Origin of the sequence: Streptomyces sp. NPDC093252 (genome assembly GCF_040683675.1) — a bacterium.
Lineage (GTDB): Bacteria > Actinomycetota > Actinomycetes > Streptomycetales > Streptomycetaceae > Streptomyces.
In genome coordinates this window covers 581,256-638,926 of sequence record NZ_JBFBEM010000002.1, presented here as the reverse complement: position 1 = coordinate 638,926, position 57,671 = coordinate 581,256, and the positions used below count along the sequence as shown (strand labels likewise).

Annotated in this window: 45 protein-coding genes, 1 tRNA gene and 3 pseudogenes (2 of these 49 cut by a window edge); 23 read left to right on the top strand and 26 right to left on the bottom strand. The window is 73.6% G+C overall.

Annotated features, from left to right (window positions below):
- A protein-coding gene (locus AB0O01_RS05900) for a DUF397 domain-containing protein (RefSeq protein ID WP_365311207.1) crosses the window boundary here: on the top strand, positions 1-176 show its 3' portion. 25 nt of this gene lie to the left of the window's left edge; the window shows 176 of its 201 coding nt (coding positions 26-201); its start codon lies beyond the left edge, outside the window; its stop codon occupies positions 174-176.
- A 138-nt stretch (positions 177-314) separates the two neighbouring features.
- Here AB0O01_RS05900 and AB0O01_RS05895 read toward each other — a convergent pair whose 3' ends face one another.
- The gene (locus tag AB0O01_RS05895; protein WP_365311206.1) at positions 315-1,676 is read right to left on the bottom strand and encodes a helix-turn-helix transcriptional regulator; all 1,362 of its coding nucleotides are present in this window, start codon (positions 1,674-1,676) and stop codon (positions 315-317) included.
- A gap of 240 nt (positions 1,677-1,916) precedes the next feature.
- Between AB0O01_RS05895 and AB0O01_RS05890 the strand changes: the two genes are divergently transcribed.
- From AB0O01_RS05890 to AB0O01_RS05875, 4 genes are read left to right on the top strand one after another with little or no spacing between them, the layout of a single operon-like run.
- Entirely contained in the window at positions 1,917-2,636 is a 720-nt protein-coding gene (locus AB0O01_RS05890; RefSeq protein ID WP_365311205.1) for a hypothetical protein, read from the top strand.
- Between the two features lie 5 nt (positions 2,637-2,641).
- Positions 2,642-3,955 carry a UDP-N-acetylglucosamine 1-carboxyvinyltransferase gene (locus AB0O01_RS05885; RefSeq protein ID WP_365311204.1) on the top strand — a complete coding sequence of 438 codons (1,314 nt, stop codon included), beginning with the start codon at positions 2,642-2,644 and terminating at the stop codon, positions 3,953-3,955.
- On the top strand, positions 3,955-4,992 hold the full coding sequence (locus tag AB0O01_RS05880; RefSeq protein WP_365311203.1) for a serine hydrolase domain-containing protein: 1,038 nt from the start codon (positions 3,955-3,957) through the stop codon (positions 4,990-4,992). Before AB0O01_RS05885 ends, AB0O01_RS05880 begins: the two co-directional genes overlap by 1 nt.
- 15 nt (positions 4,993-5,007) lie before the next feature.
- Positions 5,008-6,051 (top strand): UDP-N-acetylmuramate dehydrogenase, encoded by a 1,044-nt coding sequence (locus tag AB0O01_RS05875; protein ID WP_365311201.1) that lies wholly within the window; start codon positions 5,008-5,010, stop codon positions 6,049-6,051.
- Positions 6,052-6,416: 365 nt separating this feature from the next.
- On the opposite strand, the gene AB0O01_RS05870 is transcribed toward AB0O01_RS05875, so the two are convergent.
- Both AB0O01_RS05870 and AB0O01_RS05865 read right to left on the bottom strand, forming a co-directional pair.
- The gene (locus AB0O01_RS05870) at positions 6,417-6,797 is read right to left on the bottom strand and encodes a GDP-mannose 4,6-dehydratase (RefSeq protein WP_365311265.1); all 381 of its coding nucleotides are present in this window, start codon (positions 6,795-6,797) and stop codon (positions 6,417-6,419) included.
- A gap of 96 nt (positions 6,798-6,893) precedes the next feature.
- Positions 6,894-7,200: pseudogene (locus tag AB0O01_RS05865) on the bottom strand (NAD-dependent epimerase/dehydratase family protein); the annotation flags it as partial.
- A 411-nt stretch (positions 7,201-7,611) separates the two neighbouring features.
- Here AB0O01_RS05865 and AB0O01_RS05860 point away from each other — a divergent pair.
- Positions 7,612-8,232: pseudogene (locus AB0O01_RS05860) on the top strand (DUF4158 domain-containing protein); the annotation flags it as partial.
- Positions 8,233-8,340: 108 nt separating this feature from the next.
- Here AB0O01_RS05860 and AB0O01_RS05855 read toward each other — a convergent pair.
- Positions 8,341-8,502: a hypothetical protein gene (locus AB0O01_RS05855; protein ID WP_365311200.1), complete on the bottom strand. Its 162-nt coding sequence runs from the start codon at positions 8,500-8,502 to the stop codon at positions 8,341-8,343.
- Positions 8,503-9,046: 544 nt separating this feature from the next.
- Here AB0O01_RS05855 and AB0O01_RS05850 point away from each other — a divergent pair.
- The 3 genes from AB0O01_RS05850 (at position 9,047) to AB0O01_RS05840 (ending at position 11,559) form a co-directional block, all read left to right on the top strand.
- Complete coding sequence (locus AB0O01_RS05850) at positions 9,047-10,213, top strand: alpha/beta hydrolase (protein ID WP_365311199.1); 1,167 nt, start codon at positions 9,047-9,049, stop codon at positions 10,211-10,213.
- Positions 10,214-10,327: 114 nt separating this feature from the next.
- The gene (locus AB0O01_RS05845) at positions 10,328-10,918 is read left to right on the top strand and encodes a sigma-70 family RNA polymerase sigma factor (RefSeq protein ID WP_365311264.1); all 591 of its coding nucleotides are present in this window, start codon (positions 10,328-10,330) and stop codon (positions 10,916-10,918) included.
- The gene (locus AB0O01_RS05840) at positions 10,915-11,559 is read left to right on the top strand and encodes a hypothetical protein (protein WP_365311198.1); all 645 of its coding nucleotides are present in this window, start codon (positions 10,915-10,917) and stop codon (positions 11,557-11,559) included. The genes AB0O01_RS05845 and AB0O01_RS05840 overlap by 4 nt, the downstream gene beginning before the upstream one ends.
- Before the next feature lie 36 nt (positions 11,560-11,595).
- On the opposite strand, the gene AB0O01_RS05835 is transcribed toward AB0O01_RS05840, so the two are convergent.
- The gene (locus AB0O01_RS05835; protein WP_365311197.1) at positions 11,596-13,161 is read right to left on the bottom strand and encodes a hypothetical protein; all 1,566 of its coding nucleotides are present in this window, start codon (positions 13,159-13,161) and stop codon (positions 11,596-11,598) included.
- 125 nt (positions 13,162-13,286) lie between these two features.
- Here AB0O01_RS05835 and AB0O01_RS05830 point away from each other — a divergent pair, with 125 nt between their 5' ends.
- Complete coding sequence (locus tag AB0O01_RS05830) at positions 13,287-16,175, top strand: BTAD domain-containing putative transcriptional regulator (RefSeq protein WP_365311196.1); 2,889 nt, start codon at positions 13,287-13,289, stop codon at positions 16,173-16,175.
- 114 nt (positions 16,176-16,289) lie between these two features.
- Here the strand turns inward: AB0O01_RS05830 and AB0O01_RS05825 are convergent, their stop codons facing one another.
- The 5 genes from AB0O01_RS05825 to AB0O01_RS05805 form a co-directional block, all read right to left on the bottom strand.
- Positions 16,290-17,909 carry a glycosyl hydrolase gene (locus tag AB0O01_RS05825; RefSeq protein ID WP_365311195.1) on the bottom strand — a complete coding sequence of 540 codons (1,620 nt, stop codon included), beginning with the start codon at positions 17,907-17,909 and terminating at the stop codon, positions 16,290-16,292.
- A gap of 55 nt (positions 17,910-17,964) precedes the next feature.
- Entirely contained in the window at positions 17,965-18,861 is an 897-nt protein-coding gene (locus tag AB0O01_RS05820) for a hypothetical protein (protein WP_365311194.1), read from the bottom strand.
- Between the two features lie 121 nt (positions 18,862-18,982).
- The gene (locus AB0O01_RS05815; RefSeq protein WP_365311193.1) at positions 18,983-20,332 is read right to left on the bottom strand and encodes a hypothetical protein; all 1,350 of its coding nucleotides are present in this window, start codon (positions 20,330-20,332) and stop codon (positions 18,983-18,985) included.
- Positions 20,333-20,355: 23 nt separating this feature from the next.
- On the bottom strand, positions 20,356-20,832 hold the full coding sequence (locus AB0O01_RS05810) for a DUF4913 domain-containing protein (protein WP_365311192.1): 477 nt from the start codon (positions 20,830-20,832) through the stop codon (positions 20,356-20,358).
- A gap of 77 nt (positions 20,833-20,909) precedes the next feature.
- Entirely contained in the window at positions 20,910-21,989 is a 1,080-nt protein-coding gene (locus AB0O01_RS05805) for an NlpC/P60 family protein (protein WP_365311190.1), read from the bottom strand.
- 245 nt (positions 21,990-22,234) lie between these two features.
- Here AB0O01_RS05805 and AB0O01_RS05800 point away from each other — a divergent pair, with 245 nt between their 5' ends.
- Positions 22,235-22,636: a hypothetical protein gene (locus tag AB0O01_RS05800; protein WP_365311189.1), complete on the top strand. Its 402-nt coding sequence runs from the start codon at positions 22,235-22,237 to the stop codon at positions 22,634-22,636.
- A pseudogene (locus AB0O01_RS05795) lies at positions 22,633-23,856 on the top strand (DUF418 domain-containing protein); the annotation flags it as partial. The gene AB0O01_RS05800 and the pseudogene AB0O01_RS05795, both read left to right, overlap by 4 nt.
- 49 nt (positions 23,857-23,905) lie before the next feature.
- Here the strand turns inward: AB0O01_RS05795 and AB0O01_RS05790 are convergent.
- The 8 genes from AB0O01_RS05790 to AB0O01_RS05755 form a co-directional block, all read right to left on the bottom strand.
- Entirely contained in the window at positions 23,906-25,693 is a 1,788-nt protein-coding gene (locus AB0O01_RS05790; protein WP_365311263.1) for a TraM recognition domain-containing protein, read from the bottom strand.
- Between the two features lie 56 nt (positions 25,694-25,749).
- Positions 25,750-27,198, bottom strand: coding sequence for an ATP/GTP-binding protein (locus AB0O01_RS05785; protein ID WP_365311262.1), 1,449 nt, complete (start codon positions 27,196-27,198; stop codon positions 25,750-25,752).
- Between the two features lie 194 nt (positions 27,199-27,392).
- The gene (locus tag AB0O01_RS05780) at positions 27,393-28,886 is read right to left on the bottom strand and encodes an SCO6880 family protein (RefSeq protein ID WP_365311188.1); all 1,494 of its coding nucleotides are present in this window, start codon (positions 28,884-28,886) and stop codon (positions 27,393-27,395) included.
- 114 nt (positions 28,887-29,000) lie between these two features.
- On the bottom strand, positions 29,001-30,335 hold the full coding sequence (locus tag AB0O01_RS05775) for a hypothetical protein (RefSeq protein ID WP_365311187.1): 1,335 nt from the start codon (positions 30,333-30,335) through the stop codon (positions 29,001-29,003).
- A complete protein-coding gene (locus AB0O01_RS05770) occupies positions 30,332-31,156 on the bottom strand; it encodes a hypothetical protein (protein ID WP_365311186.1) in 825 nt (274 codons plus the stop codon). Before AB0O01_RS05770 ends, AB0O01_RS05775 begins: the two co-directional genes overlap by 4 nt.
- 90 nt (positions 31,157-31,246) lie before the next feature.
- Complete coding sequence (locus AB0O01_RS05765; protein ID WP_365311185.1) at positions 31,247-31,537, bottom strand: hypothetical protein; 291 nt, start codon at positions 31,535-31,537, stop codon at positions 31,247-31,249.
- A 63-nt stretch (positions 31,538-31,600) separates the two neighbouring features.
- Positions 31,601-31,900 (bottom strand): hypothetical protein, encoded by a 300-nt coding sequence (locus AB0O01_RS05760; protein WP_365311183.1) that lies wholly within the window; start codon positions 31,898-31,900, stop codon positions 31,601-31,603.
- On the bottom strand, positions 31,897-32,415 hold the full coding sequence (locus AB0O01_RS05755) for a DUF6668 family protein (protein WP_365311181.1): 519 nt from the start codon (positions 32,413-32,415) through the stop codon (positions 31,897-31,899). Before AB0O01_RS05755 ends, AB0O01_RS05760 begins: the two co-directional genes overlap by 4 nt.
- Before the next feature lie 485 nt (positions 32,416-32,900).
- Here AB0O01_RS05755 and AB0O01_RS05750 point away from each other — a divergent pair, with 485 nt between their 5' ends.
- The 3 genes from AB0O01_RS05750 to AB0O01_RS05740 all read left to right on the top strand — a co-directional run bounded on the left by AB0O01_RS05750 (position 32,901) and on the right by AB0O01_RS05740 (position 35,335).
- The gene (locus tag AB0O01_RS05750; RefSeq protein WP_365311180.1) at positions 32,901-33,686 is read left to right on the top strand and encodes a lytic transglycosylase domain-containing protein; all 786 of its coding nucleotides are present in this window, start codon (positions 32,901-32,903) and stop codon (positions 33,684-33,686) included.
- A complete protein-coding gene (locus AB0O01_RS05745; protein ID WP_365311179.1) occupies positions 33,683-34,645 on the top strand; it encodes a hypothetical protein in 963 nt (320 codons plus the stop codon). The genes AB0O01_RS05750 and AB0O01_RS05745 overlap by 4 nt, the downstream gene beginning before the upstream one ends.
- 144 nt (positions 34,646-34,789) lie before the next feature.
- Entirely contained in the window at positions 34,790-35,335 is a 546-nt protein-coding gene (locus AB0O01_RS05740) for a sigma-70 family RNA polymerase sigma factor (RefSeq protein ID WP_365311178.1), read from the top strand.
- 29 nt (positions 35,336-35,364) lie between these two features.
- Here the strand turns inward: AB0O01_RS05740 and AB0O01_RS05735 are convergent, their stop codons facing one another.
- Together AB0O01_RS05735 and AB0O01_RS05730 are read right to left on the bottom strand one after the other, a co-directional pair.
- Positions 35,365-37,695, bottom strand: a complete 2,331-nt coding sequence (locus tag AB0O01_RS05735) for a YfjP family GTPase (protein WP_365311177.1) — start codon at positions 37,693-37,695, stop codon at positions 35,365-35,367.
- Positions 37,696-37,698: 3 nt separating this feature from the next.
- Positions 37,699-39,306 carry a dynamin family protein gene (locus AB0O01_RS05730; RefSeq protein ID WP_365311176.1) on the bottom strand — a complete coding sequence of 536 codons (1,608 nt, stop codon included), beginning with the start codon at positions 39,304-39,306 and terminating at the stop codon, positions 37,699-37,701.
- 318 nt (positions 39,307-39,624) lie between these two features.
- Between AB0O01_RS05730 and AB0O01_RS05725 the strand changes: the two genes are divergently transcribed.
- The 7 genes from AB0O01_RS05725 to AB0O01_RS05695 all read left to right on the top strand — a co-directional run bounded on the left by AB0O01_RS05725 (position 39,625) and on the right by AB0O01_RS05695 (position 48,031).
- Positions 39,625-39,700 (top strand) — tRNA-Arg (locus AB0O01_RS05725).
- Positions 39,701-40,159: 459 nt separating this feature from the next.
- Positions 40,160-42,100 carry an ABC transporter ATP-binding protein gene (locus AB0O01_RS05720; protein WP_365311175.1) on the top strand — a complete coding sequence of 647 codons (1,941 nt, stop codon included), beginning with the start codon at positions 40,160-40,162 and terminating at the stop codon, positions 42,098-42,100.
- 526 nt (positions 42,101-42,626) lie between these two features.
- Positions 42,627-43,190: a single-stranded DNA-binding protein gene (locus AB0O01_RS05715; protein ID WP_365311174.1), complete on the top strand. Its 564-nt coding sequence runs from the start codon at positions 42,627-42,629 to the stop codon at positions 43,188-43,190.
- Between the two features lie 328 nt (positions 43,191-43,518).
- Complete coding sequence (locus AB0O01_RS05710) at positions 43,519-44,940, top strand: Cys-Gln thioester bond-forming surface protein (protein ID WP_365311261.1); 1,422 nt, start codon at positions 43,519-43,521, stop codon at positions 44,938-44,940.
- A gap of 218 nt (positions 44,941-45,158) precedes the next feature.
- Positions 45,159-46,823 carry an energy-dependent translational throttle protein EttA gene (gene ettA, locus AB0O01_RS05705; RefSeq protein ID WP_365311173.1) on the top strand — a complete coding sequence of 555 codons (1,665 nt, stop codon included), beginning with the start codon at positions 45,159-45,161 and terminating at the stop codon, positions 46,821-46,823.
- A 6-nt stretch (positions 46,824-46,829) separates the two neighbouring features.
- Positions 46,830-47,240 carry a thioesterase family protein gene (locus AB0O01_RS05700; protein ID WP_365311172.1) on the top strand — a complete coding sequence of 137 codons (411 nt, stop codon included), beginning with the start codon at positions 46,830-46,832 and terminating at the stop codon, positions 47,238-47,240.
- Complete coding sequence (locus AB0O01_RS05695) at positions 47,237-48,031, top strand: hypothetical protein (RefSeq protein ID WP_365311170.1); 795 nt, start codon at positions 47,237-47,239, stop codon at positions 48,029-48,031. Before AB0O01_RS05700 ends, AB0O01_RS05695 begins: the two co-directional genes overlap by 4 nt.
- A gap of 69 nt (positions 48,032-48,100) precedes the next feature.
- Here the strand turns inward: AB0O01_RS05695 and AB0O01_RS05690 are convergent, their stop codons facing one another.
- The 6 genes from AB0O01_RS05690 to AB0O01_RS05665 all read right to left on the bottom strand — a co-directional run bounded on the left by AB0O01_RS05690 (position 48,101) and on the right by AB0O01_RS05665 (position 57,319).
- Complete coding sequence (locus AB0O01_RS05690; RefSeq protein ID WP_365311169.1) at positions 48,101-49,075, bottom strand: ABC transporter ATP-binding protein; 975 nt, start codon at positions 49,073-49,075, stop codon at positions 48,101-48,103.
- Positions 49,076-49,247: 172 nt separating this feature from the next.
- On the bottom strand, positions 49,248-51,950 hold the full coding sequence (locus tag AB0O01_RS05685) for an ABC transporter permease (protein ID WP_365311168.1): 2,703 nt from the start codon (positions 51,948-51,950) through the stop codon (positions 49,248-49,250).
- Between the two features lie 170 nt (positions 51,951-52,120).
- Positions 52,121-55,384: an ABC transporter permease gene (locus tag AB0O01_RS05680; RefSeq protein ID WP_365311167.1), complete on the bottom strand. Its 3,264-nt coding sequence runs from the start codon at positions 55,382-55,384 to the stop codon at positions 52,121-52,123.
- A 164-nt stretch (positions 55,385-55,548) separates the two neighbouring features.
- The gene (locus AB0O01_RS05675) at positions 55,549-55,962 is read right to left on the bottom strand and encodes a globin (protein ID WP_365311166.1); all 414 of its coding nucleotides are present in this window, start codon (positions 55,960-55,962) and stop codon (positions 55,549-55,551) included.
- A 4-nt stretch (positions 55,963-55,966) separates the two neighbouring features.
- Positions 55,967-56,794 carry a hypothetical protein gene (locus AB0O01_RS05670; protein ID WP_365311165.1) on the bottom strand — a complete coding sequence of 276 codons (828 nt, stop codon included), beginning with the start codon at positions 56,792-56,794 and terminating at the stop codon, positions 55,967-55,969.
- Positions 56,795-56,845: 51 nt separating this feature from the next.
- Positions 56,846-57,319, bottom strand: coding sequence for an ATP-binding protein (locus tag AB0O01_RS05665; protein WP_365311164.1), 474 nt, complete (start codon positions 57,317-57,319; stop codon positions 56,846-56,848).
- Positions 57,320-57,567: 248 nt separating this feature from the next.
- Here AB0O01_RS05665 and AB0O01_RS05660 point away from each other — a divergent pair, with 248 nt between their 5' ends.
- Positions 57,568-57,671, top strand: partial view of a DUF5753 domain-containing protein gene (locus AB0O01_RS05660; RefSeq protein WP_365311163.1) — the 5' end (the start) only. It continues 796 nt past the right edge of the window; only the first 104 of its 900 coding nucleotides appear in the window; the start codon lies at positions 57,568-57,570; its stop codon lies off the right edge, out of view.

Sequence of the window (57,671 nt, the reverse complement as noted above, 5' to 3'; positions counted from 1 at the left end):
TCGCATCCACCCACAGCAACAACGGCGGGACTTGCGTCGAGTGGGCCCCCGCGCACGCGGCCACCACCGGCATAGTCCCCATCCGGGACAGCAAGCGCGCGGACGGCCCCGTTCTGAGCGTCTCCGTCCACGCCTTCGCCGGGCTGGTCACGCTGGCCCGGTCCGTCGACCTGTAGAAGAACCGCACCGCACAACACCGTGCCCCGCCGACTCCCATCCTCCGGATCGGCGGGGCCCGGCGATTCAGTGGAGTGCTTCTTTCGGCCGTATGCGTCCGCTTCGGTCCCCCTGCCGGTGAGTGTGCCTACCCTCAATCAGGTGATGACTCCGCTGCGTGTGGCAAGGGCGCGCAGTTCCGTCGTCGTGGGGCCGGAGACCAGCAGGGTGGAGATGAGCGCCTTCGTCGCCGGGCGGGCATGGGTTTCCTGGGGAGCGCAGCGCTCGGCCTGCAGCAGAGTGCGGATGCAGTCGCTGCGGCGGCCGAGTCGGTCGTAGGTGACGGCGATGTCGCTCAGGGCGCGGGAGCAGCGTTCGACGCTGGGTAGCTGCTTGAGCGAGATGGAACGGGCGGCGGCGAGCGCTGCCGGGGGGTCGCCGGCGTAGTTCTCGGCGGAGATGCGGTGGAGCTGCACGGTGAGCGGGCTGAAACCCCCGCCGTGGTCGCGCAGCAGCGTTCCGCCTCCGAGGTCCTTGGCGATGCCCGCGGCCTCGTCGGTCAGCTCCCGCATCCCGTCCCTGTCGCCCCGCCGCGCCAGGGTGTAGGCGGCGGACTGGATGAGCAGTCCTCGCGCGGCGGCGCCGGCTCGCCCGGTGTCGCGCAGGTCGGGGTGGTCGGCGGCGGACAGCGCGATCGACAGGGCCTCGTCGTGCCATCCCGCCTTTCGTGCGAGGACGGCGAGTTGGCGGGCGGACTCGGCGACTGTGAGGATGTCGCCGTCGGCCTCGGCCAACTGGCGGGCGCGGTCGGCGGCCATCCACCCGAGCTGCTGCTCGTCCATCTTGATGAGCATGCGGGTGGCCAGCAGGTAGCTCTTGGCCAGGAGCTGGCAGTTCTGGGTCTCGCCGTGGCTGCCGGTCAGCGCGTGTCCGGAGCGGATGAGCCGGGGCAGCCGGACGGCGAGGGAGGCGTAACGGCAAGCGTCGAAGTCGGCGAGCGCACGGGCGAAGTCCGCATCGAGCGTCACAGCCGATGACGGGTCGGGGGCGTTGCCGAGGCCGAGCATCGCATCCCGGATGCGGGCGACGAGCAGTTCGCCGAGAAGAGCCTCTTCCGCCGCCGTGGCGGTCCCGTTTCCCAGGAGTGATGAGCCAGCGGCTGCGGCGGCCGTGGCCGCCAGGCCCCTGAGCAACTTCCTACGCTGCACCGGATCTTCACCGTCCTCCCGTCCGGATCCACCCACCCTAGTGGCGGGTATCCGGGGGAAGGCCGTGATTGGTCCGATCGGCTGACCGTGCCGCACTTCGGGGCGGCGGGCGGGTGAGGTCAGGCCGAACGCCTGGTGAGGCAGCTCCAGCGCGTCGGCAAAGCGCCGCAGCACATCGACGTCCCTGAGCGGGGCAAGGCCGCGCTCGTAGCGGGAGACCTGGGCACCGGAATACCCGGTCCGCTTGCCCAGCGCCTCAAGGGTGAGTCCCTTCGCCTGCCGGGTCTGGCGCACCAGTTCCCCGGGGGTCACGCGAGCCCCATACGTCGCTTGAGTCCTGGTAACCGCATCAGTACCCCGTTCTCGCCGATAGCCGAGGCTGCGCCGCCCTCACCGTAGTCCTGGGACTGGCCTGTGGACAGGCTGTTTGCATGGGATGCAAACGGCTTTGCGGGCGAGGACAGCGCCCCTGCCGGCGACGCCTCGGGTGCAGCGACCCTCGACGGCAGGCCCGGAACTCCGGGCCGCGACGTTCCCCCTCGGAGGTCCTCGATGCGCTCTGCCCCGTCCACGGCGCCTGCCGTCGACACCCGCCTCACCCCCTCCTACTACATTCGGCCCGACGGTCTCGGCCCGTACGTCACCGAGCTGCTGGCCACGTGCCGGACCGTGTTCGACATCAAGTCCGCCATGGCCGCAGCCCTTGCTGACGGCGCCGAGCGCCTGCGCGACCAGCAGCGGGGAGTCGTCGAGGACGGCGCTCTGCTCCAGGGCGAGGTCTTCGTCGAGGCCGGCGCGCGGATCGAGGCCGGAGCCCAGGTCATCGGGCCGGTGCTGATCTGCAGCGGCGCCGTTGTGTCGGCCGGCGCGATGGTCCGCGACCACAGCATGATCGGCCCCGGCTGCCGCATCGGCTTCGGCGCGGAGGTCACCCGCAGCCTGCTCGCCGGGCACGTCTTCATGAAGCACCCCTGCTTCGTCGGCGACTCGGTGATCGGGCGCCGCGTCAACATCGGCTCGTTCTGCTCCACCACCGGACTGCGGTGCGACCACGGACCGGTCGCCGAGCCGGCGATCGAGGAGATCACCGTCAACCTCGACGGCACGCGCATCCCCACCGGGCAGACGAAGTTCGGCGCCGTCATCGGCGACGAGGTCGCCCTGCCCGCCGGAACCGTCCTGTCGCCGGGCACGCTGATCGGCCCCGGCGCGGTGATCTACCCGCGCGACCACATCGGCGGCTTCCTGCCCGCCGGATCCCGGGTTCGGTGACTGCGGTGACCACGACCTCGCTGAGCAAGACCGCCATGGACACCACCGTCGTACGGGTCACCGGCGGGCGCCCTCTCTCCGGCAGGATCCCGGTCCAGGGCAGCAAGAACATCGCACTGCACCTGTACGCGGCCGCCTTCCTCGCTGACGCCCCGCTCGTCCTGACCGGGACGCCGACCATCCTCGACACCGAGGTGTGCGCACAGATCCTGCGACACGCCAGCGCCACCGTCGACACCGGTACCGGACGGTTCTCCGTGTCCCCGGCCAACGCCGTACGCCCCCTCATCCACCCCGAGCTCGGCCGCAAGGTGCGGACGACCACGGTGCTGGCCGCCGCGGTGCTGGCCCGCTATGGGCAGGTCTCCTTCCCCTACCCCGGCGGCGACGCGTTCTGCCCCCGCCTGATCGACCGGCACCTCGCCGCCATGCAGGCCGCCGGCGCCGACATCATCGCGAGCGACACCGGCATCCGCGCTCGGTGCAGTGCCCGCAGGGTGAGGGCGTTCACCGTGGACGTGAACACCCCGTACGGGCCGAGCCTGGGCGCCACGGTGACGGCGATGCTGCTGGCCGCCCGCGCCACCGGCACCAGCCTGATCACCCACCCGTCGGTCGAGCCGGAGGTCACCGAGACCGCCCGGTTCCTCAGCCAACGCGGGGTTCTCATCCACGTCGACGACGAGGGCCTGCACGTGACCGGGAGCGACTGGATCGCCGGCGGCGAGTTCGCGGTAGCCGGGGACCGCATCGAGGCAGCCACCATGATCATGGCCGCCGCCGCGACCGGCGGCGAGGTCCACCTCGACAACATCACCGCCGCCTGCATTCCCGACGGCCTCGCCCGCGCCCTCGCCTCGGCAGGCATCACCCTGGCCGACGCACCCGGCGGAGGCGTACGCACCCGGCGTCAAGGAACCCTGACGGCCATCAAGGCCGCCACCGGGCCGCACCCGGGCCTTCCCACCGACACCGCGCCGCAGATGGCCGCCATGCTCACCCAGGCCCACGGCACCTCGCTGCTCGCCGAACGCGTCTACCCCCGCCGCGACACCCACATCCAGGGCCTGCGCGCCTTCGGCGCCGACATCGACGCCACCGGCACGATGACCCGCATCCGCGGCTTTACACGGCTTCACGGAGCCGACGCGCAAGGGGCGGACATCCGTGCGGCGACCGCCCTCCTGATCGCCGCCCTCGCCGCAGAAGGCGCGTCTACGATCCGGGGCGTGTACCACCTCCGGCGCGGCCACGGACACCTGCTGGACAACCTCGCCACGCTGGGAGCCGACATCACCACGATCCCCGGAGGCCCTTGATGCCCGTACCGTTCACGACGGAAGACGCCGCCCGCCTGAAGGAGACCTTCGAAGCCGTCGTCGCCGACGGGGCCACCCCGGGCGGTGTCCTCGCCCACGGCACCACCGGCGCCTCCCCGCAGTACATCAGCGTCGGCGTGGTCGCACCGGAATGCGGCGACGAGCCCGCCTCCCGCTACACGGCGTACGACATCGCCTCACTGACCAAGGTGGTCGCCACCTGGCCCCTGGTCGGTCAGGCCCTCAGCAACGGCCTGCTCGACCTGGACGCGCCCATCCGTGACGTCCTGCCGGCGATGACCGGCGAGATGCCCAGCGCGGAGGCGACCGTACGCCAGCTCCTCACCCACACCTCCGGGCTTCGCGCCTCCACCCGCCTCGACCACTACCGCGGATCCGACCTTCCGCTGCACGAACTGCTCTGCCGTGAGCCGCTGGACGACACCCCCGGCACCCACCGGTACATCAACCGCGGCTACATCCTCCTCGGCCTGGCCCTCACCCACGTCAACGATCTGCCCCTCAGCGACCTGGGCAGCACTCTGTGGGACGGACTCGGCATGACCGAGACGATGTACGGCCCCCTGGTCCGCTCCCACAAGGTCGCGCCGACCGAGCAGCGCATCCCGGGCGCACCGCGTATCTGGGGAGCCGCTCACGACGACAACGCCGCCCTGCTCGGCGGGGTCGCCGGACACGCCGGCGTGTTCTCCACTCCCGTCAACCTCGCCCTGTACGCCGAACGACTGCTGACCGTGCACGCGGACGACAGCGACGGCGCGCTGGGCGAGTGGCTGCGCGCCAGCCTCATCCCCCAAGCTGCGATCGAGCCGGGCCTCGACCGCGGGCTGTCGTGGATCCTCGCCGACGGCGGACGCGTCGCCTACCACCACGGCTTCACCGGCACCAGCCTCTACCTGGCCCCGGGAACCGGCCGCTACCTCGTGATCTGCACCAACGCTGTCTACCACGGCAACGCCCGCACCCGGATCGCCCCGCTGCGGTCCCTCGCACTGAAGACGATCTCCGCGACCTGACAATGGAGGCCCGCCATGGGTGAGTTACTGGCCGACCACACCACGCTGCGCCTCGGCGGCCCCGCCGACCAGTTCCTCACCCACACCCACCCCGCCGACTGGCCCGACCTCGCCCAGGACGTACGGCGCAACGGCCTGACGCCGTACGTCCTGGGCGGCGGCAGCAACACCCTGGCCGACGACACCGGCTACCCCGGACCGGTCATCCGCATGGCCACCCGCGGCATCGCCCTACACCCGCTCGAAGACGACCTCGTGGAGGTCATCGCCCAGGCGGGCGAACCGCTCGGCACACTCGTCGCGTTCACCGTCGCCGAGCACCTGTCCGGCATCGAATACCTCGGCGGCATCCCGGGCACCGCCGGAGCCGCCTTCGTCCAGAACACCGGCGCCTACGGCCAAGAGATCGCCGACACCGTCACCCGCCTGACCGCATACGACTGGCACCTCGGCCAGACCACCATCCTGCAACTGGCGGACTGCCGCTTCGGCTACCGAACCAGCACCTTCAAGAGCCGGCCCGGCCGGTGGACGATCCTCGAGATCGCCCTCCGGCTCACCCGTAGCCGTACTGCCGCCCCGGTCACCTACCGGCACCTCGCCGCTGCCCTGTCCGTGCCCATCGGCGCCCGCCCACCGCTCCCCGACGCGGCCCAGGGCGTCCTCGACGACCGCCGGCACCGCGGTCTGTCGCTGCCCGGGAGCGGCCCGGACGCCCGCCAAGCAGGCTCCGTCTTCCTCAACCCGCCCGTCACCCCCGCCCAGGCCGCGGCAGTACGGGCCGCCGGCGGTCCCGTACACCGCGACCAGAGCGGGCATCTACGCGCCAGTGCCGGATGGCTCGTCGAACAGGCCGGGTTCACCCCGGCGCCCAGGTCGCGCCCGGCATCTTCTGCTCCGAACGCAGGACCCTCACCCTCGCCGCCCGCGGCAGCGCCACCGCAGCCTCCTTCACCACCGCGCTGCAGCGACTGGCGGCGCGGGTCCTCGCAACCACGGGCATCCAGCTCACCACAGAACCAGTCCGGCCTCACCATGCCCCGGATTCCGGCCCAGTAGTGCCGCCCCCAGCCATGGAGTTTCCGGTGTGACCGCTCACTTCAGCCCTGGATCGGTACGTTGGCGCGATGAAGCCGTTCACGTTTCAGCAGGGCAAAGGCTTGTGGGAAGCCGGACGCACGCCGTCCTTGCTCCACGCCTACGTCACTGTCGATCTCGGCCACAATCCGGAGTTCGCCGAGCTCATTCGAGGCGTCCGCAATGCGACCCAGGACGACCCCCTGACCCACGTGGGCGACGAGTGGCTCCACATCACGCTCTACCAGACTGAGCTCACGGGCCGCCCCACCCGCAGCTCGTGGAGGTCGTCGCCGGCTTCCTCCCGGGCCCGAGCGCCCGGGAGGAGTGAAGGCGGGAAGGCCGGATCAGTCCTTCAACAGCCCGTCGCGCACCGGGATCCACTCCAGGGCGGAGCGGATGCCGTCCTCCAGGGACAACTTCGGCGTCCACCCCAACAGCTCCGCCGCCCGGTCGCTCTTGGTGTAGCCGCCGGCTACGTCACCGGGCCTCGGCTCGGCGTCGATAGTGGCCAGCGGGGTGCTGACGACGTTGTTGAACGCCTCGCACAGCTCCCGGACCGTGGTGCCCGAGCCGGTGCCCAAGTTGATCGCGATCGAGCGCTTCGACCCCGTGAGGACGGAGTCGAAGCGCTCGATCGCCGTGATGTGTGCCGCGGCGAGATCCCAGACGTGTACGTAGTCCCGGATACCGCTGCCGTCGCGCGTCGGGTAGTTCGTCCCCGTGATCGGGAACGGACGGCCTTCCTGAACCGTCCTCCGCCTGGTAGATGGAGGCCGAGCTGCTGAAGATGATCCGGTCGCAGCCGTTGCGGTGCAGGTGGCTGACGAAGGCCAGGCTCTTCGCCACGTTCGCCTCGTAGTAGCCGATCGGGTCCGCGACGGACTCGGGCACCACGATCAGCGCCGCGCAGTGCACCACGGCGGAGATGTCCGGGTGCTCCGAGAAGACTCGGTCGACCACTGCGCCGTCCGCGATGTCGCCCTCGTAGAAGGTGCGGCCCTCGGTGAACTCGCGGCGGCCCCGAACGAGGTTGTCGAGGATCACGGGGGTGATGCCCGCGTCCAGGCAGGCCGAGGCGACCGTGCTGCCGATGTAACCGGCTCCCCCGGCGATAAGGACCTTCGCCACGATGTTTCTCTCCCGGCTTCGTTCCAGCCCCAGTAGGCGAGCGGGCAAGGCTATCGGACAAACCAGACGGGCAAGGGCGGCCTCTCGGTTGCCCGGCCGGGCTCGCTTTCACGGACGCCGGCTGGGCCAGCGGCCCGTCCGGGCGCCTTTTACCAGCTCGGTTCACCTTGCCGCGGCGGTTCCCGGATTTCCGCGCCCGGTGTACAGCGGCGCCTCTACCGTCCAGCCCGACATGTGATCACGGGGCGGGCGAAGGGGCTGAGCGGTGGGGCGGGATCTGGGCCTGGACGGGGTGGTGGAGCACTTCACCCTGACAGCGACGAGGCGGGCTGGTTACGGAACAAGACCGGGGCGACGAGGCTGGGCTACGCCGTTCAGCTCACATTCCTGACCTAGCGCGGCCGGTTCCCCCGGATGTGCATGGAGCTGCTGCCCGACGCGGTCGAGCACGTCGCCAAGCAGGTCGGTGTGGCCGCGATCGAGCTGGGCTTCTACGACTTCACCTCCCGCGCCGCGAAGCGTCACCGCAGTGAGCTGCGGGATCTGACCGGCTGGCACGAGTGCACCAAGACCGACCTGGTCAAGCTCGTCTCGCACCTGGTGGACGTGATCTGGCACGACGAGCGCCGTGAGGAGCAGGTGAGGGCCGAGCTGCTGCGGCAGATGCGCGCGGAGATGATCGAGCCGCCGACTGCGGCCCAGGTCACCACGGTCATCCGCTCCGCGCTGCACCAGGCCGACGAGCGGGCCGTCGCCGAGGTCGCCGCCCGCCTCGCCTGGGCGAAGGACTGCACGCGGCGGCTGGACGCGCTGGTCTTCACCGACCCGACCGGCGACAGCACCGAGCCGGGCGACACCGCGGCCGTGGACGGCGACGATACGGCGGACGAAGACGATGTCGAGTCGGTGCTGGCGGACATCAAGGCGCATCCGGGCAACGTCAGCCTCAACTCGCTGCTGGAGGAGACGTCCCCTCCGTACGCCTGGAACAGCCGGACGGCGAGAAACACCTGGCCGTCGCCGAGGGGCTGATGAAGTTCGAGAGCCGCGGCTGGAAGGCAGTACCCGCTTCCCTGCCCCAGTTCCTCACCTGGGCATTCGCCAGCCGGTTCGTCCCGCACAGCCCGCGGACCCCGTGAACTACCCGCAGCGGGCGCTCGCCACGGTGTGGACCGCGCCGCAGTACATCACCGCCGAGGACACCCACCTCGTCGAGGAGGAACGACGCCAGCGCGAGTACGAGACCCGCATGGCCGCGCTACGAGCGGCCCCGGAGAAGAAGCGGGACGAGATCCGCGCCAAGAACGCTCCTGGCCGGTCTCCTCCTGATCTTCCCCCAGCCAGACCAGCCGACGGCGCTTCGAGAAAGCCACGAAGCGCGCCAAGCACAGGCCGATCGACGGCTACCAGACCGACTACGTGGACGCCCCGCCCGCCGGCCCCGCCCGATCCCGATCGCGCATCTCGTCGAGCCCGCCCACCTGCACCTGCACGACCCCGCAGCTCGTCGCGAGAATCCAGAACGCCGAGTACCCCGCCGAGCCCAGCGACCAGATGGGCCCCGCTGCCGCCCTCTTCCGGCCCCAGTGCCGGGCGGGCGGCGGCAAGTACGAGAAGCCGTGGCGCCGGACCGGCAGCACACCCATCAGCCGGACAAGCCGCCCAGAGGAGTGAAAACCCGCACAGGAAGCTACTGGCGGGTCACTTGTCACCTGGTTCGCCGCTCGTTAACGGCACCCCTGGTTATGGGGTCCCTGTGAAACGGAGGTGCTATCTCCTCTTAGTGTTACGCTCCCCGAAATGGAGATCAGGTCTCCGCATAAGTGTGTGTCTCTGGAGGTATGTCATGCCCGAGCAAGTCACGTCCGCCGCCGCAGGCCGGAACGCCACCGGGTCCGGGAGGAAGTCGCGGCGCACGCAGGTGAGTGCCGCGGTGGCCGCGGGGCTGGCGCTGGCCCTCTCGGTCGGTCCCGTCGTGACCGCGAGCGCGGCGGAGGCCACGCTGTCGGCCTGCCTCGACAACCCGCCCACCCCGGCCGGCGGACAGCCCCCGGTCGCGCAGACCATCAAACCCAGCAACACCAGCACCAGCACCGTGATCACGCCGACCGACGAGCAGATCCAGTGCGGCCGGACGGAGCTGACCACCTACAACAACGTCGTCTACTCCACCCCGACGACGGCCAGCGGCACCGAGACCCAGCTCATGGCCGACATCCAGGTCCCCGCGACCAGCGGCAAGAAGCCCCTGGTCATCTACCTCACCGGCGGCGGCTTCATGGCGTCCAACCGGACCGAGAACCTCAGCCAGCGCACCTACGTCGCCGAGCAGGGTTACGTCGTCGCCAGCATCTCGTACCGGACCGTCCTCAACGGCGGCGCCACCTACGAGCAGGGCGTCGAGGATGTGAAGGCCGCGATCCGCTATCTGCGCGCCCACGCCGACGAGTACGGCATCGACACCAGCCAGGTCGCGGTGTGGGGCCAGTCCGCCGGGGGGTATCTGGCGGCCATGACCGGTGTCACCAACGGCCTGAAGAAGTTCGAGGAGGGCGACCACCTCGATCAGAGCAGCTCGGTCCAGGCCGTCATCGACGAGTTCGGGCCCGCCAACCTCTCCACCACCGGCTCCGACTACGACCAGGCCACCTACGAGGCCAACATCGCCCCCGGCAACAACCTCGCCCAGTACGTCTACGGCGCCGGCACCACGAAGTCCGTCGCCACCTACACCTCGAAGGTGGCCGCCGCCGACCCCGCCACCTACGCCAGCAAGAACAGCCCCGCCTTCGCCCTCTTCCACGGCAGCGCCGACCAGCTCGTCTCGCCCAGCCAGACCCTGAAGCTGAGCGACAAGCTGAAGGCCAAGGGCGCCGACGCCACCCGCTATGTCGTGGAGGGCGCCAACCACGGCGACATGGCCTTCATGGGCAACACCGAGTCCGTCAAGGACTGGTCCAGCGTCCCCGTCATGAACGCCATCACCGGCTTCCTGGACGAGAAGCTCGACTGACCCGGAGGAGGGAGGGGTACGGGGTGCGGAGCCACTGGCCGCACCCCGTAGCCATATCTCCCGGCGGTGGTGAAAGGATCCGGCCCCTGCCGGACAGGACAGGGCGTGGAATCGATGACGGAACAGCAGGCGCGCCTGGAGAGACTCGCGCGGGTCGTGGTGGAACCGTTGCACCGGTATCTGCTCCGCCGCACCCACGCCGACCTGGCCGAGGACGTTCTCGCGGAGACCCTGCTGGTGCTGTGGCGCCGCATCGACGACGTCCCCGGACTCGGACCGGGCGACGACGACGTACAGCCCGACACCGGCCCCCCACCCGATCCGGCGGATGTACTGCCCTGGTGCTACGGCGTGGCCCGGGGCTGTCTGGCCAACGCCCGCCGCGCCGAGGGCCGCAGGCTCCGGCTGCTGGAGCGGCTGATCCGCAGGCAGGAGCCGCCCGCGGTCATCGCGCCCACCGACCACACCGACCACACCGATCTCTACGCCGCCCTCGACACCCTCACCGCCCTCGACCGCGAGGTCGTGCAACTCTGGGCCTGGGAGGAACTCACCCCCCGCCAGATCGCGGAGGTCACCGGACTGACCCCCAACGCGGTGAGCATCCGCCTCCACCGCGCGAAGAAGCGACTCGCGGCGCGGCTGGGACGAAAGGACGCCGAACGGCCCGGACACAAGAGGGTTGAAGGAAGGAGCAGTCAGTGAATGACGATGAGCTGCTGGCCCGGCTGAGGGCCGCGGACCCGGCACTGACCTCAAGCGCTCCGCCACCCGACACCGACCGTCTTGTGGAGGCCACCATGAGCACCTTGAACACGTCGAACACCCCGAACACCCCGAACACCCCGACCGTCATCCCCCTCGTGCCGCCGCAGCAGCAGCCGCAGGCCACCACCCGGCGGAAGCGGTACGGACTTCTCGGGCTCGCCGCCGCCACCGCCCTGCTCCTGCTCGGCGGCGGCATCGCCGCGGGAATCATGGCCGGTGACGGCGACAGCGGCACCACCCCGGAAGCGGCCGCCCTCACCCTCACCGCCGACGGCACCCCCGCCAAGTGCGCCGAACCCACCCCGGACACCCTGCGCGGATACCCGACCCTCTTCGAAGGGACGGTCACCTCCATCGAGGGGACGGTGGTCACCTTCCGTGTCGACCACTGGCTGACCGGCGGCGACGGCGCCGACACGGTGCTGCTCGACAGCGCCCCGGACCGGCCGGAGACCCTCACCTTCACCGCCGGTGAGCCCTACCTCGTGGCCGCCGACAACGGCGTCGTACCGCCCTGCGGCGCCAACTGGATCTCACCCGAGACCAGCGCCGAGTTCCGCCGGGCGTTCGGCGCGTAGCCCGAAGCGTCCGCGCCCCGGCCACCGGCACGGCGCTCACACCGTGAACTTCACCGCCTCCAGGAAGCGGGTGTTCTCCAGAGTGCCGCCGAAGACGAAGTCGGGGCGCGGATCGGCGCACCCCTGACTGCCCCAGTCGTAGCCGCGCACCTTGGCCGACGGGCAGATCCTGCCGCTGCCGACATTCACCGCGAAGCCCGTCATGTACGGGCCGGACGTCTTCCCGACATAGATGTCCCTGCTGTCACCGGTCACCGCCGTCCAGTTCGGCGACCACCTGCCCTCACCGTTCGTCGAGTCGGGGTTGTGCAGGAAGGCGTTGGCCGCCGAGCCGCTGACCCCGTACACCGCGATGTTCAGCGCCTTGATCGCCTTGTTCTGTCCGGTCGTCCCGGCCAGCGTGCCGTCGCACACCGGCTTCTGCCAGCCCTGCCCGGACACGAACGCCCGGTAACAGATGTGCCGCCCGTCCGGATCGCTCTTCGCCAGCCGCTTCACGGCACTGGCCGCGGTGTCCACCGCCGGTTTCTGCGTCACCGTCTCCACACTGCGCGGGGCGGTCGCGGTCACCGTCACGGGCGGCGGCGGTGCCTGCTTCCCGCCGGGCTTCGCGCTCCCGGACGCCTCCCCGCTCTCCCACGCCTTCGGGCTCGGGCTCGCCGACGGCGACGGCGGACTCACCGACACCGAGAACGTCGGCGCGGGCACATCCCTCTCCGCCGAAGGGCTCCCACTCACCTCCGTACCCGAACGCGCCGATGCCTGCGCGGAGTCGTCCCCCGACCCCCCACTCCCGACGATCACCAGCGACACCACCACGATCCCGGCCACGGCCAGCGCCGCCGGCGCCACCACCAGCGGGCGCTGGAGCAGCCCCGAGGGCGTGTACTCGTCGTCCGACTGCCGCGCCCGCTCCTTGCGGTCGAGCCGCCGGACAAGGGCGGGGGGGAGGGTGCGGTGCAGGGGGGAAGGGGATGCCGGTGTCGGTGCCGGTTCCCGTTCCGATGCCGGGGCGCGGTCGCCGCCATCGCCGTCATCGTCATCGTCGTATTGGTTCTCACGGTCGTCGGGACGGTCGTCGTACCGGTGGCCGTCCCAGTCCCCGCCCTCGTCGTCGCCCTCGTCCCCGGCCGGAGGCTCCCCCGTCAGCGGTGGCGGCTCCGGCAGGGTGTACGCCGCCTCGCCGTCCTCAGCCTCATCCGCGTCCGCGTCGGCGTCCGCCTCCTCGCCCTTCGTCCAGCCCGGCGGTACGCCGTCGTCCGCGTCCTTCGTGACGAGGTGCCCGTCCTCGTCCCCGTCCTCCTCCGCACCCTCCGCACCCTCCCCGCCCTCCCGCTGTTCCAGCAGGCGGCTGGAGCCGTCCGGGGAGACCTCTATGTGGGCCACATACGCCGCAGAAGGGTCCGAGATGGTCGCCGTCACCACCGTCCCGCGCACCAGGGCCCGGTCGTGCAGCGCGTCCAGTACCGCGGCATCGGGTTCCTGGCCCGCCACGATCGGCACGGGAGCCCCGTCGATCGCGGCGGAGCCGTCCCCGGAGATGACCACCGCGAAGTGGTCGTCCCCCGTGATCGGCTCGTCGAACTCCTCACCCCGGCTCATCCGCACTCCTCTCCGACGCCCACACCCGTGACGCCTCTGCATGTCCTCCGCGTCAGCGCAACGGCCCCCGGGTACCGGGCGGTTCAATGCGCACGGGAGTGTGACCGGTCGGTAGAGTGCGGCGCGTGAACACCCCGGATGCGTTGGTGTCGTTCGCCTTACTGGGCCCGGTCCGGGCCTGGCGGGGTGGACGGGAACTGGAACTGGGCTCGCCGCAGCAGCGCGTGGTCCTCGCGACGCTGCTCCTCCGCCGGGGGCGCCCGGTCACCCTCCATGAACTCCTGGACGCCGTCTGGGGCACCGCGCCACCGCAGGCCGCCGTGTCGGTGCTGCGGACCTATGTCTCACGGTTACGCAAGGCGTTCCACCCCGCCCCGCTGATCGTCTCGGTCGGCGACGGCTACGCCCTGCGGGCCGGTGACGACGCCCTCGACCTCACCGTCTTCGAGCGGCGCGTCGACCGGGCCGCCCGGCTGCGCGCCACGGGCGATCCGGCCGCCGCCGCCGCGCTGCTGCACACCGCGCTCGACGCCTGGCAGGGCGCGGCCCTGGCCGGACTGCCCGGCGTCGCCGCCGAGTCGGAGCGGGCCCGCCTGACCGAGATGCGGCTCACCGCGCTGGAGACCCGGCTCGACATCGATGTCGAACTCGGCCGGCACCGCGAGGCCGTCCCCGAGCTGATCTCGCTGACCGGCGCGCACCCGCTGCGCGAGGAACTCGGCCGGCTGCTGATGCTCGCGCTGTACCGCTCCGGGCGCCGGGCCGAGGCGCTCGCCGTCTACCGGGGGACCTGGCGCACGCTCCGCGACGAACTGGGCATCGAACCCGGCCCGGCCCTGCGGCAGTTGCACGACCGGATCCTGGCGGCTGCCGCCGCGTCCCCGCCACCGGTGAGGGGCGGCCGTACCAGGGGCGCGGACGACGACCCCGACCCCGGCCCCCATTCCCTTCCCGACCCCGGCCCCCATTCCCTTCCCGACCCCGACCCCGTCCCCCCGGCCCGCCCCGCCCAGCTCCCCGCCGATCTGCTGACCTTCGTCGGCCGGCGCGCCGAACTCGACCAGGTGCGGGCGCTGCTGCCCCGGGGCGGCGGCGCCCCGGCGACCGTGGTGATCAGCGCCATCGGCGGGATGGCCGGGATCGGCAAGACCGCGCTGGCCGTGCACTGGGCGCACGAGATCGCCGACCGGTTCCCCGACGGGCAGCTCTACCTCAATCTGCGCGGCTTCGACCCCTCGGGCACGGTCATGGCGGCCGGTGAGGCCATCCGCGTCTTCCTCGACGCCCTCGGCGTCCCGCCCACCCAGATCCCGGCCACACTGCCCGCCCAGGCCGCCCTGTACCGCAGTCTCCTCGACCGGCGCCGCATGCTCATCCTGCTCGACAACGCACGCGACACCGAGCAGGTCCGCCCGCTGCTGCCCGGCGCGGGCGGCTGCCTCGTCATCGTCACCAGCCGCAACCGGCTCACCGGCCTGGTGGTCGGCGAGGGCGCCCACCCGCTGACCCTGGACCAGCTCAGCCCCGAGGAGGCGCACGATCTGCTGGCCCGGCGGCTGGGGCAGCGGCGGCTCGCGGCGGACCCGGCCGCGGCGGCGGAGATCGTCGCCCGCTGCGCCCGGCTGCCGCTGGCGCTGGCCATCGTCGCGGCCCGCGCCGCCGCCCACCCCGGCTTCCCGCTCGCGGCCGTCGCCGCCGAACTGCGCGACAGCCACGGCAGCCTGGACGCCTTCGGGGCCGGGGACGACGATCTCGGCACCGATGTCCGGGCGGTGTTCTCCTGGTCGTACCAGGCGCTGTCCGCACCGGCCGCGCGGCTGTTCCGGCTGCTGGGGCTGCACCGCGGACCGGAGCTGTCCGCGCCCGCGGCGGCGGCGCTCGCCGGACTCGCCCCGAAGGAGGCCCGGCGGCTGCTCGGCGAACTCACCCGGGCCCATCTGCTCACCGAGCACTTCCCCGGCCGCTACACCCTGCACGACCTGCTGCGGGTCTACGCCGCCGAGCGCGCCGACGCCGAGGAGAGCGCCGACGGACGCCGCCGGGCCGTCGACCGGCTGCTCGCCTGGTATCTGCACACCGCCGACGCCGCCTACCCGCATCTCACCCCGAAACGGCCCCGCATCCCCCTGGACCCGCCGCCCGAGGGCTGCCGGCCGCTGGAGTTCACCGCCCACGAGCAGGCGTTGCAGTGGTGTGAGGACGAACGGGTCAACCTGGTCGGCGTGGTGCACGAGGCCGCCGCGTCCGGCCGCCCCGGGATCGCCTGGCGGCTGGCCGCCGTGCTGTGGGGGTTCTTCTATCTGCGCAGTCATCACGGCGACTGGCTGGACACCGCCCGCACCGGTCTGGCCGCCGCCCGCGCCGCCGGTGACCGGCGCGGCGAGGCCCGCGCCCTCGCCGACACGGCGGCGGCCCTGCGCGCGGCCACCCGCTACGAGGAGGCCATCGACCATCTGCGGCAGGCGAAGGCCGTCTACCGCGAGCTGGGCGACGCCCAGGGGCGGATCTCCGCCGTCTCCAACCTCGGCGACGCCTTCCTCCAGGCCGGACGGCTGCCCGAGGCCGTCGACCACATCCGCCGGGGCCTCGCCCTGCACCGGTACGCGGACAACGCCTGGGGCGTCGGCATCACCCTGGCCAACCTCGGTGACGTCTATCAGCGCCAGGGCAGCTTCCCGGAGGCCGTGGACTGTCTGGAGCAGGCGCTGACGGTGCTGCGCGAGCAGCGCAACCGCTGGGTCGAGGGCGTCGTCCTCGACATCCTCGGCACCGTCCACGCCCGCCTGGAACGGCACTCCACCGCCATCGAGTACTACGAGGAGGCCCTCAAGACGCACCACGACGTCGGCAACCGCTGGGGCGAGGGCCACACCCTGGGTCATCTCGGCGATGTGGAGCTGGCCTGCGGCGACCCGCTCGCGGCCCGGGTGAGCTGGGAACGCGCCCTGGAGATCCTCGCCGAGTTCGGGCACCCGGACGCCGAGGGGATCCGCGCCCGCCTGGCCCGGCTCTGACATGCCCCTCACCTCCTCACCCGTACGCACCTACAACGGGCCCACGGGTGAGGACGGTTCAACGCCCAGACGTGGGAAACGGGCGCGGACGGCCCGGATCCGGCCCGTTCGGGCTCAGCCCAGCGCCCGGTACGCCTGACCGGAGGCGTTCGGGACGGCCCCGGTGTAGAGGCCGGTCCCGAAGGTGTCCGTGGAGAGCGTGAACCAGGCGTAGCGCTCCAGGAAGTCCAGCCCCTCCAGCATCCGCGTGGACGACGTCACGAACGCGGCCTGCTCCTGCTCGCCCGGCAGCCGCGCGCTCCCCGACGACCAGTCGATCAGGCCGTACTCGGTCAGCCAGATCGGCTTCTGATAGCGGTCGTACACCCGCTGGAGATAGTCGCGGAGGTGGTTGACCGCGTCCGGGCCGAAGTCGGAGCCGTACCAGTGCACCGGGATGAAGTCGACCTTCAGCCCGCGCTGCTGGGCGCCGGTCATGAACCGGTCCAGCCAGCCGCCCGCCACATCGGCGTCGGCGGCGACCGCCGGGGCGCCCAGGCGCAGCCCGGTGGACTGGAGCCGGGGCCACAGGTCGAGGGCCTGTTCGGGGGTCATGTTTGCCTGGCCGCCGTGGTCGGGTTCGTTGAAGCCGAGGAGGGTGGTGCCCTCCTGCTTCGCGGCGTTCAGTTCGGCGTCCGTGACGGAGCCCGGCCCCCAGATCATCGGGACGAACTCCACGCCCTCGGGCCTGGTGACCGGGCCGGTGGAGGAGGCCCAGTTGTAGTACCAGGCGGCGCCGGAGTCGGTGATCGCCTCGGTGATCCCCGGCTCCGGGTTGATGCTGACCCCCTTGGCGCCCGCGCCCTCCCGCTCCGGCGCCTTCTCCTGCTCGGGAGCCCGCTCCACGGCGTCACGCGGCCCGGTCGGCGCCGAGCCCTCGGGCGCGGCGGCCCCGGTGCCGAAGGTGACCGTCATACCGGTGCACTCGGCGCACTGCCGGACCGTCTGGTTGCCGGGCTCGGTGTCCTGCTTCGACCAGGCGTACGCGGTCGGGCACTGCCCGCTGATCGCGTCGCTGTAGGGCGTCTTCGCGTCCCGGTTGGGGTTGACGCAGACCAGCGCCTTCCCGGTGGCCGCGTCCTTGGTCAGATTCTCGGCGGGGCAGGCGGAGAGCAGATCCTTCGCGCACCCCATCGTCTGGCAGGCCCCCGACTCCGGCACCCCCACCCCGTCCGGGGTGATGGTGATCGGCACGGACACCGCGTTGACATAACTCACGTTGTACCAGGGTGCCAGCGCGTCCCTCGGGTCGAAGTTGAACTCCGCGAGGCTGGTGGGCTGTTCACCCGTCGAGCACCGGTCGGCGTACGGCCCGCAGTCCCCGACGACGCACTTGAACGTCGATCCGTCCTCCCCGGCGCACCCCTGGCGCGCGAAGAACTTCCCTCGCCAGTGCCCGGCCCCGGCGTTCTCCGGGACGGTGATGGTCGCCGCCTGCCCGGGGTCGAGCTTCGGCAGCCCGGTCAGCACGGCCGACCCGTCGGCGTTCACCGTCGCCCCGACCCACAGCGGTTCGTCCGTACGGTTCTGGAACGTCACGGTGCGGTCGGCTCCGCCGGTTCCGGCGGCGTTCGCGCTGTTGAGGGACGTACCGCCGGAACGCTGCCACTGGAGGACCGCGGTGGTTCCGGCGACACCGGCGATCACCAGCAGCAGGGCCAGGAGCAGTTGGGTACGTCTGCGCAGTCGGCGCATCGGGCTCGCCTTTCGGTGAGGTGAGGTGAGGGGTGGGGGTGGGGGTGGGTGGGTGTCAGCGTCGGCCGGGGCGGCGGGGGGTGTGCGGGGGCGGGGCGCTACGGGTTCCCCTGGGTGCGGGGGAGTCGCCTCCGGCGGTCCCGAGCGAGCCCAGCGAGGTCCCCTTGAGGAACTCCCGCGCCTCGGGCGACAGCGCGGAGGTGACCTCGGCCCCGATGGCCGACGCCTCGGCCGGGGGGACTTCCAGAGGGACGAAGCCGGGGGAGGTAGGGGAGGTGGGGGGTGGCGGTGTCTGCGGGGGTGCGGGCTCCTCCGGCGGCAGCTTCGGGGGGACCGGAGGGGGTGCGGGTGTCTCGGGTGGTGGTGTCCGCGTTGTCTCCGTGCCGTTTCGCGGAGTCGGCTCCCGGCGCTCCTGTTCCCGGCGGTCGGCGACCGTGGCGGCGAAGGGGTCCAGGTCGGGGCGGGGGTGAGTGAAGGCGGTGGGGTGGTGAGGCGGCCGGGGGATGGTTGCCGGTGCCGGGCGTTCCCAGCGGGCCTGGGCCAACCGGTACTGATGGGCGTCGGCGGCCATGATCCGTTCCCGGGCCCGGTCCAGGGCCACCGCGGCGTCCCGCAGCGCCGGATCCGCTGGCAGCGGGGCCCGCGGGTCCCGTACTCGGTCGTCCCGGACCCGGTCGTCCGGTACTCGGTCGTCCCGTACCCGGTAGTCCTGGTCCCGCCGGTCCGCCTCTTGCCCCCGCTCCACCACGTCCCCCCGCTCCACCCTGTCGCCCCGCGCCACCCCGTCGCCCCGCTCCTCGGGCTCCCGGCGGCGCCGCTGTCGCAGGGCCCGGAGGAGGTCCCGTAGGGCCATCAGCAGGCGGAAGGTCAGGTCCACCACCCGCACCCAGCTCCCCTCGGCGCCCCGGGGCCGCCCGCCGGGTGCCTGGTGGTCGCTGTCGTCGTCCGCCATCGGTGCCGTCCTCTCTCCCGCCGCGGGTGCTGACGCGAGCGACAACGGCTGCGTCCGGGCGGGCGGTTCAAATCCCCTATGGGAACGCCCAGTTGCTGCCGCCGCCGCACCCGCCCCGGAGTCAGCGACCCCGCCGCCTCCGGTCCGGGGGCGACTGCCGGGGCGGCGGATCGCTGGGCACCCGGGCGGCCCGGGTCAGCGGGACACCGTCGTCCGAGCCCGCCGACGCGGTGCTCGGGGTGCGGCTCTGCCCGGCCTGGGGCGCGGCCGGGTCGTACGGGGTGTAGGAGCGGGCCGCCCGGACCAGCGGGACCACCGACCCCGACGAGGTGCTGTGACTGCCCCGGCGTTCCCGCTCCGCCCGGATGGCCTCCAGCTTGCGGTCCAGCGTCGCCATCGCCGACCCCTCCCGGCGCAGGGCGGCGGGCGGTTCGGGCGCGCCCGAGGGGCCCGTCCCCGCCCCGGGTGAGTCATGGCTCTGGGTGCGGCTGAGGTGCGCGGAGACCAGGTGGGAGATCTGTTCGGGGCTCGCGGTGAGGACCGGGTCGCCGGTGGCGGGGTCGGACAGGGTGACGAGGAGGTTCGGGTCGTCGAAGATCTCGTGGAAGTCGTGGAGCGAGTACCCGCCCGAGGAGCCCGCCGACGCCCGGTCGGGTGAGTCGCCCGCGTGGTTCGCCCGCTGCCGGTGGTGCCAGCGCTGCTGGTTGGCCCAGAAGTCCGGGTCCGTGGGGGCGCCCACCCGGTCGAAGGAGCCCTGGGAGTGGACGTCGTAGCTGTCCGCCAGCTCCAGGGACCACCGGCGGGAGTCGGACGGGCTGCCGGTCAGCCGCATGACGTTGATCCGCAGCCGGTCGATCCGGCCGGTCTCGATCCGGTCCCGCAGATGCGGCCACTCCAGTTGGGTCAGCACACTGTTCTGGACGATCCCGTCCAGCACCATCGCCTCCGGCTCCCCCTCCAGACCGCTCGCGAAGTGGACGGCGAACCGTTCCCACAGGGTGCTGAGCGCGGGCAGGCTCGACCAGTTCTCGCCGCCGAAGCCCTTCCCGTCGAAGAGCTTGCCCGGGACCGACTCCTCCAGAATCAGCCCGCCCTGCGCCTCCGCCGCCGCGGCCGGATGGTACGGCTCGGTCTTCATCCACACCCAGCCGTGCCGCCGGGCCTCCTCCGCCTTCGCCCGCCGGTCCTGGCGGAACGTCGGGTCGTCCTTGTGCTCCTTCCACCAGCGGGCCGGGACATGGAAGGCGTGCTTGCGCTCGAAGCGGTCGACCAGCCGGTGCACCTGGTCGCCCGCCCAGTCGGGCCGGGGGGCGTGGCCCTGGTTGAGCCAGATCCCGTTGGTGTGCACCCGGTCCAGGAAGCCGTGGAGGTCGTCCATGAACTCCCGGTCCCGGTGCAGGCCGTACTCCTCGGCCTGGCTCAGCAGCCGGGCCTTGTCCTCGTCGAACGCGCGCTGGCTGAACGGTGGCATCTGCGGGGATCCCTTCGGGTGCGTCAGGTCCGTCGGCGGCGCTCGGGCGGCGGGGGGCCGCCGAACGGGTCGAGGGCGTCGACAGGGGGGTGCTCCTTGGCGCGGTGCGCGCCCGGCTTGCAACCGGCGAAGGGGCCCATCGGGTCGCGCAGGGCGCCCATCACCGGGCCCAGATGGTCCCGGTGCCAGGAGGCGGGACCGGTCAGCCCGGCGCCGGGACCGGTCAGCTCCTCCCAGGCCAGCCACAGGCCGTGCAACTGGGCGACCGCCTCCGGGTGCTCCCACCAGCGCGGGCACCAGGGCGCCGACGACGACACCTCACGGCCGTAGACGGGCAGCAGCACATGGTGCGCCCACAGCGTCAGCCGCCGCAGGGCCTGCGCGTAGGCGGCGCCCTCCAGATAGAGGATGAAGGGGGGCGGGGCGGAGGGGGGTGGGGGCGGGGGGAGCGGCGGGGGTGTGCGGTCCCCTGGGCCGGGCGGGCTGTCGGCGGAGGACATGGGTGGGCCTTCCTGGGCTGTTCTCGGCTGTTCTGAGTTGCTCTGAGGTGCGAGGGCACCCGGAGCCCGGTCCGCGCTCATGCCCCCGGCCGCACCACCCCGAGGATCGGCATCGACCCCGCCGGGGCGATCGACACCGTCCGGCCCGGCCGGGGTGCGTTGATCATCCGGCCGTCGCCGATGTAGAGGGCGACATGGCTGGCGTCGGGGTAGTAGACGATCAGATCACCGGGGCGCATCGAGCCCACCGGGATCCGGGTCAGGCCCTGCCACTGCGCCTGCGAGGTACGGGGGATGGTGACCCCCGCCGACAGCCACGCCTGCGAGGTGAGCCCGGAGCAGTCGTAGCCGCCGGGGCCCTCCGCGCCCCAGATGTACGGCTTGCCGAGCTGGCGGGCGGCGTACTCGACCGCCTCCTTCCCGGCGGCCGTCGTGGTGGTGCCCGCCGTGTCCAGGACGCCGGTGTCCAGCCAGGCGTCCTGCGCGGTGTCCGCGTCCCGGGTGTCCAGGTCGTCCAGCGTCCGGAGCTGGTCGGCGGCGAGCCCGGCCTCCAGTTCCTCGGCGGCGGCGATCCGCTCCTCCACCTTCTCCCGCTCGGTGTCCCGGTCCTCGCGGTCCGTCCTCAGCCGCTCCAGCACCTCGGCCGCCTCGCCGCCGCGGGCCCTCAGCTCCTCGCCGGTCGCGGTGAGCGCGGTGACCAGGCCCAGCGTGCCCTGCTGCGCCTGCCGGGCCAGGGTGGCATCGTCCAGGGCCCGCTCGGGGTCCTCGGCCAGCACGAACTGCACCTCCACGGGCAGGCTCGCGGCCGTGCCGGAGCGGTACTGGGCGCGGGCCGCCGCCCCGGCCCGCCCGGTCAGCCGGGCCAGCCTCCGCTCGGCCTCGCCCACCTGGTCCCGCAGGGTGGCCACCCGCTTCTCCTGCCGGGTCACCTTCTCGTCGGCCGCGTTGAACCGGTCCGTGGCGACGGCCGCCTCGCGGTACAGCCGCTGGAGTTCGGCGCGCACCTCGGGGAGCGTGGTGGGGGCGGGGGTGGGGCCGGGTTCCGCGAGGGCGGGCCGTGCGGCGGCGGCCGTCAGGGCGAGGGCCAGCGCGGCGACCGTCAGGGTCCGGCGGCGCCGGGCGCGCGGCGTCCGTCTCGTCCGTCTTGTCGGGCTCATCGGGGCCGGGGCTCCTTTCAGGGGCGGCGGGGTGTGGTCCGCCCACACAACGGGGCCGTGCCGCGTGGTGGTTCAAGGCGACGGGAACCGTTCGGGGGCCGGGGCCCGTTGTGGAGTCGAAGAGGGCCGCCACCGGCCGTCGAAGAGGCCGCCACTGGCCGTCGCAGCAGGCGGTCACCGGCCGCCGAAGAGAGCGGTCACCGGTCGTCGAAGAGGGCTGCCGCAGGCCCCGGGGGAGGAGCCGTATGGGTGCCGAATGGGCCGGGCCCGCGCTGCTCGCGCTGTGCACGGGAGGCGGGCTGTGGTGTCTGCTGCTCGCCCTGCGGGCGGGCGCGAGGGCGTTCGCCCTGCGGCTGCGCGGACTGCGGGCGACCGGGACGGTACGGGCCCGCCCGCCCGCCGACCGGCGCCCCGGCGGTCTGGTGGCCTTCGCCGACCAGGGGGGCCGCGAGCAGATCGTCGACCCGGGGGCGTACGCCCCGCTGTGCGGGCTGCCCGGGGCCGGGGCGAGTGTGCCGGTGGTCTATCCGCGGGCGCGGCCCGCAGCGGCCCGGCTGTGGACCCTGGCGCATCTGCTGGCCCCGTCCTTCGGCTGGTTCGTCTCGGCGACGGTCGCCTTCGGCACCGGTCTCGCGGTGACACCATGAGCGCGGCCGAGGGGACGGGCGGAGGGACGGCCGGGGGAAGGGCCGGGGGGACGGGCCCCGCCGGGAGCGCGCGACGGCGGTCGTACGCGGTGAGCGGGGGCAAGGCGCCCGCGACGGCCGCCGAGGACATCCCCGGTGACGGCCGCCGGGTCGTGGCGCTCGACGCGCTGCGCGGCTTCGCGCTGCTCGGCATCCTGATCGTCAACGCCCTGATGTCCGCCGGGCCGTACTACACCTTCGGCGGCGGACCCGACGCGAGCGGGCTGGACCGGGTGGTCGCCTGGCTGGCCGGGGCGCTGGTGGCGGGCAAGTTCTATCTGCTGTTCTCCTTCCTCTTCGGCTACAGCTTCGTCCTCCAGGAGCGCTCGGCGCGGCGGGCGGGCGTCCCCTTCGCGCCCCGCCATCTGCGCCGCACCCTGGCCCTGTTCGCCCTCGGCCTGGTCCACGCGGTGCTGCTCTACTCCGGCGACATCCTCATGGCCTACGCCGTCCTCGCCCTGCCCCTGTACGGGCTGCGCAACCTCGCGCCCGGCACCGCGGTCCGGGTCGCGGTCGCCCTGGTGGCCGGGCTCGGCGCGCTGCTGCTGCTGGAGGGCGTGCTGTCCGTCGCCGCCACCGAGCCCCAGACCCTCGCCGCCTATGTCCCGACGGTCGCCGACACCATCGCCGCCCACCGGGGCGACTTCGGCTCGGTCCTCGCCGTCCGGCTGGAGCATCTCCCGGGCGCGATCGGCGCCAACATCCTCTACGCGCCGGACATCTTCGCCGCGTTCCTCGCCGGTCTCGCCGCCGCCCGGGTGCGGCTCCTGGAGCGGCGGGCCGGGGACCGGGTGTGGCTGCGCCGGACCGCGCTGCGCTGGCTGCCCCTCGGTCTCGCCGGGGGCGCTGTCGCCGCGCTGTGCACCACCGGCCCGCTGGACACCCGCTGGTTCTCCATAGGCCAGGCGGTGTCGGTGCTCACCGCCCCCGCCCTCACCGCCGCCTACGTCTGCGGGCTCCTGCTGCTCCTGGACGCCGCCCGCCGCCCCGCCGCCGTCCGCGCCGCCGGGGCCCTCGCCGCCTCGGGCCGGCTGGCCCTCACCCACTACCTCACCCAGTCCCTCGTCCTTGCCCTGGTCTTCACCGGCTACGGCGCCGGCCTCTACGACCGGCTCGGCACCGCCACCGTCGTCGCGGGCTGCCTCGTCCTGTACGTCCTCCAGCTCGCCGCCGGGGAGCGGCTGACCCGCCGGTTCCGCTACGGGCCCGCCGAACTGCTGCTGCGCGCGGTCACGCTGGCGCGGCGTCCCGGGACCCGCCCCGACGGTCGTCGGGATGACGGCGGGAGCCCTTCGCCAGCGGCACTCCCGGCACCGGATCCGACGGCACTCCCGGCACCGGACGGGCCGCCGCCCGCTCGGTGATCGCGAGCGTCTCCGCCTTCGCCGCCGCCGAGATCGCGGCGGCGCCCGGCTCCTTGTACCAGGGGCGCAGCCGGATCAGCGCCGGACGCACCCCGGTGGCCAGCAGCAGCGCCGAGCCCTTGGGCAGGGCCCGGATCCGGTCCGGCGGCAGCACCGCCTCCTGCCGGTAGGAGTAGGAGCGCGAGGAGCCGTCCCGGCTGTGCGAGACGCTCGGGGTGCGGACATCGTGCTGCCCGACCAGCGTGGAGATCTTCTGCACGAAGTCGGCGTCGTCCAGGCCCGCGCCCAGCAGCTTCACCGTGGCCGCGCTCCACAGCGCGTCCATGCCCAGCTCACCCCAGACCCGGGCGCCCTGCCGGTAGCTCTGGAGCAGGGTGACGACATTGATGCCGCGCGAGCCGAAGTGCGAGTACAGATCGGGCAGATCGGAGATCCGGCAGACGTTCGCGGCCTCGTCCAGCACCGCCGTCAGCGGCGGATCCAGCCGCCCGCCCATCCGCTCGGCGGCCACCACCCCCGCCCGCATCGTGGCGTCGGCCATGCCCGCGATCACCCCGGCCGCCGAACCACCGCCGTCCTTGGACAGCAGATACAGGGTGTCGGTGCCCAGCACATGCCGGTCCGGGCGGAACTCGGGCAGCTCCGGGTCCGGGGTGACCCAGGCGAGGATCTCCGGGTCGAGCAGACAGGACACCGTCTGCCGGGCCGTCTCGTAGATGCCGTCCCGGGTCTCCACCGCGCCCCGGATCGTGCCCTGCAACTGCTCGGCCATCGCCGGGAGCCCCACCTCCCGCAGCAGATCGACCGGGGTGCGGTCGGCGGGGTCGGCCAGCCAGCCCAGCAGCTCCGGGACCGGCGCCCGGCCGCGCGCGGCGGCCAGGAACAGCGCGGTCAGGGTGTTCTGGGCGGCGGCGATCCAGAAGTCCTTCTTCGCCGTGTCGTCGTTGACGGACGCCACGAAGTGCCCGGCCAGCCGCCGGGCGCCCTCGATGGTGTGGCACTCGTCAAGCATGTTCCACCACATGGCGCGCGGCGCGTGCGCGATGCCCTGCGGGTCGAACGTCCACACCGTGCCCGCCGCCGCCCGCCGGGCCCGCGTCACCGCGTACACATCGGACTTGTTGGAGGTCAGCAGGACCGCGCCCTGGGCGCGCAGCACCCGGGGGATCGCGATCCCGGTGGACTTCCCGGCCCGGGGCGCCATCAGGTCCAGTTCCACGTCCTCGTAACTGCTGCGCAGCTCCGGCCCCCTGGGGTCCAGGTCGCCGAGCAGATTGCCGGTCTCGTCCGGGTGGAGGGTCCCGCGGCCCTTGAGGGAGGGGCGCAGTTCGCGGGCGCGGGCCTCGACGCCCTTCGGGGCCAGCCCGGCCAGCTCCCTCGCCCCGGCCAGCCCGCCGGGCTTGGTGAGGCGCCCCCGCACGAACCGCACCGCGAGCACCACCGGCGCGCACACCAGCGCCAGCACCAGCAGAATCCCCCCGTACACGGCGGCCGGCGGCGTCCCCGGCCACAGCGCGCCCGTCCCCTCCGAGGTCAGCGCGCCCGCGCTGGACAGGGAGAAGGGCGGGGCGTCCCAGCCGTGCCCGGTCAGCCCCGCGCCCAGCGTGCCGCCCGCCCACGCCACCGCGAAGCCCAGCAGCACCGCGCCCGCCATCGCGGCGACGGCCCACTGCACCTGGTCCTGCCCGACACCGCCGCCCGGCCGCCCGCTCACCGGCCCGCCCCCGTACCCGTCCCTGGCCCCATCCCTGCCCTCGTCCCCATCCCCGCCCCTGCCCCCGTCCCCGTCCCCGTCTCCTCGTTGGGCGTCCAGCGGGTGTTGGTGTTGTGCAGGCGGCGCTCCGCGTCCGTGATGGCGACCTTGATGGGGATACCGGGACGGCCACCCACCTTGATCAGGAACCGGCCCCGGCCGGGCGGCTCCTCGTTCTCCCCGCTCATCCCCCAGCCCGGCGGCGACGACCACGACGACACCAGCTCGATCTCCCGCCGGGACAGCCCCACCACCCGGCCCAGCTCCTCCATCTCCGCCCTCGGCAGCCCCGCGCACACCACCATCCCGGCCCGCTCCACGAAGCCGCGCGCCTTGGCCCGGTCCGCGTCCGTGCCGAGCGCCTCGGCGTCCTTCAGGGTGTGGGTGATCTTGGCGTCGCCGAGCCCGAGCGAACGGTTGAGGCGGGTCAGCGCGTCGATCCGGTCGACGATCCCGGACGCGGCCCGCAGCGGGCGCCACAGCTCGTCCAGCACCGTGAAGAACCAGCGCCGGGGCGCGAGTCCGGCGTCCGCGAGGGCGTGCGAGGCGGCCACCGTGCCCAGCCCGTCCGACCAGGCGGCCAGCATCGCGGCGGCGGTCAACTGGGTGTCCGCCTCCCCGATGCCGGAGATGTCGATGCACACGGCGGGCGCGTTCGGGTCGATGTGCGTGGAGGTGCGGGAGGCGAAGGTGTCGCCGAGCGGGCCGTCGAGGATGCCCAGCAGTGAGCGGTGCAGCGGGTCCACGGCGTCCCGGTAGCGGGTCACGTCCCCCCGGTCCAGGGTCACCGCCCGCACCCGGTCCGGGCCCTCCGACAGCACCCGCAGCACATCCGGCAGCAGCACCGGGCGCCCCTGCGGGGGGTGTTCGCGCAGATGGTGCAGCACCGCCGACAGCACGGACTGCTCATGGTCGTCCATCGGACGCCCGCGCACGATGGTGATCAGCGCCGCGACCATGTTCAGCACCCGGCCGTGCGCCTCCGCCCGCAGCACCTCGCCCGCCTTGCCCCCGATCCGCTCCGCGGCGGCGCCCATCGCCCCCGGGTCCAGCACATTGATGCCGCCCCGCCCGCGCCCGATCGAGATGACCTGCCCGCCCAGCGCCCGCACGGTGTCCGCGTAGTCCGGCTTGAGGTCGCCGAGCACCAGCGGGACGACCCCGGTCGCGGCCAGCCCGATCAGCATCCGGTTGATCAGCGTCGACTTGCCGAGCCCCGGCATCCCCAGCATGAACAGCGACGGGTTGGAGATGTAGCGGGCCCGGGTGAACCAGTTCAGCGGATCCCCGCACACCGTGGCCCCGGTGAACAGATGCTGCCCGAGCGGCACCCCCGTCATCGGCGACCCCGACCCGGCGGCGAACGGCCACATACCGCACGCCTGCACGGTGGTTGCCCGCCACATGGTCGGCGGATCCAGGTACCCGACCCGGCCCCCACCCGCCCCCAGCCACCCGCGCGGCGGCACATACGGTTCCCGGGGCCGCGCCCCCGGCCTCCCCTTCCGCGCCACCGGCTCCCGCTCCGGCAGCCGCCCCGCCTGCCGCTCCTCGGCCAGTCGGTCCGCCAGCTCGGCGTGCCTGCGCTCCCGACGGCCGCTCACAGCGCCTCCTGCAACTCGTGCGGGACGAGGGTCTGCTCCCACGGGAGGATCCCGGCCGGGAGGGTGCAGGTGAACGCCGCCGCCTGCATCCGGTCCGCCGGACGCATCAGCACCCGTGCCGCCGCCGTCAGATTGCGCACCGCCACACTCGCGTCGGCCAGCTCGTCCATCGTGTCGACGGTGACCGTCAGCATCAGCGAGAACTCCACCAGCCCCGCCCCCGACGCCTCCTCCGCCGCCGTCTGCTCCGCCGCCCGCATCTCGGTGGCCGCCCGCGCCTGCACCATGCCCTTGCCGGACGTCGCCATGAACTGGGCGCTGCGCCGGTCCGACTCCACGATCCGCGCCGAGGTCGCCGGATCGATCGGCCGGTACACCAGCGCGACCCGCTTGCGCCGGGTGCCCGGAGCGGCCTCCAGCATGCCCCGCAGCACCGAGGAACGGACCGTGCCGCGCGGCGCCAGCGTCATCAGCCAGGTCCGCGACACCCCCGAGTCGTGCTGGTAGGCGCCCACCGTCTCGACGGCCGCCGCCGGACCGGCGTCCTCCCACTCCAGCCCCGTACCGCCGTGCTGGGCGCGCGCGGTGAGGACGTCACCGGCCACCGCCGGGTCGTAGGCGACCCGGACCACCTCGGCGATCCGCTCCGCCGACAGCGGGTACGCGGCCCCGCCCCCGGCGGCGACCAGCCCGCTCAGCAGGCCCGGGATCCGGATGGCGAGGTCGGCGATCACCTCGTCCCGCTTGCGGCGCTGCCCGCCCGGGACGCCATAGGTGAGCGCCACATAGGTGTGCATCTCGGAGGAGGCCGTCGGATAGCGCTCCACCACCTCCTCCATGACCGCGCGGGCCGCGGCGGGGGCGTCCGGGTGGATCCGGGGCAGCACCTCGTGGGCGAGCCGGGTCCCCGGGTCCGGGGCGGTCTCCACGATCACGGTGGCACCCCGCAGCCCCGGTTCGTGCGACAGCCGGGCCAGCCACTCGCCCCACAGCGCCACCCAGACGTCGACCTGGTCCGGGTCGATCAGCGCACCGCCGTCGGGTTCGCAGCCGAGGACGATGGTGTAGAGGTTGCGCGCGGGGTGGTGCAGGACGCCGAAGGGGCGGTCGTAGGCGTCCCGTCCTTCGGTCGCGGTCACCTTGTTGAGCAGGCCGGGCGGCCGGAACCGTCCGCCGGGCCGGGCCGACATCGGCCCGGAGACGTACAGGTGCGCGCCCTTGGACTTCCGGCGCAGCCAGCCCACCCGCAGGGTGACCAACTGGTAGACGTTGCGGCCGTCCTGGGTGCGCAGCGCGAGCGGGGTGAGCATCACGACCGTCGGCACCGCCACGACCAGCGCCGCCCGGAGCGAGATCAGGGACGCCATCAGGGTCAGGACGAGGCCGCCGAACACCCCGAAGGTGCCGATCAGTCCGAGCGGCCCGAGCCCCGGCCGCCGTGGTCTGCGCCAGTTCCCGTAGGTCGGATGGGTGGCGGCTTCGCTGGACATGGGATGCCGTGCCTTTCTCAAGAGGGGAGGGGAGGAGCCGGGGACCGCCGGGCTCCCAGGGGGCGGGGGAGCCCGGCGGCCGTCAGAGGGGGGAGCCGGGGCCGGGGGCCGGGGTCATGTGTTGTGCCCGAGGTTGCCGTCGCCGTCGACGGCCTGGGTCGCGCCCTGGGCGACGGCCTGCGTCCCGGCGGCCAGGACCGCACCGGCCGCGGCAGCCGCCGCCCCCGCCGGTCCCGCGACCGAGGCGGCCCGCCCGGCCCCCGCAGCCGCACCACCACCCCCGCCCTTGCCACTGCCACTGCCTCCGCCGGAGGCACCCCCCGCGCGCCCCGCGCCGGACGGCCCGCCCCGGTCGCCCGAGGACGCCCCGGACCCGCCGTCCGCGCCCCCCGGACCCCCGCCGCCGCTCCGCCCGTCGCGCCCGCCCGGCCCCGCCGCGCCGCCCCCGCCGGAGGCACCGCCACCGGTCGCGGACGCCCCCGAGGGCCCGGTCTTGCCCAGCCCCCCGGCGCCCCCGCCCCCGGAGGCACCGCCGCCGCTGCCGCGCCCGGCGAGCTGGATGGCGCCGGAGGCCAGACCACCGGCCACGCCCACCGCCTCCCCGCCCGGGTTGGCGCTGCCGAGCGCGGCGGTGGCCGGCACGATCAGCTTCAGCAGCGCGGGCAGCGCGACCGCCGACAGCAGCATCACGGCGATCCCGGCGATCCGGGTGTGGATGGTCCCGTCGGCCTCGCCCTGCACGCCCTTGCCCGCGCCGGTCATCACCGAACCCGCGTACAGGATCAGCCCCGCCGCCGGTTTGTAGAGGAGCCAGGCGATCAGCCAGCCGATGTGCTTGCGCCACCAGCCCGCGCCCCAGTCCGTCATGGACGCCGCCGCGGCCACCGGGAGGGTGCCCAGGAGCACGATCATGACGCCCATTCGGATGTAGAGCAGGATCGTCTGGAGGATCCCGGCGATCAGCAGCAGGAAGGCGAGGATCAGCTTGACGAACGCGCCGACCCCGCCGATGTCCGAGCAGCCGCCGATCTGCTTCAACTGCGCCTGGGCGCCCGCGTTGAAGAGATGGGTCGCGTAGCTGTCCGAGAGGACGACGGCGGCGCCCACGACGGTGGTCGCGGCGGTCGAGACGAGGACGACCCGCAGGATGCCCTTGAGCGCGGTGATCCCCGCGGTGCCCTTGCGCTCGACGGCCATCTTCGCCGCGGCGAACAGCAGCGAGCCGACCGCCAGATACACCACCAGCCACCGGGTCTGCCCGCTGACCTCCCGGGAGGTCGTCATCGATTCGAGCGTCGGGATGCCGGTGATGATCGCCCCGTACACCTGGACCGCCGCGAAGAGCACGAAGTCCGCGATCGTGGACAGGATCGTCCCGATGGGGTCGCCGAGGAAGCTGAAGAAGCCGAGGATGGCGTCGATGACCGGATTGCCGGTCTTGCAGGTCATGGTGTTCCGGCCCCCCACAGCAGATAGCCGTTGGTGTCCTGGACGGTCGTCATCTCGGTGTAGAGGGAGCCGTCGATCAAGGGCTGCACCTTCCAGTCGCCGTCGCTCCAGCGGACCTGCACGGAGGTCGCGGTGAAGCCCTGGCCGCCCTTGATGAGCAGCGAGACGGTCGCCGCCCCGGGCGTGTACGCGGTGAGCGAGAAACCGACGTACGAGGAGGCCGGGGAGCCGTCCCGGCGGCGGGCGGTGTCGGGGCTCAGCGAGCGCTGGAACTCGAACATGTCCCGGCCCGCCCCGGCCACCACCTGCTGCTCGGTGACGGTCCGCCAGTGGGCCTCGCTCATCTGGCTGGGGATGACGGTGGCGGCCAGCGCGGCGCCCGCCGGGGTGTGCGCGAAGCACCACCACAGGGCGCCCTGGAACCGGGTGGGCCCGGCCGAGGGCGAGACGGGCACCCGCCCGACGCCCAGCGTCCGCCACTCGATGTCCTCGGGCCCGCGCTCCGCTGCCGCGTCACCGCCGCCACCGCTGTCGTCGGTGGCGCACCCTTCGGGCCGCCCGCCCGTCAGAGGCGCCCCGGCGGACAGCGGCCCTTCACTCGCCGCCGCCGCTTCCGCCGTCTCCCCGCCGATACCGCCGGTGGCGGCCGTGGTCAGCGCGACCAGTCCGCCGATGACGACGACCAGGGCGAGGAAGCCGGCCGACAACTGCCAGCCCGGCTGCCTCCAGTACGGTCCGGACTCCTCGGTCCGCCGTTGTCCGCGCAGGAACATCCAGGTGCGCCCGTCTCTCGTTGCTCGGCTCTCGTCCGCGTCCCACACCGCCCCGCTCCGCCCCGCTCCGCTCCGCTCCGCCCCGTCCCGCCCCGTCCCGCCCCGGGTCCGGGTTCGGATCCGGGTCCGGGTCCGGGCTCAGGTGAAGACGAAGGAGACGATCGGACCGGCCGTGGCCACGAGGATGCAGCCGCCGAGCACCATCCCGAGGCGGCTCATGTGCTCGGAACTCTCGCCCCGCTTGACGGAGATGGCCATCATCGCGCCGGTCACCAGCACACCGGCGACCCCGGCGGCGGTACCGGCCCAGGCGACCAGGTCGAGAACGGTGCCGACCTTCTCCATCAGCGGTTCGGGAGCGTCGCTCTCCGGTTCCGGGACGTTGGCGAGGAAGCGGGTGGTCGTCTGCAGGAGGGAGGAGGAGGACATGAGGATCTCCGGGAGGAATCGGCGCCCCGCGCGAACCGCGGGACGGGGGGTAGGGGTACGGGCTCACTGGAGGGTGAGGTCGCCGAGCCAGGAGACGAGCGGTCCCGCCGTCGTGGCGACGATGCAGGCGAGGGCGATGATGAAGACCCCGCGGAAGTGCTCGCCGCCCTCGCCCGGATCGCCGCGGCGCAGTTGGAGCGACATGTTCATCCCGACGACCATCAGTCCGAAGACCCCGGCCGCCGAGACGCACCAGGCGAGGGTGTTGAGGATGTCGGCGCTCGCCGCGGCCTCCTTGGGCAGCGTCGGATTGAAGTACGAGGCGCTCGGCACCGGCTGGGCGAGGAGCTGGAGCAGATTCACGACCGCCCCCTCTCCCGCCCGGCCGGGGCACCGACCAGTTCACCGAGCCGTTCGAGCTGGACGGGCAGCCGCCGGGGCTCACCACCCTCCCGCCAGGCGGGGATCCAGGGCACCCGGTGCACCCGGGCCACCGACCGGACGACCCGGATCCGGCGCAGCAGACCGAGCGGCAGCATCCCGGGCGCGTCGGCGATCAGCACCACACAGAGCAGGTCCAGCCCGCGCGGGGCGTGGCCCTCCGCCAGCGACCGCAGCGCCTGCGACACCGACCGCAGCCCGCTCGCGCTGGTCCGCCCGACCAGCACCACCCGCCGGGGCTCCCCCCGGCCGGGCTCCGGCCACCGGGCACCCAGGTCGACCCCGCCGAACACCTCCACCAGCGAGGTCACCCCGGCCCCGCCGTGCGCCTTGACCCACCCCACCGCGTCCCGCGACGCCCCCCGTCCCGGCACACCCCGCCGGGTCGGCTGCCCCCAGGTGCCCTCGGGGACGGGGGCGGGGACGGGGACGGGCACGGGGGGAGCCGTGTCACGCCCCCGCGGGGGTGCGGGCGGGGCCTTGGGGGCGGGGGCGCGGCGTACGGGGGCGGTGCGGACCGCAGATGCGGGCGGGGTCGGGGTTGGGGTCAGGGTCGGGGGCGAAGGAGTGGCCGGGGCCGAAGGGGTGGCGGGAGCGCCCCGCCCGCCGGGTGCGCCCCGCCCGGCGGGTGGGCGCGGCGCACTCGGTCCGCTCGGCGCGCCCGGCGCGCCCGGCGTGTGCGGCGCACTCGGTCCGCGTTCCCATGACTGGGGGCCGGTCGCCGTTCCGGTCGCACGTGGGCCCATTCCCGTCCCGCCTCCCTCGTCGCTCGCGCTCGCGCCTGCGCCGCGCTGTCTCATCTGTTTTCCACCGCTTTGAACTCTTCTGGTCCTGCGGCCCGTTGGTCTGTCGAGCCCGGCGGACAGCACAACGGGCGGTCCGGCCACGGCGGTTCAAGGCGAGGGGAAGAAGGCGCGCGCGCATGGCAGACGGCGAGGAGGGCACGGCGTCGAAGGCCGTCCGGAACACCCTGATCGCGGGCGGTTCCTGCGGCTGTCTGATGATGCCGCTTGTCCTGGTCGGCGGGGCCGTCGTCGTGCTGATCTTCGGCGGGCTCGGGGTCCTGCTGGCCCCGCTCATCGCGCTGATCCTGCTGTTCGGCGGCGGGGGCGGCTCCTCGGCGGGTCCGGACGACGCGGACGAGGTGATCGAGGTGTTCGAGGGCGACGGCAAGGGCGCCCTGGAGCCGTCCACGGTCCCCGCCGACCTGGTGGACCCCATCGAGGAGGCGGGCGGGCTGTGCGACGCCGTCGGCCCGGTCGTCATCGCCTCCCAGGTCGAGCGGGAGTCCGGCTTCAACGCCGCGATGGTCGGCGCGAAGGGCGAGGAGGGCATCTCCCAGTTGCCGCCGGACGTCTTCAAGCGGTACGGCGAGGACGAGGACGACAACGACAGGACCTCCGCCTTCGACGCCGCCGACTCGATCGTCGCCCAGGGCCGCCACCTGTGCGCGCTGGCCGAGGAGGCGCAGGGGATGGTCGACGCGAAGGAGACCGACGACAGCGTCCTGGACCTCACCCTGGCCGCCTACCACGTCGGCATGGAGTCGGTCCGCGCGGCGAGGGGCGTGCCCGCGACGAGCGAGGCACAGGGCTATGTCGCCGCGATCCGCGCCCAGTTCGCCAAGTACGGCGGACTGGCCGCACCGCCGCCCGGCGCGACCCCGGGCGTCACTCCGAGCCCCACCCCGTCACCACCCCCCGCATGAGGAGCACGACAGCCATGGACCGCTTCGAGGTGTACCTCTCCGACGAAGGCCCGGCCGAGATCGACGGTGAGCCGGTCCGCACCGCCCCCGGCGGGTCCGTGCACGAGGCGGTGCTCGACCGCTTGCAGCGCTACGCCCAGGAGCGGGGCGGGCCGGTGGAGGCGATCGTCAACCAGGGCTCCGGCCTGGACGACTTCGCGCTCCAGGTGTCACCGGACGGTTCGAGCCGCTTGCTGCTGCCGGGGGAGGGGCTGGAGCCGGACGGGGAGGAGCGGCGGGGCCACGAGGCCGATGAGGCCGACGACGAGGCCGCCGAGGACCGCGGCGCGTCCGAGCCACCCGAACCTGTCCCCTCCCCCTCCCCCTCCCCCTCCGCCGCCTCCGCCCTCGCGGCCGTGGTGGGCCGGGCCAGGACGGCGGCCCGCGAGACACCCGCCGCCCCGGCCGCCCCCGACTCCTCCGGCCTGCCCCTCGCGTTCGCCCGGCGCATCGCCCGGGTCAACTCCCTGTCCGCCGCCGGCCGCCTGGAGGACGCCCACGCCGCCGCGACCGCCCTGCGCAAGAGCCTCACGCGCGAGGTGGGCGCCGACGCCCCGCCCGCGCTGGAGGCCCGCTCCCTGGAGGCGTACGTCGCCCATCTGGCCGGGGAGCACCGCGAGGCGGTCGTCCTGGCGCTGGGGGTGGCCCGGATCCGGTGCGGGGCCGGGGACCTGCGGGCGCCGGGGGACGTGGCACGGGCGGCGGCCTTCTGGCAGCGACTGGACGACGACACCGCGGCGCTGACCCACGGCCGGGAACTGCTCCACATGTGGGACGCCCTGAACCGCCGCGGCCTGCTGGCCCCCGGCCACCGGACCCTCGCGGAACGGGTACGGGCGCACATCGGATCACTGACACCGCCGGAGCCGCCGGGCCCCCTGGAGCCGGTGAGGCCGCCGGAGCCGGCGGAGTACGCCTGAGGCGCCGGTATACGCGAGGGACGGGCGCGTACACGGGACGTCAATCGCGCATGGACCGCCCCTCGGAACACTCCGTTCCCCAGGACGGCCCCGCTCCCGGTCACCCGGACCGGCTCCGGTCGTCCCGAGGAGCTGGAGCACACCATGAACGTGACGGTCATCGGTTCGGCGAGCGCGGCCTCGCCCGAGGAACGGGCGCTGCGCGACCTCTATCTGGCCCATGGCCCGGCGCTCCACACCTATGTGCTGCGCATGCTGGGCGGTGACACCCACCGCGCGGAGGACATCGTCCAGGAGACGCTGCTGCGCTGCTGGAACACCCGGAACCTGGCCGACGGCGAGGGGATGGCCGTACGCCCCTGGATGTTCCGGGTGGCCCGGAACCTGGTCATCGACGGGCACCGCACGCGGATGGCCCGGCCGCTGGAGATCAGCGGCGACACCTGGCTGGGGGAGTGGAGCGCCGAGGCGGACGACATCGAGCGGATGCTGTCGTCGGTGGTGGTGCAGCAGGCGCTGGAGGTGCTGACCCCGGCGCACCAGGAGGTGCTGCGGGCGACGTTCTTCGCCGACCGCACCACCCGCCAGGCGGCCGAGGCGCTGGGCGTCCCGCAGGGCACGGTCAAGTCCCGGGTGTACTACGCGCTGCGCTGCCTGAAGTCGGCCCTGGAGGAACGGGGGATGGGCTGAGCGCCCCCGCTCCCCCTTCGCTCCCCCCGTTAGACCCCCACGCCCATCCCCACCCCCGTACTCATCCCGGTACTCATGCCCGTACTCATCCCCACTCCCACTCCCACGACCTTCCCGTACTGCTCCCTGACCTCGCGGTAGCGGAGCAGTTCCGCGGCGACGGGGTCCAGGACGCGGGCCCGGCCGCAGGCCGCCGCGGACTCCCGCAGCCTTCGTTCCGCCTCCAGGCCGTAGCGTCTGGCCGGGCCGCGGGCCGCGAGCCGGCAGCTCCACTCCACCAGCGGCCCGCCGACGATCCCGACCACCATCAGCAGCACCGGCACCCCCAGATTCGGGGCCAGCGCCCCGGCGATCTGCCCCACCAGCCACACCCCGCCCGCGATCTGGAGCAGTGTCATGGCGGCCTGGGCGAGGACCGCGACCGGCCACCACCCGGGCCGGGGCGGACGCCCCGAGGGCAGCCCCGCCTGGGTGGCCAGTTCGTCCAGCGCCTCCGGCAGCCCCTGCGCCCCGCGGGCCGCCGCCTCGCGCACCGCCAGCGCCCAGGGCGCGGGCAGCCCGGCCGACGCCCGGTCGGCGACGGTCCGCACGGCCTGCTCGACCCGCTGCCGGGCGGTCGCCTCCTCGTCGGCCTGCGCGCGCAGCGGGAGCCGTCCGGTGGAGTGCTCGCCGCCCCGGTCCTGGTACCAGCGCCAGAGCCGCAGCCAGGGGGTGCCGCAGGCGCGGTTGGCGTTGCGCCGCCAGGCTCGTTCGGCGGCCTCGCCCGCCGCGCCCGCGCCGACCGAGTCGGCGAGCCGGGCCGAGAACTCGTCGCGGGCCTCCTCGCTCAACCCGGCGCGCCGCCCGGTCGCGTACACCGGACGCAGCCGGGCGGCGGCGGCGTCCATGTCGGCGGAGATACGGCGCGCGGCGGCGCCCCGCTCGGCCACGAACTGGCCCAGCGTCTCGCGCAGTTCGCCGAGCCCGTCGCCGGTGAGGGCGGAGAGGGCGAGGACATGGGCGCCGGACTCGCCGTACTCGCCGAGCGCGATGCCGTCCTCGTCCAGGAGGCGCCGCAGATCGTCCAGGACCTGTTCGGCGGCCTCGCCGGGCAGCCGGTCGATCTGGTTGAGGACGACGAACATCACCTCGGCGTGTCCGGCCATCGGCCGCAGATAGCGCTCGTGCAGGACGGCGTCCGCGTACTTCTCGGGGTCGACGACCCAGATCACGGCGTCGACCAGGGCGAGCACCCGGTCCGCCTCCTCGCGATGGCGTACGGCGGCGGAGTCGAGGTCGGGCAGATCGATCAGGACGAGCCCGCGCAGTTGTGCCTCGGCCTCCGCGTTGTGCAGGGGGCGGCGGCGCAGCCGTCCGGGGATGCCGAGCCGGTCGATGAGCCCCGCGGCGCCGTCGCTCCAACTGCACGCGATGGGCGAGGAGGTGGTGGGCCGCCGGACACCGGTCTCGGAGATGGTGACCCCGGCGAGCGCGTTGAACAACTGCGACTTGCCGCTGCCGGTGGCTCCGGCGAGGGCGACGACGGTGTGCTGCCCGGACAGCCGGCGCCGCGCCGCGGCCTCGTCCAGCACCTGCCCGGCCTCGGCGAGGGTACGGCTGTCCAGCCGGGTCCGGGACAGCCCGACCAGCTCGCGCAGCGCGTCCAGCCGGGCCCGCAGGGGCCCCTCGAACGCCAGCGGGGTGACCGGGAGGGCCCCGGCCCCGCCGCGCGCCTCCGCGAGCGCCGCTGCGGGCCGCTGCCCGCCGTCGCCGTACGGGTGCTCCTCGCCACCGCCGCCGTCCTCGGGCACCCGCCGCGCGATCAGCCCGTCGTCCCAGACGGGCGCGGCGCCGTCGGGGCCGGGGGCCGACGGGGCGGCGCGGGGCGGGGGCTCGGGGGCCGGAGGGGCGGTGCGGGGGAGGGGCTCCGGGGCCGGTGGGGCGACCGGGGCGGCGGTGCGGGGCGGGGGCTGGGTGGGGCGGGGCGGGACCGGGGGAGTGAGCCCGGCGGCGCTGACGGTGCGGCGGGGGGTGTCGCCGGACGCGGCGGACTCGGCGGGGATCGATGCCGCTTTCGCGGAGATGCTCCCCTCCGGGCGGCGGGGCGGGCTCTCGGGAGAAGGCTCAACGGAACCCGGCACCGTATCGACACCGCCACTGCCACCGACATCGGCGTTGGCGTTGGCATCGACGTCACCGGGGACGGGAACGGCGTCCGGAACACTCCGCATATCCGAGCCCTCCGGCACGTGCCGCTCACCCTGCTCACCTTGCTCCCCGCCCGCACCCGCACCCGCACCCGTGCCCACATCCCCGCCCACCACATCGGCCTCCTTCTGCTCGGCGTGGCCCGTCGGATCCTGGTCAGTGACGGCGGTCACCGTTCACCTCTCCTTCTGAAGTACGGACAGCGCGGCGATGAGTTCGGCCTGGGGCTCGGCGTGGACGTTGAGCCCGTCCAGCGGGGCGAGCCGGCGTTCGCGCTCGATGTGCAGCACCCGGTCGACGTACTCGCCGAGGAGCCGTCCGCCCCGGTCGCGCAGCCGGAGGGCGCCATGGGCGCCGAGCCGCTCGGCGAGGCTCTCCCCGGCGGTGCGGGCCCGGCGTCCGCCGAGCAGGGCGGTGGCGACGAGGGCGGCGATCAGCTCGGGGTCGGGTGCCGCGCCGCGGTCGAGGTCGCGGATCTCGTCCTCGGCGTACTCCTCCAGCTCCCGGCGCCAGCGGCGGACCGAGACGCCGATCCGGTGCTCGGCGCTCTCGGGCGGGGCGTCGCGCTCGACGAGCCCCGGGGCCCCGGAGGCGGGCTCGCGGCGCCAGGACTCGTCCACCCGTTCGTCGGCGGCGGTGACGGCGCAGGTCAGCAGCGTGCCGAGGCTCTCCACGAGGGCGTCGAGGAGTTCTCCGGCGGAGCAGTCGAGGGGGAAGGCGCGCCAGCGCTTGAGGGCGTCCCCGGCGAGGACGGCCCCCGACTGGAGTCGGCCGCGCAGACGGGCGTGCTCGCTGTCGTAGGCGTTGTCGACGGCGGAGGTGAGCCGCAGGGCGGCGGAGTACTGGGCGGCGGCGGCACCGGCCAGCTCGGGCATCCGGGAACTGAGCGAGTCCAGGACGCCGTACGCGGTCCGGGTCACCGTGAGGCGCCGGGCGCCGGGGTCCTGGGCCTGGTGGAGCAGCCAGGTGCGGAGCGCGGCGACGGCGCTGGCGGGCAGCAGGCCGCCGCCCCCGGCGGACTCGGGCAGTTCGGGGACGGTGAAGCGGGGCACGTCGCCGAGCCCGGCCTTGGTGAGGAGGGCGCCGTACTGGCGGGAGACCTCGGCGACGACCTGGTGGGGGACCCGGTCGAGGACGGTGACGAGGGTGGCCCGGTACTCCTTGGCGGTGCGGAGCAGATGCCAGGGGACGGCGTCGGCGTAGCGGGCGGCGGTCGTGACCATCACCCAGATGTCGGCGGCGCAGATCAGTTCGGCGGCGAGGACGCGGTTGTCGGCGACGAGGGAGTCGATGTCGGGGGCGTCGAGGAGGGCGAGGCCGGGCGGCAGGGTGTCGGCGGTCTCGATGCGCAGCACGCGGGTGGGGTTCTCGCCGGACAGCAGAAGATCGTCGCCGGGCTCCTGGTGGGGCACCCAGACCCGGGTGAGCTGGGGGAGCACGCGCATCCCGCTGAACCAGTGATGATCCTCCGGATGGCAGACGAGGACCGGCGTCCGGGTGGTGGGCCGCAGTACGCCCGCCTCACTGACCCGCCGTCCCACCAGGGAGTTGACGAGGGTGGACTTCCCGGCGCCGGTGGAGCCCCCGATGACGGCCAGAAGAGGCGCGTCGGGCTCTCTGAGCCGGGGCACCAGATAGTCGTCGAGCTGCGCGAGCAGTTCGTCGCGGTTGGCACGCGCGCGTGGGGTCCCCGCCAGGGGCAGCGGGAAGCGTGCGGCGGCGACACGGTCGCGCAGGGTGGAGAGTGCGTCGAGGAGCTGAGGCCGTACGTCCAAGGTCACCACATGCGAAGAATGCCCAATTTTAGGGGAATTCTGAAGCATATGCGCATGTCTGCGCGCCGACCGGACACAAGGGGCGGAAGGGGCGACTGGGGATCAGTCACAGTCGAGGCATAACGAGTGCACAACACCCGGGGCGTAAGACGTCAAAAGCGGTGCACGATTCGTACCTGCCTGCGATTATCAGGACCGCTTCACCGAACCTCCACATCGAGCCACGGAGGCGAAGCAACAGGGGCAGGGAACCCGGAGCTTTATCCTTGTCCCCGGCAACGTCACGGATCAGCCCGCACCCGGGCACCACGACAGAGGCCACACCAGGCCCCCGTAGCTCAGTGGATAGAGCAGGCGCCTTCTAAGCGCTTGGCCGCAGGTTCGAGTCCTGCCGGGGGCGCCATCGGCGTCTCGCCAGGAGCTGTGTTGTGCCTGGTCAGACCAGTGTCTGACCCGCACGGAAGCGCAGCGTACGCCGACGGGCCTCTATGGGTGCTGTCCCCCCCGCATCCCCCGCCGGAATGGCCCCAAGCGGCCATTCCGAGCCTTCTCCCTCACCTGGACACCGGACCAATACGGGCATCGCCCGGTTGGTGGCTCCCGGCCTGCCCACCGCACTGCTCTGCCCCCCTGCTCAGCAATGTCAGCGGTATCAGTGGTACCAGCAACGTCGCCGGTATCGGCGATTCGGCCATCTCCCGCCCGCAGTCGCCCCAAGCCGGACAAGGGATGCCCCACCCGCAGGGCTCCCCGGCGCAGGAAACAGCGGGCTCCCCAGCACGACCGAATGACGTGTGTTCGATATCGCAGTTGTGTCGTTGGACCTCACGACCCTGCCGTAGCGACCGCCCGAAGGGGAACGATGACCTCGGCCAATACCCAGAACCAGCCGCCGCAACCGCCCAAGGGGACCCCGCCGGACGATGAACCGCAGGAGGCCGGTGTTCGAGAGGAGGAGTATCTCTACCGCGACGCGTCACGGCTCCGGGCCGGCTCCCTGCTGACGTCCCGCACCATGGCGCGGCGCCTGCCCTCGCTCGTACGGCGCTCGGTGCGGATGGCCTGGCGCGTGGACCGCGGCGCGACCATCGGGCTGCTGGTGTGCCAGACCGGGACCGGCGTCCTGGCGGCCCTGGGCCTCCTGGCTGTCACGGGCACGATCACCGCGCTGATCTCCTCCGGCGACATCACCGAGCGGCTGTGGGACGCCGCCCCGCAGCTCGCCGTGATCACCGTCGCCACCGGCCTGCGCGCCCTGCTGGGCATCGCCGTCGGCTGGCTGACCGCCCGGCTGCGCCCGATACTCGGCCGGGCCGCCGAGCTGACGATGATCGAGGCCGCGCTCGGCGCGGAACTGGCCGCCAACAACAAGCCCGGCTACAACGACGCCTACGACATCGCCGACCGCGGCGCCCAGGTCACCCCCGACCTGGTCGAAGAAGCGCAGGACGTCCTGGCGGCGACCGCCACACTCACGGCCGGCGCCACCGTCCTGACCGTCCTGCACCCGCTCCTCCTCCCCCTGCTCTTCCTCGCGTGCCTGCCGCAGGCCGCCGCCTATGTCCGTTCCGCCCGCGTGATCTACCTCGCCGGGCTGGAGACCTCCGGGCGGCGCCGGATGCTGGGCAAGCTGCGGTGGCACATGGCCTACCAGGAGTCCAGTGAGGAGATGCGCGCTTGCCTGGCCGGTCCGTTCCTGATCGGCCGGTACCGGCGGCTGGCGGCCTCGGTCAACACGGCCGAACGCAAGGCCGCGAACACCGGTGCCTGGATGGGACTGGCCGGGGCGGTGGCCGGCGGGGTCGCCTCGACCGCGGTGTGGGCGGCGCTGCTGTGGCTCCTGGCCTCCGGACGGATGAGCCTGGCAGCCGGCGGCGGCGCGGTCTTCGCCCTCCAGACGGCCACCGGCTCGGTGCGCGGCATCATCAACGGCGGCGCCCGCCTCGTACGCACCGGCTGGTATGTGCAGGACTGGCAGAACTTCCTCGACAACGCCCACGGCCAGGCCATGACCGACTCCCGTGGCACGGCGCCCTTGACCGCGGCCCCGAGGCGTTTCGAGGTCCGCGACGTCACATACCGCTACGACGGCGCACCGCAGGACAGCCTGAGCAGTGTCTCCCTGCATGTGCGGCGCGGGGAGATCGTGGCGCTGGTCGGCGAGAACGGCTCCGGCAAGACGACCCTCTCGCGCCTGCTCTGCGGGCTGCTGCTGCCCACCGAGGGCGAGGTGGCCTGGGACCACGCCTCCACCACGGATCTGGACCCGTGGGGATCGTGGGAGCACGTCGCGGTGGTGCCGCAGAAGTTCACCTACCTGCCGCTGACGATGCGCGACAACATCACGTTCGGCCAGGGCGACACCAGTGACGCGGCGCTGCTCGCCGCATGCGAGGCGTCCGGCGCCGCGGAGATGCTGCCAGGGCTCCGCTCCGGCCTGAACACCCTGCTGACCAGTGAGTGGTTCGGCGGCCAGCAGCTCTCCGGCGGGCAGTGGCAGCGCTTGGTCCTCACCCGCGCCTTCCACCGCCAGGCGGCGCTCCTGGTCATGGACGAACCCACGGCCGCCCTGGACGCGCGGGCGGAGCACCGGATCTTCACCGGCCTGCGCGAACTGGCCAAGGACCGCGCCGTCCTGCTGATCACCCACCGGCTCACCAACGTCGCGGTCGCCGACCGGATCGTGGTCCTGGACCAGGGACGGATCGTCCAAGAGGGCAGCTACGACCAACTCACCCAGGAGCCAGGTATCTTCCGATCCCTGTGGGAGCTGCAACGCAGGATGAGCGGCGACACCGCCTGATCCCCACTCACCGCTGCGCATACCCATTGGAGGAAACAGCGCAGCGGGTCGCGAACCCTCCAGGGTTGATAACCGACGACGGCAGGGTCCGCTACAGCGGCCCCGGTGGACTGTTGCGAACCCTCCAGGGTTGATAACCGACCCCGAGTGTAAAGCCGCACGTCACCGGGTGCATTTCTGCGCCTCTCCTGCGGAACGCCGTCTGGCGCGGCCTCCCCCTCAGCTACGAACGCCGCACCCTGCCCCCGATCGTCGAGTACGCCCACGCCCACGGCCACCGCGACCGCGCCGGAATCGCCGGCTGACCGATCTCTTCCCAGCGGCTGCGTGCCCGTCGAAACGGAACTCCCCCTTCGAGTGGCGAGGTTTTCCACAGGCCCCGGAGCCGTCCACAGCCCCCGGCGGATGTCGGCCCGCGGCGGCAGTCTGGTCACACGGCGCTCGCCCCGACGGCGAACGCCCGGCACAGCCACCGCCGTACGGGACGGACCCTTCGGCGTACCCGGCAGGGAAAGGGACGAGGACCATGAACGAGACGCAGGTGTGCACGGTGGGGAACGTGGCGACGCAGCCGGTCTACCGGGAGCTGGCGGCCGGACCGTCGGCCCGGTTCCGGCTGGCCGTGACCTCGCGGTACTTCGACCGGGAGAAGAAGACCTGGGCCGACGGACACACCAACTTCTTCACGGTGTGGGCCAATCGCCAGCTCGCCACCAACGTGGCCGCGTCGCTGGGGGTGGGTGACCCGGTGATCGTGCAGGGCCGGCTGAAGGTGCGCAGCGATGTCCGCGAGGGGCAGAGCCGGACCTCCGCGGACATCGACGCGACGGCGATCGGCCATGATCTGGCCCGCGGCACCTCCGCGTTCCGCCGCGCGACCCGCCCGGAACCGCCCACCACGGCCGCCACCACCCCCACCCCGGACCCGTCCCGCCCCGACCCGGAATGGGAGACACCCCCGGCCAACCAGAAGCCCAACGACGACCCCAGCGACGACCCCAGCGAGGAGGCAAGCGGAGAGACCAGGGGCGAGGCCGACCACCAGAGCGCGCCCGACTCCACCCCCGTCCCCGTCCCCGTGACGACGTAACGCCCCCTCCACGCCGTACTCAAGCCGTACTCAAACCCATCACGGCTTATCGGCGAATACACCCAGGAATCACGAATCACCCTCATCCTCCCCCTGGGGATTTGTCGATAAGCCCAGTTCGAAACCCGCCCCGGCGATAACGATTCCGATTCGGATCGGTTGCCCGTGGAGATCACTGGGAAGCGCGGTTCGTTCTCGTCCTTAGGATGCCGAACAAAGCTCCAGGGGCTGCTGATGCTGCTGGTGGGACCACACCCCCCACATCAATGGGTCCTGCTCGAAGGGGAGTTCCGTGTTTTCTTCGTTCTGCGTGCCGCTCCTGTCCACCGTGCGGGGACGCGGTCCGGTCCGCCGGGCCGCCGCTGCCGCGCTGGTGGGCGGGGTCGTGGCCGTCGGCGTGCTCACCGCCGCCGGTCCGGCCGCCGCGGACGGGACACCGGCGCCGGGCCAGGGCGGCGCGGTCGCCACGGTGGGCGCGCTCAAGACGTACGGCGACGCGGTCATCCACGACGAGGACGGCGACCACCGGATCTCCGCCGGGCTGTTCGAGATGTCCGTCGAGGGCGGCGGCATGCTCCAGACCTACTGCGTCGATCTGCTCAACCCGACGCAGAAGGACGCCAAGTACCACGAGACCCCCTGGAGCGGCACCTCGCTCGGCGCCAACAAGGACGCCGGGAAGATCCGCTGGATCCTCCAGAACTCCTACCCCCAGGTCAACGATCTCGCGGAACTCGCCCGCAGAGCGGGCATCCGCTCCGGCTCCGGCTTCACCGAGCAGGACGCGGCGGCCGGCACCCAGGTGGCGATCTGGCGGTACTCCGAGAAGTCGGGCGGAGCGCGGGGCGTGGCGGTCGAGGCGCTCGACCCGCAGGCCGAGCGGCTCGCCGACCACCTGGAGAAGAGCGCCCGCTCCACCGCCGAGCCCAGCGCCTCCCTCACCCTGGAGCCGCCCGCCGTCTCCGGGCCGCCGGGCGCGCTGCTTGGCCCGGTCACGGTCCGGACGAACGCCGGGAGCGTGACGGTGTCCCCGCCCGCCGACGCCGCCACCTCCGGGGTGCGGATCGTCGACGAGGAGGGCGAGCCCGTCACCACCGCCGCCGACGGCGCCCGGCTCTACTTCGACGTCCCCGCCGACGCCCCGGACGGCACGGCGGAGCTGACCGTGCACGCCTCGACGACCGTCCCGGTGGGCCGCGCCTTCGCCTCCGAGAGCCGCAGCCAGACCCAGATCCTCGCCGGGTCCAGCGAGTCCTCGGTCACCGCCGGCGCCGCCGCGACCTGGGCGCAGAGCGGCCCCGTACCGGCCCTGTCCGCGCGGGAGAACTGCGCGGCGGGCGGAGTCGACATCACCGGCGCCAACGCGGGCGCGGAGCCCTTCACCTTCGAACTCCTCGGCGTCGAGCACACCATCCCGGCGGGCGCCACCCGCACCGTGACCGTCCCGCTCCTGGAGGACCAGGCGTACGACTTCACGATCACCGGCCCCGGTGGCCTGGAGCGGCGCTTCAGCGGTGTCCTGGACTGCCTGACCCGGAGCACCGACACCGGCGGCCCGAACACCCAGATCCTCAGCGAGCCCAGCCCGGCCACCGTCGGCGGCACCTCCGAGGAGCTGAACCTCGCCGCGACCGGCTCCTCCGGCGCCGCCCCGCTGATCGGCGGCCTCGCGATCGGCCTGGTCGTGATCGGCGGCACGGCCCTGATCGTGCTCCGCGACCGCGAGAAGAAGCCCGCCCACCAGGACTGACCCCCCGACCCACCAGGACTGACCCCCGCCCGCCAGGACTGCCCCCCTCGATCCCCGCCCCCGCCCCCGCGACCCCCTCGCCCTCACCCCCCTCGTACCCGCCCGAAACCCCCAGGTCAGCGACGCTCGCCGGAACGGGTTTTCGTCAGGGGGTCGCCGTCGGGCAAGATGGGGTGTATCTGCCCACTGCCAGATTTCAAGCTGCCGGACGGTTTCTCTTGGCTGAGTACATTTACACCATGCGCAAGGCGCGCAAAGCGCACGGCGACAAGGTGATCCTCGACGACGTCACCCAGAGCTTCCTTCCAGGTGCCAAGATCGGCGTCGTCGGCCCGAACGGCGCCGGGAAGTCGACCGTCCTGAAGATCATGGCGGGGCTGGAGCAGCCCTCGAACGGCGACGCGTTCCTCACCCCCGGGTACACCGTCGGCATCCTCCTCCAGGAGCCGCCCCTGACCGAGGACAAGACCGTCCTGGAGAACGTCCAGGAGGGTGTCGCCGAGATCAAGGGCAAGCTGGACCGGTTCAACGAGATCGCCGAGCAGATGGCGACCGAGTACACCGACGCCCTGATGGAGGAGATGGGCAAGCTCCAGGAGGAGCTGGACCACGCCGAGGCATGGGACCTGGACGCCCAGCTCGAACAGGCCATGGACGCGCTGGGCTGCCCGCCCGGCGACTGGCCCGTCACCACCCTCTCCGGTGGTGAGCGCCGCCGGGTCGCGCTGTGCAAGCTGCTCCTGGAGGCGCCCGACCTGCTGCTCCTCGACGAGCCCACGAACCACCTCGACGCCGAGTCCGTGAACTGGCTGGAGCAGCACCTGGCCAAGTACAAGGGCACCATCGTCGCCGTCACCCACGACCGGTACTTCCTGGACAACGTGGCGGGCTGGATCTGCGAGGTCGACCGCGGCCGGCTGCACGGCTACGAGGGCAACTACTCCAAGTACCTGGAGACCAAGGCGTCCCGCCTCAAGGTCGAGGGCCAGAAGGACGCCAAGCGGCAGAAGCGCCTCAAGGACGAGCTGGAGTGGGTCCGCTCCAACGCCAAGGGCCGCCAGGCCAAGTCCAAGGCCCGCCTCGCCCGCTACGAGGAGATGGCCGCCGAGGCCGACAAGATGCGGAAGCTGGACTTCGAGGAGATCCAGATCCCGCCGGGCCCGCGCCTGGGCAATGTCGTGGTCGAGGTCGAGCACCTCAGCAAGGCGTTCGGCGACAAGGTCCTCATCGACGACCTCTCCTTCACCCTCCCGCGCAACGGCATCGTCGGCGTCATCGGCCCGAACGGCGCCGGCAAGACCACGCTGTTCAAGATGATCCAGGGCTTCGAGCAGCCCGACTCCGGCACCATCAAGGTCGGCGACACGGTCAAGATCTCCTACGTCGACCAGAGCCGCGAGAACATCGACCCCAAGAAGTCCCTGTGGGCCGTGGTCTCGGACGAGCTGGACTACATCAACGTCGGCCAGGTCGAGATGCCGTCCCGCGCCTATGTCTCGGCGTTCGGCTTCAAGGGCCCGGACCAGCAGAAGGCGGCCGGGGTCCTCTCCGGCGGCGAGCGCAACCGCCTCAACCTCGCGCTCACCCTCAAGCAGGGCGGCAACCTGCTGCTCCTCGACGAGCCCACCAACGACCTCGACGTGGAGACGCTCTCCTCGCTGGAGAACGCGCTCCTGGAATTCCCGGGCTGCGCCGTGGTCGTCTCCCACGACCGCTGGTTCCTGGACCGCGTCGCCACCCACATCCTCGCCTACGAGGGCGAGTCCAAGTGGTTCTGGTTCGAGGGCAACTTCGAGTCGTACGAGAAGAACAAGGTCGAGCGGCTCGGCGCGGACGCGGCCCGCCCGCACCGCGCCACCTACAAGAAGCTGACCCGGGGCTGATCGATCTTGCGGCACCTCTACCGCTGCCCCCTGCGCTGGGCGGACATGGACGCGTACGGCCACGTCAACAACGTGGTCTTCCTCCGCTATCTGGAGGAGGCCCGTATCGACTTCCTGTTCCGCCCGGACAAGGACTTCCAGCAGGGGTCGGTGGTGGCCCGCCACGAGATCGACTACAAACGCCAGCTCGTCCACCGCCACTCCCCGGTGGACATCGAGCTGTGGGTCACCCAGATCCGCGCCGCGTCCTTCACCCTCACCTACGAGGTGAAGGACGGGGACGTGCTCTACGTCCGCGCCTCGACGGTCATCGTCCCCTACGACTTCGAGGCGGGGCGCCCGCGCCGGATCACCACCGAGGAACGCGAGTTCCTGGAGGGCTACCGGGACGACGAGGAGGAGGCCGTCGCCGCATGACGGTGCTCCATCTCGCCGACGAGGGGGAGGCGGCGGATCTCGCGGCCTTCCTCTCCCGGCTGCTCCACTACGACCGCTCCGCCGCGGTCCGCGTCCAGTCGGCCGGCACCACCCTCGCCGTCTTCGGCCGCCCGCCCTCCTTCGAGGTGCTGGCGATCCGCGCGGTCCGGCTGGCCAAACCGTATGAGAACGGGCTGAACAGCACCCTGGACGTGACGGTGTCCGCGGGGGAGCTGCTGGAGTCCGTGGACGAGACGGCGGCCACGGCTACCGTGCCGCGGTCCGTCACCGGCCCGCCCTGGGCCGGGGTCCTCCCCCCGCGCGGCGGCTGGCGTCCCGAACCCGGACTGCCGGGGCCGGAGGCGCTGTTCGCCCTGGTGCGGGCGGCGGTCGCCGAGTTCAAGGCACGCACCCAGGAACTCGCCCCGGAGCGGCGGATCCGGGCCGAACTCGACCGGATGGGCCGGGAGATCTGGTCCCGCACCGTCGGCGACACCGGGCTCCCGGTCCGCGCGGTGCACGCCGCCCAGTCCCTCGGCTTCCTGCGCCCCGGAGCACCGGGAGCACCGGGAGCGCCTGGTGTACCCGGAGTACCTGGAGTACCTGGAGTACCCGGAGCACCCGGAGTGCCCGACGCCTCCGGAGCACTCCGAGCACCCGGAGGGCCCGCCTCCGGCGACATCGCCCTCTTCGCCTCCGGCACCTGGCTGCGGCTGCGCACCGCGTACGGCTCGGTGGCGGTACGCCGGGTGGGTGCGACCCCGGGCACCTTCGGCCTCAGCGTCCGCTGACACTCCCCGGCCGGGGGTGCACGGATCCCCTCGGCCTCGTCAGCCCCCTCACACCCCCCTCACCCCCCCTCAGTCCCCCCGCTCCCCTCCGCTGTCGTCCGGCCGGACGGCGATGTGGTCCTGCTCCAGTTCCAGGGCCACCCGGTCGCGCATCCCGAGGGCGGTGGTGTAGTCGGCGGGGAGCTGGAGGCGCCCGGCCCGGTCGAGCATCGCGTACTCGCGGGCCACGACCGTCTCCTGCCCGGTCGCCGCGTCGATCTCGCTGCGCCGCAGCACCTCGGTGGAGGTCCGCCCGTCCCGGATGGCGACCGTGCGGCGCACCTCGGTGGCCACGGCCTGGTCGTGGGTGACGATCACGATGGTCGTGCCGAGCTGCTCATTGGCGTCGCGGAAGGCGCCGAAGACCTGCTCGGCGGTGTGGGAGTCGAGTTCGCCGGTGGGTTCGTCGGCGAGCAGCACATCGGGGTCGTTGGCGAGGGCGACGGCGATGGCGCAGCGCTGCTGCTGGCCGCCGGACATCTGGTGCGGGCGCCGGTCCCGGCAGTCGGCGACCCGGAGCAGCTCCAGCAGACGCAGGGCCCGTTCGGTCCGGTCGCGGCGGCGCGTGCGGGTGCCGGAGAGCTGCATGGGCAGGGTGACGTTCTGGGCGGCGGTCAGATAGGGGAGCAGATTGCGGGCGGTCTGCTGCCAGACGAAGCCGACGACCTCCCGGCGGTAGGCGAGCCGGTCCTTGGCGGTCATGGCCAGCAGATCGCGGCCGGAGACCCGTGCGGCCCCGGCGGTGGGGGTGTCCAGCCCGGCGAGGATGTTCATCAGGGTGGACTTGCCGCTGCCGGAGGCGCCCACCAGGGCCATCAGCTCGCCCTTGCGGACCAGCAGGTCGAGCCCCTGGAGGGCCTGTACCTCCACCCCGTCGGTGGTGAAGATCCGGACCAGCCGGTCACAGGCGATCAGGGCGTCGTGGCCGAACGCGGGGGCGCCCCGGGCGGCGGTGACGCGGGCCGCGAGGTCCGTGAGGGTGGGTTGTCGTTGTTCGGTGGTCATGGGGCTCCGAGGGCGGTGAGCGGGGTGAGGGCAGTGAGCGCGGTAGGGGCGGCAGGGACGGTGGGGGCGGCGGGGACGGTGAGGGCGGTCTCCGTCGTTTCCGTTGCCCGGGGGCGTGCTTCCGTTGGACGAGGGCGTGCTTCCGTTGCCGTGGGGACAGGGGTCTCCGCGCTCACCCCCCACCCCCCGCCCGCAGCTCCCGTACCGCCCCCCGCCGGGCCGTCCACCACGCCTGGGACGCCGCGACGGCGAGGGTCAGGAGCAGGACGCCGATGGCCGGTGCGGCCAGGGACACGGGGTCGGCGCGCAGCTCGGGCGCAGCCGTGACCACCTCGTTCGCGGGCAGGGCGAGGGAGGTCAGGTCCAGGCCGGGGGCGAGGACCTGGATGGTCGCCCAGCCGGTGAGGACCCCGCCGAGCGCCGCCAGCGCGGCCTGCGGCAAGGACTCCAGGACCAGCAGCCGACGTCCCTCGGCGCGGGTCAGGCCCATGGTGCGCAGCCGGGCCAGCAGCGCGGCGCGTTCGGGGGCGGCGCGCACCAGCGCCAGCAGCAGGGCGAGGGCGGCGAGCCCGGCGCCGGAGAGCACGGCGACGGTGTAGAGGCGTTCGACACCGGACTGGAGGGGGGAGTCGACGAACCGGTCCCGTTCCTCGGCGCGGAGCTGGACATGGGCGGGGCCGCCCCGGGCGGCGGCGCGCAGCGCGTCCCCGTCGACCCCGGCGCCAGTCACCAGGACCGCCGTCGGCCGGGCGGCGGCGGCGTCCAGCCCGGCGCGGTCCACGACGAGGAACTCGGTGCCGGAGACGGCCGGGGTGCTGTCGCGGACCAGCGCGATCCGGACGTCGACGATGCCGCCGTCGCCGAGCCGCACCGGGAAGGGCCGGGTGCCGTACATCTCGGCGACGACCGGCGAGGCCAGGGCGGGCAGCGGGTCGCGGGCGGCGGCCGGGCGGCGTATCGCGTCCGCGCCGAAGGCGCCGAGCCGGGTCCGGTCGGCGAGCGCGGCGTAGGCGGGGACGTCCACGGCGGCGAAGGGCACCGACTGGGTGGCGGCGTGCGGGCGGGCCTGGTAGTCGACGCTCAGCACGGTCGTGGAGGTCACCCCGGGGGCCTCGCGGATCCGGTCGGCCAGCCCGCCGGGCAGGGGTACGGTCGCCTCGACGCGGGCGTCGGCGCCGATGGCGAGCAGCGCCGCCCGGTCCCGGGCCTCCTGCACCCCGGCCACCACCGAACCCCCGAACGCGGCGGTGGTCAGGGCAACGGACAGGGCGAGCAGCGGCAGGACGGCGGAGGCGGAGCCGCGTCCGGCGCGGGCCAGCGCGAGATGCCCGAGCAGGCCGCGCAGTTGGGCGGCGGGCCGGGCCAGCAGCCGCAGCGGCAGCGGATACAGCCGGACCAGGACGAGCGCGGCGATCACCGCGACCAGCACGGGCGCCGCCGAGGCCAGTCCGCCGCCGTCGCCGTCCCCGCCCCGCTGGCGCAGGGTGACCACCGCCCCGGCGGCGAGCGCGACCAGGGTCAGCTCGGCGACCGTGCGGCGCCGGGAGGGGCGGAGCGCGGTGAGGTCGGCACGGGTGTCGTGGACGCGGACGCGGCGGTGGGCGGCGGCGGCCCGCAGCGGCAGGGCGAGGGCGGCGACGGCGGTGGCGGCGAGGGCGGCGAGCAGCGCGGGCGCGGTGCGGCCCGCCGGGATCAGCAGCAGCACGGCGCCCAGGGCGAGGGCCCCGGCGGGCAGGGCGACGACGGCCGTCTCCCCGAGCAGCCGCCCGGCGAGTCCGCGCAGGGCGGCGCCCCGGGCGCGCAGCAGGGCGAGTTCGGCGCGGCGCCGGTCGGCGGCGAGACCGCCCGCCATCAGCAGGACGACGACGGCGACCGTGCCGGTGCCGACGGCGGCGACGGCGGTCAGGGGGGCGAGGCCGGAGCGCAGCCGGTCGTAGCCGTTCAGGAGGTGATCGAGTTCGGTCACCGCCTGGGTGCGGTGGTCGGTGGCGTTGCGGGCCGCGCTGAGCCCCGGGCCGGACTCCAGGGCGGCGACGGCGGAGCGCAGTCGGGGCAGGTCGTGGGCGTGCAGCCGGGAGACGGTGGGCGCGAGGTTCCAGTAGCGGGTGGGGAGTCCGGCGGTGCCGAGGGTGACCGGGGCGGCCTCGGGGGCGAGGTGCAGGGCGCCGACCCAGTAGGTGCTGCCCTCGGGGTCGTCGGGGACACGCATCCGGGTCGGGGTGTGCAGCAGCGGGTCCGTCGACCAGTAGGCGCCCTCGGTGGCGCGGGGCGCGAAGACGCCGGTGATCCGGACGGCGAGCGGGTCGCGTCCGGCGCCCGGGACATGGATGACGGCGCCGGGCCGGATGTTCAGTTCCTTCGCGGTCCCGGCGCTGACGGCGGCCTCCACCTCCGGGGTCCCGGCGGTCACCGGCGACCCGGTGACCCGGGGCAGCCGCCCCGCCGTCAGGTCGGCGTGGTCGGCCAGCCCGCTCTGCGCGGCCAGCACGACCTTGGCGGGCAGCCCGCTCGGCCGCGGGATCCACGGCTCGGGCACCTCCAGCGGCACGGTGGTCCGCACCCCGTACGCGGATTGTCCCGGGTCGGGGACGAAGGGGGCCTCGGCGGCGGCCACGACCTGCGCGTACTGCCCGCCCAGGGTGCCGGGCCGCAGCGCCGCCTCCCGTTGGGCGGGCGGCAGGGCGGAGTCCGGGTCGGGCGCGTAGATCTGGACGGTGGACCGGTCGCCCCCGGCCCCGGCGACGGCCTCGCGCAGCCCGTCGTCCTGGTAGCGGTCCAGGGCGCGGGGGAAGGCCGCCGCGAGCCCCGCGACCAGCAGCACCAGCACCGCGAGCGCCCAGGCGGCGCCGGGCGCGGCCCGCAGCCGGGTCCGCACCCAGGGCGCGGCGACGCGCGTCCCCGGACGACCCCCGGACTCCTCACCGCCCCTGGACCCCGATCCCGACCCCGACCCCGACCCCGATCCCAATCCCGACCCCGACCCCGATCCCGACCCCGTAAGGGAATTCGCCCCCTTATGGGACCCCCGGCCCCACCCCAAGCCCTTCACTCCCCGCCCCCCTGTTCCCGCAGTGCCGCCACCGGATCCGTGCGCCGCAGCGCGAGTGCCGCCGTCACCAGCAGCGGCGCGAGCGCCACGGCGGCGAGCAGGACGGCGACCCGGCCCGGCGGAAGCTGGACCAGGACGTCCGGGACCGGCCGGGTGGCGCGGGAGGTCAGGACGATCAACGGCAGCACCGTCCGGGTCAGAACGATCCCCAGCACCGTCCCCACCAGCAGCGCGAGCCCCACCAGAACCCCCTGCTCGGCGGCGATGGTGCGGGCCAGTCGGCGCCGGGGCGCGCCCAGCGCCCGCAGTACCGCGAACTCGGCGTCCCGCTCCCGCAGCGACCCGGCCGCGCTCACCGCGAACCCCACCGCGGCCAGCGCCGCCGCCACCCCCGCCGCCGCGGTGAACGCCGCCTCGGGCCCGGCGCCGAACGGGTCGTCGCGCAGCCCGGCGGCGATCTCGTCCCGCACGACGACCTGCGAGGGATCGAGGGCGGGCCGGTCGCGCAGGGCGTCGGCGACGGCGGCGGGCGCGGCGGTGCCGAGCCACCATTCGGTGGGCATCAGGGCGGCCCCGTACCGGGCCTGGAGCTGCTGGTTGACGGCGCGCAGATCGACCAGGAGGCCGCCGCCGTCGCTGTCCTCGGGGGTGGTGGGCAGCGCGGACACCGTCCGGACGATGGTGACCCGGAGGGTCTGGCCGCCCAGGGCGATGTCCACGGGCTGTCCGACGCGGGCGCCGGTGGACTCCAGATAGCGGCCGGTGGCGACGGCGCGCAGTGCGGGCGGCTCGGGCTGCGCGACCTGGAGCCGCACGGTGACCAGCGGCGCGCGGGTGAACTCGTCGTAGAGATACCCGGTGCTGTAGGCGGCGGTCGGCGCGGCGCCGGGGACCAGTTGGGCCCTGGTGGGGAGTCTGTCGTCGGAGGGGTCGTCGATGGCGTCCTCGGTCTGGGCCCGCCAGCGCTCGGGCAGCGGCACCGGCCGCCGGGTCCCGTCGGCGGCGGTGACGGCCAGATCCCGTACAGCGAACCGGTGCTGGTCGGGCCGTCCGATGGGCTGGCCGACGGCCCATTCGACGGTGGTCAGGCGGAGCGCGCCGACCGCGCCGGTCAGATCGGCGGTGAGGACGTGCGGGCGCCCGTCGGCGGGCAGGGTCCCGGCCCGGATGTCGTACGGGACGCCGCTCGCGTCCAGGACGGTGACCAGGACATCGGTGCTGGTGCCGGACTCGGCGCCGCTGAGGGAGGCGGTGAGCCGGAGCGCGGTGGAGCCCTCGGGGAGCGCGGCACCGGTCGGCCGGTCCTTCGGGGCGAGGGGCGCGAGGAGGGGGCGGGCGGGTACGGGGGAGAGGTCGGGGCGCAGCAGCAGGGAACCGGCGGCGGCCCCGGTGTCCAGGGCGAGGACGGTCGCGGTCCGGCCGCCGGACAGGGACTGCTCGGCGCGGGTGCCGGGGGCGACGGAGTCGACGCCGGGCAGGGCGGCGTAGGCGAGGGCGCGGCCGGGTTCGGCCTCACCGGCGCCCAGGACCCGTACCGGGGCGCCCGCCTGGAAGTCGGCCTGGTCGTCCTGTGAGCGCTCCCACGAGGCACCCTGCCCGATGGCCAGCATGCCGAGCCCGATGGCCAGCACCAGCAGCAGCACCGGCCCGGCGCCGCGCATCGGACGCCGGCTGAGCTGCCAGCCCGCGAGCGCCGCCGCGACCCCCCGCCCGGAGGTGGCGCGCCGCTCGGCGAGCCGGGCCATCGGCGGCAGCAGCCGCAGGGTGAGCACGGTCCCGGCGAGCAGCGCCAGCGCGGGCGCGGCGACGAGCAGCGGATCGACCCCCAGGGAACCGGACGAGTCGGTGGCCGAGTCGGTGGCGACGACCCCGGAATCCTGCCCGGACAACTGCCAGTACGCGACGGCGGCCACCGCGAGCAGCCCCAGGTCGGCGCCCGCCCGTACCGCGCCGGGCAGGGCGCGGGCCCGTCCGGCGCGGAACCCGGCGGAGGCGAGCGCGGGCAGGGTGACGGCGAGCGCGCACCCCAGCGCGGCGCCGCCCGCGACCAGCCACACCCCCGGATCCCCGGCGCCGGTCACCTCCAGCCGCAGCCCGATCCGGTCCAGCGCGCCCTGCCCGGCCAGCAGCCTGGTGAGCGGCCCGGCGAGCAGCGGGGCGAGCAGCAGCGCGGGCAGGGCCAGGACCAGCGACTCCAGGGCCGCGTGCAGGGCGATCCGGGCGCGGGAGCCGCCGCGGGCGCGCAACAGCCGGGTCTCACCGCCGCGTTCGGCGCTGAGCAGCCTGGCCACCAGCAGCAGCGCGCACCCGGCGAGCAGCACGAGCTGGAGCGCGACGATCAGCAGGGTGGACCGGGAGACCAGGAGGGAGCGTTCGATCCGGTCGAGGACGGCGGGGAGTTGGGTGGTGGCGGCGGTGGTGCCGCTCAGTTCGGCCTTGCCGCCGAGCCCGGCGGGCCCGCTGACCGCACCGGCCCGCAGCGCGTCGATCCGTTCGGCGGTGAGGGCGGAGAAGTCGGCGGCGGCCAGCCACCCCGACTGCCCGGCGCTGAGCGCCGCGACCGCCCGCCCGTCGGCGAGCAGCGGCCCGTACGTGGTGAATCCCCCCTGCTTGACGCCCCGCCCCTGAAGCTCGTCGAGCTGCCAGTAGGGGGCGGTGGGGGAGGCGGGCCGGTAGACGCCGGTGATCAGGACGGCGACATCGGGCCCCTTGAGCCGGTCGGTGAGGGTGAGGGTGGCACCGGCTTCCAGCCCGAGCAACTCGGCGGCGGCCTGCGGCACGGCGGCTTCGACGGTCCCGTCGGAGGAGCCCTCGATCCGGCTGGGCAGCCGCCCGGAGACGACGGCCACGAGATCGGCGTCGATCGCGGCGAAGTGGGTCAGATCGGGCTCGTCCCCCGGCCCGGCGGCCCCCTCGGCGCGCACGGAGGCGGGCAGTGCGTAGGGCCCGGACCGCTGGAAGGTGCGCACGGTCACCGGCAGCCCGTCGAAGGTGCGCCGGGCCGCGTCCCGTACGGTGCGGTCGGCGGCCCCGCGCTGGTCGGCGGGGACGGTGGCCTTGACGATCAGTGCCGCGTCGGCGGCGTTGCGGTCCTCGCGCAGGGAGTGCCGCAGGGCGGCGTCGCCGATGGCGCCGGAGTAGGCGGCGAGCGTGGCGAGCACGGCCGTGGTCAGGACGACGGTGAGCAGCGCGGCGGCGAGCAGCAGCCGATGCGCCCGCCCCCGCCGCAGCACGAATCTGACGGCCCCCGTGAACCCCACCCCGTAGCCCCCCTGTGAACTGCCGAATCCCGGTGATGTTGTCAGAGGGGATGCGCGCGGGGTAACCGCCGGGAGTCGGGGCTTGACCGGATTGTGACCGAAAATCGGCGAAGACCGACCGGAATCCGAGCTTCACCCGATGATCAGGGCGTCGCTCGCTCTGCTCAGCCCGCGGTATTGATCATCGAGGCGGCGGCATAGGTCAGATACTTCCAGAGCGTCTGCTCATGCTCGGCGGAGAGCCCGAGTTCGTCCACGGCGACCCGCATGTGCTTCAGCCAGGCGTCATGGGCGGCCCGGTCGACGGCGAACGGGGCGTGCCGCATGCGCAGCCGGGGGTGGCCGCGGTTGTCGCTGTAGGTGGTGGGGCCGCCCCAGTACTGCATGAGAAACAGCGCGAACCGCTCCTCGGCGGGCCCGAGGTCCTCCTCCGGGTACATGGCCCGGAGCACCGGATCCTCGGCGACCCCCTGATAGAAGCGGTGGACCAGGCGGCGGAAGGTCTCCTCCCCGCCGACCTGCTCGTAGAAGGTCTGCTCCTGAAGCGTGCCGCGCGGAATCTCATTCACGCCCTCCATGCTCTCAGACAGGTCGGCGGAGGACTTGAGTCTTAGGTCCCGGCCCCTCGCCCCGGTACGCCAGCACATCGAGAAACTCCACGGGCCAGGGGGCCTCCCGCTCGGGCAACTGCGTCCGGAGCCCGGCGGCGGCGGCGAAGTCGACGACCTCGCCCCTCCCCTTGCGCATACCCCGGGCCCCGCCCCCCGGCGCCGGGCGCCACTGCAACCGGGCGCACAGGGAGGCGGTGGGCGGCCACAGGCAGCTCGGCACCTCCCGCGCCCACATCTGCTGCACGAACGGCAGCCGCGCGGTCCGCGCGAGATACCGGAGCCGTTCGATCGGCTCCACCTCGGAATCCCCCTCGCTCCGCTCACTCGGCCGAGGCGGCACGGCCCCCCAGGCCCCGTCCGGCCGCACCGGCGGCTCCTCCCCCTCCGCCATCCGATAAACAAGCAGATCAGCCTGCGGATCCAGCCCCGGAACGGGCGGCCGTCCGGCCCGCTCGACGACATACCCCGCCCCTCGCAGCGCGACGGCGACGGCATCCAGCCGGGCATCCCATCGAGCCCCGAGCCCTTCCCCGACCCTGTTCAGCTCCCGATCGGGGAACCACTGCACGACGACACACAACTCCGCCCCCCGGGGCCAGGCGCACTCCGGCGCGTACATGGCCCGGCACCACCCGTCACCGGAGTTGATGACGGGCCCCCAGACCTCCCGCCCGTCCTGCTCCCCGACGACGGACCAGTTGTCACCGAGCCCGAGCCGGTCCAGCTCGTGATTGACGACGAGGGGTCCGGTGCTGTTGGGCCGGTCGCGGTCGTAGAGGGGGCGTTCGGTACTGAACACGTGGGGGCTCCCTGCGGGGCTTGTGGGGGGTTGGGGGGACGGGTCACGTGTTCACGGTGCCTGGGTGGGGGCCGGGTGGAGGGCAAGGACACACCAGGTGGTGGTGGAGTCGGGGCTGACACCCCAGTCATCGGCGAGCGCGGCGACGAGGAAGAGGCCCCGGCCGTGCTCGTCGTCGGGGGAGGCGTGGCGGAGGGTGGGGGCGGTGGGGGAGCCGTCCCGTACGGCGATGACCAGCCGGTCGTCCCGGACGCGCATCCGGAACCGGATCTCGGGCCCGGTGCCGTGCCGGAGGGCGTTGGTGATCAGCTCGGTGGTGAGCACTTCGGCGGGGTCGATGAGGTGGGGGTAGTGGTGGCGGGTGAGGGAGGCCCGGACGATCCGCCGCAGCCGGCGCGGCCAGGCGGCGTCGGCGGGGGTGAGGTGGTGGGGGGTGGATGCGGGGTCGCGCGAGAAGGAGAGGTCGAGGGTGGGGGTGGTGGGGGTGCTGGGGGTGGGGGTGGGGGTGAGGGTCGGTGAGGTCATGCCGGTTCTCCGGTCCTGGGCAGGCTAGATCACTTGTTGTGGGGAAGTGGTCACGCCGAGTGGTGGTCTTCAACTACGGTGGCGCCTGGCAGGGTTGGGAATCAATCGAATCGCTGCTGAAAATTCAGCGGAGGCGTAAATGGACTATGCGGGAACCTGCACAGGGTGCGCCCGCGAGTGCTCAGCCGACGCGATGCCCTGCACAGCAGCATGTCCGACCAGCGCAGACACAGAGGAGTGGTGCACAGGTGGCGGCGAAACGAGGGGCGACGGGCCGACGTCTGGAACTCGGGATCCAGCTCAGGCAACTGCGCGAGAACTGTCCGCCCGTCGAGGACGGCAGGGCGCGCGG

What these genes read in the sequence shown, in the direction of transcription:
- AB0O01_RS05890 (WP_365311205.1), top strand. Translation starts at nt 1,917, where the DNA reads ATGCGCTCTGCCCCGTCCACGGCGCCTGCCGTCGACACCCGCCTCACC.
- AB0O01_RS05880 (WP_365311203.1), top strand. Translation starts at nt 3,955, where the DNA reads ATGCCCGTACCGTTCACGACGGAAGACGCCGCCCGCCTGAAGGAGACC.
- AB0O01_RS05875 (WP_365311201.1), top strand. Translation starts at nt 5,008, where the DNA reads ATGGGTGAGTTACTGGCCGACCACACCACGCTGCGCCTCGGCGGCCCC.
- AB0O01_RS05850 (WP_365311199.1), top strand. Translation starts at nt 9,047, where the DNA reads ATGCCCGAGCAAGTCACGTCCGCCGCCGCAGGCCGGAACGCCACCGGG.
- AB0O01_RS05845 (WP_365311264.1), top strand. Translation starts at nt 10,328, where the DNA reads ATGACGGAACAGCAGGCGCGCCTGGAGAGACTCGCGCGGGTCGTGGTG.
- AB0O01_RS05835 (WP_365311197.1), bottom strand. Translation starts at nt 13,161, where the DNA reads ATGAGCCGGGGTGAGGAGTTCGACGAGCCGATCACGGGGGACGACCAC.
- AB0O01_RS05825 (WP_365311195.1), bottom strand. Translation starts at nt 17,909, where the DNA reads ATGCGCCGACTGCGCAGACGTACCCAACTGCTCCTGGCCCTGCTGCTG.
- AB0O01_RS05820 (WP_365311194.1), bottom strand. Translation starts at nt 18,861, where the DNA reads ATGGCGGACGACGACAGCGACCACCAGGCACCCGGCGGGCGGCCCCGG.
- AB0O01_RS05815 (WP_365311193.1), bottom strand. Translation starts at nt 20,332, where the DNA reads ATGCCACCGTTCAGCCAGCGCGCGTTCGACGAGGACAAGGCCCGGCTG.
- AB0O01_RS05810 (WP_365311192.1), bottom strand. Translation starts at nt 20,832, where the DNA reads ATGTCCTCCGCCGACAGCCCGCCCGGCCCAGGGGACCGCACACCCCCG.
- AB0O01_RS05805 (WP_365311190.1), bottom strand. Translation starts at nt 21,989, where the DNA reads ATGAGCCCGACAAGACGGACGAGACGGACGCCGCGCGCCCGGCGCCGC.
- AB0O01_RS05800 (WP_365311189.1), top strand. Translation starts at nt 22,235, where the DNA reads ATGGGTGCCGAATGGGCCGGGCCCGCGCTGCTCGCGCTGTGCACGGGA.
- AB0O01_RS05790 (WP_365311263.1), bottom strand. Translation starts at nt 25,693, where the DNA reads ATGGCGGGCGCGGTGCTGCTGGGCTTCGCGGTGGCGTGGGCGGGCGGC.
- AB0O01_RS05785 (WP_365311262.1), bottom strand. Translation starts at nt 27,198, where the DNA reads ATGTGGCGGGCAACCACCGTGCAGGCGTGCGGTATGTGGCCGTTCGCC.
- AB0O01_RS05780 (WP_365311188.1), bottom strand. Translation starts at nt 28,886, where the DNA reads ATGTCCAGCGAAGCCGCCACCCATCCGACCTACGGGAACTGGCGCAGA.
- AB0O01_RS05775 (WP_365311187.1), bottom strand. Translation starts at nt 30,335, where the DNA reads ATGACCTGCAAGACCGGCAATCCGGTCATCGACGCCATCCTCGGCTTC.
- AB0O01_RS05765 (WP_365311185.1), bottom strand. Translation starts at nt 31,537, where the DNA reads ATGTCCTCCTCCTCCCTCCTGCAGACGACCACCCGCTTCCTCGCCAAC.
- AB0O01_RS05750 (WP_365311180.1), top strand. Translation starts at nt 32,901, where the DNA reads ATGGCAGACGGCGAGGAGGGCACGGCGTCGAAGGCCGTCCGGAACACC.
- AB0O01_RS05745 (WP_365311179.1), top strand. Translation starts at nt 33,683, where the DNA reads ATGAGGAGCACGACAGCCATGGACCGCTTCGAGGTGTACCTCTCCGAC.
- AB0O01_RS05740 (WP_365311178.1), top strand. Translation starts at nt 34,790, where the DNA reads ATGAACGTGACGGTCATCGGTTCGGCGAGCGCGGCCTCGCCCGAGGAA.
- AB0O01_RS05720 (WP_365311175.1), top strand. Translation starts at nt 40,160, where the DNA reads ATGACCTCGGCCAATACCCAGAACCAGCCGCCGCAACCGCCCAAGGGG.
- AB0O01_RS05715 (WP_365311174.1), top strand. Translation starts at nt 42,627, where the DNA reads ATGAACGAGACGCAGGTGTGCACGGTGGGGAACGTGGCGACGCAGCCG.
- AB0O01_RS05695 (WP_365311170.1), top strand. Translation starts at nt 47,237, where the DNA reads ATGACGGTGCTCCATCTCGCCGACGAGGGGGAGGCGGCGGATCTCGCG.
- AB0O01_RS05690 (WP_365311169.1), bottom strand. Translation starts at nt 49,075, where the DNA reads ATGACCACCGAACAACGACAACCCACCCTCACGGACCTCGCGGCCCGC.
- AB0O01_RS05675 (WP_365311166.1), bottom strand. Translation starts at nt 55,962, where the DNA reads ATGGAGGGCGTGAATGAGATTCCGCGCGGCACGCTTCAGGAGCAGACC.
- AB0O01_RS05665 (WP_365311164.1), bottom strand. Translation starts at nt 57,319, where the DNA reads ATGACCTCACCGACCCTCACCCCCACCCCCACCCCCAGCACCCCCACC.